General features: G+C 53.6%; 58 protein-coding genes (1 of these 58 running past the window's edge). 35 read left to right on the plus strand and 23 right to left on the minus strand.

Annotation, left to right across the window (positions count from 1 at the left end; translation table 11 throughout):
* The first annotated feature begins 602 nt into the window (after positions 1-602).
* From FS819_RS28635 to FS819_RS28645, 3 genes are read left to right on the plus strand one after another with little or no spacing between them, the layout of a single operon-like run.
* On the plus strand, positions 603-905 hold the full coding sequence (locus tag FS819_RS28635; RefSeq protein WP_432331065.1) for a hypothetical protein: 303 nt from the start codon (positions 603-605) through the stop codon (positions 903-905).
* Complete coding sequence (locus FS819_RS28640) at positions 902-1,240, plus strand: hypothetical protein (protein WP_234625063.1); 339 nt, start codon at positions 902-904, stop codon at positions 1,238-1,240. Before FS819_RS28635 ends, FS819_RS28640 begins: the two co-directional genes overlap by 4 nt.
* Positions 1,241-1,296: 56 nt before the next feature.
* The gene (locus FS819_RS28645) at positions 1,297-1,524 is read left to right on the plus strand and encodes a hypothetical protein (protein ID WP_234625062.1); all 228 of its coding nucleotides are present in this window, start codon (positions 1,297-1,299) and stop codon (positions 1,522-1,524) included.
* Between the two features lie 16 nt (positions 1,525-1,540).
* Here the strand turns inward: FS819_RS28645 and FS819_RS28650 are convergent, their stop codons facing one another.
* Positions 1,541-2,161 (minus strand): TetR/AcrR family transcriptional regulator, encoded by a 621-nt coding sequence (locus FS819_RS28650; protein WP_234625061.1) that lies wholly within the window; start codon positions 2,159-2,161, stop codon positions 1,541-1,543.
* Between the two features lie 236 nt (positions 2,162-2,397).
* On the opposite strand from FS819_RS28650, the gene FS819_RS28655 reads away from it, so the two are divergent.
* Together FS819_RS28655 and FS819_RS28660 are read left to right on the plus strand one after the other, a co-directional pair.
* A complete protein-coding gene (locus tag FS819_RS28655) occupies positions 2,398-2,694 on the plus strand; it encodes a hypothetical protein (RefSeq protein ID WP_234625060.1) in 297 nt (98 codons plus the stop codon).
* 12 nt (positions 2,695-2,706) lie between these two features.
* Entirely contained in the window at positions 2,707-2,928 is a 222-nt protein-coding gene (locus tag FS819_RS28660; RefSeq protein WP_234625059.1) for a hypothetical protein, read from the plus strand.
* Here FS819_RS28660 and FS819_RS28665 read toward each other — a convergent pair.
* The 6 genes from FS819_RS28665 to FS819_RS28690 all read right to left on the minus strand — a co-directional run bounded on the left by FS819_RS28665 (position 2,921) and on the right by FS819_RS28690 (position 7,912).
* Positions 2,921-3,244, minus strand: coding sequence for a hypothetical protein (locus FS819_RS28665; protein ID WP_234625058.1), 324 nt, complete (start codon positions 3,242-3,244; stop codon positions 2,921-2,923). The two genes, FS819_RS28660 and FS819_RS28665, sit on opposite strands and share 8 nt — an antisense overlap.
* Before the next feature lie 114 nt (positions 3,245-3,358).
* On the minus strand, positions 3,359-3,673 hold the full coding sequence (locus tag FS819_RS28670; RefSeq protein ID WP_234625057.1) for a hypothetical protein: 315 nt from the start codon (positions 3,671-3,673) through the stop codon (positions 3,359-3,361).
* A 15-nt stretch (positions 3,674-3,688) separates the two neighbouring features.
* Entirely contained in the window at positions 3,689-5,299 is a 1,611-nt protein-coding gene (lnt, locus tag FS819_RS28675; RefSeq protein ID WP_234625056.1) for an apolipoprotein N-acyltransferase, read from the minus strand.
* Positions 5,300-5,307: 8 nt separating this feature from the next.
* Complete coding sequence (locus FS819_RS28680) at positions 5,308-5,703, minus strand: hypothetical protein (RefSeq protein ID WP_234625055.1); 396 nt, start codon at positions 5,701-5,703, stop codon at positions 5,308-5,310.
* Positions 5,700-7,250 (minus strand): M23 family metallopeptidase, encoded by a 1,551-nt coding sequence (locus FS819_RS28685; RefSeq protein ID WP_234625054.1) that lies wholly within the window; start codon positions 7,248-7,250, stop codon positions 5,700-5,702. The genes FS819_RS28680 and FS819_RS28685 overlap by 4 nt, the downstream gene beginning before the upstream one ends.
* 14 nt (positions 7,251-7,264) lie before the next feature.
* The gene (locus tag FS819_RS28690; protein WP_234625053.1) at positions 7,265-7,912 is read right to left on the minus strand and encodes a hypothetical protein; all 648 of its coding nucleotides are present in this window, start codon (positions 7,910-7,912) and stop codon (positions 7,265-7,267) included.
* 34 nt (positions 7,913-7,946) lie between these two features.
* Between FS819_RS28690 and FS819_RS28695 the strand changes: the two genes are divergently transcribed.
* Positions 7,947-8,333, plus strand: a complete 387-nt coding sequence (locus FS819_RS28695; protein WP_234625052.1) for a hypothetical protein — start codon at positions 7,947-7,949, stop codon at positions 8,331-8,333.
* A gap of 54 nt (positions 8,334-8,387) precedes the next feature.
* Complete coding sequence (locus tag FS819_RS28700) at positions 8,388-10,091, plus strand: secretion/conjugation apparatus DotM-related subunit (protein ID WP_234625051.1); 1,704 nt, start codon at positions 8,388-8,390, stop codon at positions 10,089-10,091.
* Between the two features lie 65 nt (positions 10,092-10,156).
* Here FS819_RS28700 and FS819_RS28705 read toward each other — a convergent pair whose 3' ends face one another.
* The 12 genes from FS819_RS28705 to FS819_RS28760 form a co-directional block, all read right to left on the minus strand.
* Complete coding sequence (locus FS819_RS28705) at positions 10,157-10,711, minus strand: helix-turn-helix domain-containing protein (RefSeq protein ID WP_234625050.1); 555 nt, start codon at positions 10,709-10,711, stop codon at positions 10,157-10,159.
* Between the two features lie 104 nt (positions 10,712-10,815).
* Positions 10,816-11,259 carry a hypothetical protein gene (locus FS819_RS28710; RefSeq protein WP_234625049.1) on the minus strand — a complete coding sequence of 148 codons (444 nt, stop codon included), beginning with the start codon at positions 11,257-11,259 and terminating at the stop codon, positions 10,816-10,818.
* A gap of 119 nt (positions 11,260-11,378) precedes the next feature.
* The gene (locus tag FS819_RS28715; RefSeq protein WP_234625048.1) at positions 11,379-14,354 is read right to left on the minus strand and encodes a putative type IV secretion/conjugal transfer ATPase; all 2,976 of its coding nucleotides are present in this window, start codon (positions 14,352-14,354) and stop codon (positions 11,379-11,381) included.
* A complete protein-coding gene (locus tag FS819_RS28720; protein WP_234625047.1) occupies positions 14,347-14,769 on the minus strand; it encodes a hypothetical protein in 423 nt (140 codons plus the stop codon). Before FS819_RS28720 ends, FS819_RS28715 begins: the two co-directional genes overlap by 8 nt.
* Positions 14,770-14,775: 6 nt before the next feature.
* Complete coding sequence (locus FS819_RS28725) at positions 14,776-15,057, minus strand: hypothetical protein (protein WP_234625046.1); 282 nt, start codon at positions 15,055-15,057, stop codon at positions 14,776-14,778.
* Positions 15,058-15,073: 16 nt separating this feature from the next.
* Complete coding sequence (locus FS819_RS28730) at positions 15,074-16,303, minus strand: DotG/IcmE/VirB10 family type IV secretion system protein (protein ID WP_234625045.1); 1,230 nt, start codon at positions 16,301-16,303, stop codon at positions 15,074-15,076.
* Between the two features lie 12 nt (positions 16,304-16,315).
* Positions 16,316-17,329 (minus strand): DotH/IcmK family type IV secretion protein, encoded by a 1,014-nt coding sequence (locus FS819_RS28735; RefSeq protein ID WP_234625044.1) that lies wholly within the window; start codon positions 17,327-17,329, stop codon positions 16,316-16,318.
* A 49-nt stretch (positions 17,330-17,378) separates the two neighbouring features.
* Positions 17,379-18,026, minus strand: coding sequence for a DotI/IcmL family type IV secretion protein (locus FS819_RS28740; RefSeq protein ID WP_234625043.1), 648 nt, complete (start codon positions 18,024-18,026; stop codon positions 17,379-17,381).
* On the minus strand, positions 18,023-18,286 hold the full coding sequence (locus tag FS819_RS28745) for a hypothetical protein (protein WP_234625042.1): 264 nt from the start codon (positions 18,284-18,286) through the stop codon (positions 18,023-18,025). Before FS819_RS28745 ends, FS819_RS28740 begins: the two co-directional genes overlap by 4 nt.
* Before the next feature lie 4 nt (positions 18,287-18,290).
* A complete protein-coding gene (locus FS819_RS28750) occupies positions 18,291-19,067 on the minus strand; it encodes a thioredoxin domain-containing protein (protein ID WP_234625041.1) in 777 nt (258 codons plus the stop codon).
* A gap of 124 nt (positions 19,068-19,191) precedes the next feature.
* A complete protein-coding gene (locus FS819_RS28755) occupies positions 19,192-20,793 on the minus strand; it encodes a hypothetical protein (RefSeq protein WP_234625040.1) in 1,602 nt (533 codons plus the stop codon).
* A complete protein-coding gene (locus FS819_RS28760) occupies positions 20,768-21,094 on the minus strand; it encodes a hypothetical protein (RefSeq protein ID WP_234625039.1) in 327 nt (108 codons plus the stop codon). Before FS819_RS28760 ends, FS819_RS28755 begins: the two co-directional genes overlap by 26 nt.
* A 362-nt stretch (positions 21,095-21,456) precedes the next feature.
* Here FS819_RS28760 and FS819_RS28765 point away from each other — a divergent pair, with 362 nt between their 5' ends.
* Positions 21,457-21,912 (plus strand): Ros/MucR family transcriptional regulator, encoded by a 456-nt coding sequence (locus FS819_RS28765; RefSeq protein ID WP_234625038.1) that lies wholly within the window; start codon positions 21,457-21,459, stop codon positions 21,910-21,912.
* Here the strand turns inward: FS819_RS28765 and topA are convergent, their stop codons facing one another.
* Positions 21,913-23,910, minus strand: a complete 1,998-nt coding sequence (gene topA / locus FS819_RS28770; RefSeq protein WP_234625037.1) for a type I DNA topoisomerase — start codon at positions 23,908-23,910, stop codon at positions 21,913-21,915.
* Positions 23,911-24,070: 160 nt separating this feature from the next.
* Here topA and FS819_RS28775 point away from each other — a divergent pair, with 160 nt between their 5' ends.
* Positions 24,071-24,415 (plus strand): hypothetical protein, encoded by a 345-nt coding sequence (locus tag FS819_RS28775; protein WP_234625036.1) that lies wholly within the window; start codon positions 24,071-24,073, stop codon positions 24,413-24,415.
* Between the two features lie 2 nt (positions 24,416-24,417).
* Positions 24,418-24,984: a putative ABC transporter permease gene (locus FS819_RS28780; protein WP_234625035.1), complete on the plus strand. Its 567-nt coding sequence runs from the start codon at positions 24,418-24,420 to the stop codon at positions 24,982-24,984.
* Here FS819_RS28780 and FS819_RS28785 read toward each other — a convergent pair.
* Both FS819_RS28785 and FS819_RS28790 read right to left on the minus strand, forming a co-directional pair.
* Positions 24,981-25,544 (minus strand): hypothetical protein, encoded by a 564-nt coding sequence (locus FS819_RS28785; protein WP_234625034.1) that lies wholly within the window; start codon positions 25,542-25,544, stop codon positions 24,981-24,983. The genes FS819_RS28780 and FS819_RS28785 overlap by 4 nt on opposite strands.
* Before the next feature lie 504 nt (positions 25,545-26,048).
* Positions 26,049-26,363, minus strand: a complete 315-nt coding sequence (locus FS819_RS28790; RefSeq protein ID WP_234625033.1) for a hypothetical protein — start codon at positions 26,361-26,363, stop codon at positions 26,049-26,051.
* Between the two features lie 769 nt (positions 26,364-27,132).
* Here FS819_RS28790 and FS819_RS28795 point away from each other — a divergent pair.
* From FS819_RS28795 to FS819_RS28815, 5 genes are all read left to right on the plus strand, one after another.
* Positions 27,133-27,837: an AAA family ATPase gene (locus FS819_RS28795; RefSeq protein WP_234625032.1), complete on the plus strand. Its 705-nt coding sequence runs from the start codon at positions 27,133-27,135 to the stop codon at positions 27,835-27,837.
* The gene (locus tag FS819_RS28800; RefSeq protein WP_234625031.1) at positions 27,834-28,127 is read left to right on the plus strand and encodes a hypothetical protein; all 294 of its coding nucleotides are present in this window, start codon (positions 27,834-27,836) and stop codon (positions 28,125-28,127) included. Before FS819_RS28795 ends, FS819_RS28800 begins: the two co-directional genes overlap by 4 nt.
* Before the next feature lie 361 nt (positions 28,128-28,488).
* Positions 28,489-28,857, plus strand: a complete 369-nt coding sequence (locus FS819_RS28805) for a hypothetical protein (protein ID WP_234625030.1) — start codon at positions 28,489-28,491, stop codon at positions 28,855-28,857.
* A 113-nt stretch (positions 28,858-28,970) separates the two neighbouring features.
* Complete coding sequence (locus tag FS819_RS28810; RefSeq protein WP_234625029.1) at positions 28,971-29,216, plus strand: type II toxin-antitoxin system VapB family antitoxin; 246 nt, start codon at positions 28,971-28,973, stop codon at positions 29,214-29,216.
* Entirely contained in the window at positions 29,213-29,611 is a 399-nt protein-coding gene (locus tag FS819_RS28815) for a type II toxin-antitoxin system VapC family toxin (RefSeq protein ID WP_234625028.1), read from the plus strand. The genes FS819_RS28810 and FS819_RS28815 overlap by 4 nt, the downstream gene beginning before the upstream one ends.
* Before the next feature lie 3 nt (positions 29,612-29,614).
* On the opposite strand, the gene FS819_RS28820 is transcribed toward FS819_RS28815, so the two are convergent.
* Positions 29,615-30,649 (minus strand): site-specific integrase, encoded by a 1,035-nt coding sequence (locus FS819_RS28820; RefSeq protein ID WP_234625027.1) that lies wholly within the window; start codon positions 30,647-30,649, stop codon positions 29,615-29,617.
* Positions 30,650-31,219: 570 nt separating this feature from the next.
* Between FS819_RS28820 and FS819_RS28825 the strand changes: the two genes are divergently transcribed.
* The 20 genes from FS819_RS28825 to FS819_RS28920 form a co-directional block, all read left to right on the plus strand.
* Positions 31,220-32,392, plus strand: coding sequence for a ParM/StbA family protein (locus FS819_RS28825; protein ID WP_234625026.1), 1,173 nt, complete (start codon positions 31,220-31,222; stop codon positions 32,390-32,392).
* Positions 32,393-32,401: 9 nt separating this feature from the next.
* Entirely contained in the window at positions 32,402-32,938 is a 537-nt protein-coding gene (locus tag FS819_RS28830; protein ID WP_234625025.1) for a hypothetical protein, read from the plus strand.
* 7 nt (positions 32,939-32,945) lie between these two features.
* Positions 32,946-34,241, plus strand: a complete 1,296-nt coding sequence (locus tag FS819_RS28835) for a type IV secretory system conjugative DNA transfer family protein (protein WP_234625024.1) — start codon at positions 32,946-32,948, stop codon at positions 34,239-34,241.
* A gap of 2 nt (positions 34,242-34,243) precedes the next feature.
* The gene (locus FS819_RS28840) at positions 34,244-35,461 is read left to right on the plus strand and encodes a type IV pilus twitching motility protein PilT (protein WP_234625023.1); all 1,218 of its coding nucleotides are present in this window, start codon (positions 34,244-34,246) and stop codon (positions 35,459-35,461) included.
* 119 nt (positions 35,462-35,580) lie between these two features.
* On the plus strand, positions 35,581-36,093 hold the full coding sequence (locus FS819_RS28845; RefSeq protein ID WP_234625022.1) for a YcbK family protein: 513 nt from the start codon (positions 35,581-35,583) through the stop codon (positions 36,091-36,093).
* Between the two features lie 2 nt (positions 36,094-36,095).
* Entirely contained in the window at positions 36,096-36,350 is a 255-nt protein-coding gene (locus FS819_RS28850) for a hypothetical protein (protein ID WP_234625021.1), read from the plus strand.
* 23 nt (positions 36,351-36,373) lie between these two features.
* A complete protein-coding gene (locus FS819_RS28855; protein ID WP_234625020.1) occupies positions 36,374-36,859 on the plus strand; it encodes a hypothetical protein in 486 nt (161 codons plus the stop codon).
* Positions 36,860-36,870: 11 nt separating this feature from the next.
* Positions 36,871-37,809: an LPD7 domain-containing protein gene (locus FS819_RS28860; protein WP_234625019.1), complete on the plus strand. Its 939-nt coding sequence runs from the start codon at positions 36,871-36,873 to the stop codon at positions 37,807-37,809.
* Positions 37,810-37,954: 145 nt separating this feature from the next.
* A complete protein-coding gene (locus tag FS819_RS28865; protein WP_234625018.1) occupies positions 37,955-39,283 on the plus strand; it encodes a hypothetical protein in 1,329 nt (442 codons plus the stop codon).
* A gap of 11 nt (positions 39,284-39,294) precedes the next feature.
* Positions 39,295-45,402, plus strand: coding sequence for a strawberry notch C-terminal domain-containing protein (locus FS819_RS28870; protein ID WP_234625017.1), 6,108 nt, complete (start codon positions 39,295-39,297; stop codon positions 45,400-45,402).
* A 375-nt stretch (positions 45,403-45,777) separates the two neighbouring features.
* Complete coding sequence (locus FS819_RS28875; RefSeq protein ID WP_234625016.1) at positions 45,778-47,136, plus strand: hypothetical protein; 1,359 nt, start codon at positions 45,778-45,780, stop codon at positions 47,134-47,136.
* 222 nt (positions 47,137-47,358) lie between these two features.
* Positions 47,359-48,063: a hypothetical protein gene (locus FS819_RS28880; RefSeq protein WP_234625015.1), complete on the plus strand. Its 705-nt coding sequence runs from the start codon at positions 47,359-47,361 to the stop codon at positions 48,061-48,063.
* Complete coding sequence (locus FS819_RS28885; RefSeq protein WP_498724832.1) at positions 48,060-48,845, plus strand: hypothetical protein; 786 nt, start codon at positions 48,060-48,062, stop codon at positions 48,843-48,845. The genes FS819_RS28880 and FS819_RS28885 overlap by 4 nt, the downstream gene beginning before the upstream one ends.
* 4 nt (positions 48,846-48,849) lie before the next feature.
* A complete protein-coding gene (locus FS819_RS28890) occupies positions 48,850-49,866 on the plus strand; it encodes a hypothetical protein (protein WP_234625013.1) in 1,017 nt (338 codons plus the stop codon).
* A gap of 61 nt (positions 49,867-49,927) precedes the next feature.
* On the plus strand, positions 49,928-50,965 hold the full coding sequence (locus tag FS819_RS28895; protein WP_234625012.1) for a hypothetical protein: 1,038 nt from the start codon (positions 49,928-49,930) through the stop codon (positions 50,963-50,965).
* Positions 50,966-50,971: 6 nt separating this feature from the next.
* On the plus strand, positions 50,972-51,220 hold the full coding sequence (locus tag FS819_RS28900; protein ID WP_234625011.1) for a hypothetical protein: 249 nt from the start codon (positions 50,972-50,974) through the stop codon (positions 51,218-51,220).
* A 3-nt stretch (positions 51,221-51,223) separates the two neighbouring features.
* Complete coding sequence (locus tag FS819_RS28905; protein ID WP_234625010.1) at positions 51,224-51,829, plus strand: hypothetical protein; 606 nt, start codon at positions 51,224-51,226, stop codon at positions 51,827-51,829.
* Between the two features lie 3 nt (positions 51,830-51,832).
* Positions 51,833-53,347 (plus strand): hypothetical protein, encoded by a 1,515-nt coding sequence (locus FS819_RS28910; RefSeq protein ID WP_234625009.1) that lies wholly within the window; start codon positions 51,833-51,835, stop codon positions 53,345-53,347.
* Between the two features lie 25 nt (positions 53,348-53,372).
* Positions 53,373-55,706 carry a DotA/TraY family protein gene (locus FS819_RS28915; RefSeq protein WP_234625008.1) on the plus strand — a complete coding sequence of 778 codons (2,334 nt, stop codon included), beginning with the start codon at positions 53,373-53,375 and terminating at the stop codon, positions 55,704-55,706.
* Between the two features lie 10 nt (positions 55,707-55,716).
* Positions 55,717-57,671, plus strand: partial view of a TraM recognition domain-containing protein gene (locus FS819_RS28920; RefSeq protein WP_234625007.1) — the 5' portion only. Its footprint extends 535 nt past the window's final position; the window shows 1,955 of its 2,490 coding nt (coding positions 1-1,955); it begins with the start codon at positions 55,717-55,719; the stop codon falls past the right edge of the window.

A 57,671-nucleotide genomic window follows, 5' to 3' on the forward strand; every position in this document is an offset into this window, starting at 1 on the left:
GGATAGTATTATCTATGTGGCAACCGTCAAGGGGCACGGCACGCTCACAGGGTATATATTCTATACCATTTTATACTAATTCGGGGTATATCATACCTTATATACCCGCATTCTATAGCTAATACTACCAAATTGTACTATATTTATACTTATCTAAGCAAATCTATGCTACGTGGCAAAAATCATCTAAATTATCGCAAAATATGGATTATATATGCTTGTAAGTCATTGGGTTTGCGTGCTAGCATGGCTTCTATATGCGTCGCGCTAGCCGGTCAGCCTTCCCCTTGGGGTTGGCGGTCGCAGCTCAGCGCACACAAATTACAAAGCAACATATATTTCCTATTGCGTTTTCGTCCATATTGGCATATATTTCCCATGTAGAACGCAATATATATTCGCCGCAAACGGAGCGATCGCTGCATGTCTTGCCCACCTATCACGCTTTGCAACGTCCCTCAACGCAGGGCCTTCGACATCTCCCCATACATGCCTCTCATTCAGGATATCTGCGCTCTCGCCGCGATCGTCGCGTTCCTCGCAGCAACCTGCATCTGGATGCCAGAAATAGCCCCGCAACCCTTCCAGAAAGGCTGAAAAACATGGATGAAGAACACACCAACGATAATCCCGACATCAAAGAGGAGGTCGCGATCAAAGAGGTCGCAAAGCTGATCGCCGAGGCGATGACCGCTCTGCTAGCCGCGACTGACGCCGCCTCGACCCTGCTCCTTGATAGAGAGGGGAATTGGGAGGATAGCGACGTAGACGGTCTCCGCACCATTGCGATGGATGCAAGCGAGACGATCCACGAAGGGATCAACGAGCAACTGAGTTGGCGCAACCTCGCAATCACATTCGACAGAAACTACGCGGATTTCCGCCTGACGGAGATCACCCGATGAAATATATTTGCCAGAATTGCTCAAACAGCTTTGCGGAAAACGAGCTGCGCGAGATCCGCAACATCACCGAACGAGTAATGCCAGGTGAAATCATGCCTGCTGGCGAGTGCCCGAGCTGCGGCGCACTCTGCCACGCTCCGCTGCATGATGCCGAAAGCCCTGTCTTCGATGCGCTTTTGCTCGCTTACGGCTCGCTGTGTGCTCGTATGGACCCAAACAAGCGGCCAAAGACACCCATCGACTGGAAAACCCTCGATGCTGCTATCGCAAAAGGCTCAGGTGGCAAAACCTACACGACCGTGATGGCCGAGCGCTGGAAGCCTCCGAAGCTCTAAATCATGCCCCAAGGTACCAAATGGTACCACGCCATACCAACCACGGAGATGCTGAAATGCACACACCAACAAACACAGATCGCGCAGCTTGGGCAGGAGAAGCCATCGCCACGTATCGAGCAATGCGCGGTAGCGATGAGCCGGTCACGGACGTGAAGGATCTGATCAACGACCTGTTGCACTATGCTCGCCTCGAGCTAGGTCTCTCGATTGACGAGTGCGAGGCGATCTCGCAGAATGCTTATGCCTCCATGGCGGAGGAAATGAGAGAGGACGAGGAATGAGGCGGCTCACACTGCCTCACGCTCCTTCCAAAACCTCCGAACGGGCATGATTCTCTGGCGGGGATCTGTAGTCCCGAATAATGGCGCTTAGTACGGCCTCAAACGACCGCGTGGCGCTCTCCCTGACGGAAGTGAGGGGTTTCCCTTGCGTCCAAAGAGCCAACGTGCCGTGGGCGACCAGCAGGAGCATATCGATCGCTATATCCACTTCAATCTGAAGTCGGCCTTCACGCTCAAGCCGCCCCAACTTCTGGCGAGCCGTTGCCATGGCCGAGGCCGTCGCGTCCGGACACTGACTTACAGTACGGTGGATCATCTTCATCAACTGTGGATGCAGGGCGCTGTAGTCGAGGAAAGCATGCCAGCCGAGCATAAGCCCCTCTATAGGGTCAGCAACATCTCCACAAGTTCGCTTGAACGCGATAAAATCAGTAATCCCATCAGCAACCAGAGCATGCAAAAGGCCGTCTTTGCTGCCGAAGTAATGGTAAAGTGTGGGTTGTTTTACATTCACAACTTGGCAAACAGCCCTAGCGGTAAGCCCCTTCTCGCCCTTTGTTTCGAGAAGTTCGCTCGCAGCAGCTAGAATTTGCCTTTCTGTCTCTGATTTTACACCACTGGTCATAAGGCCCATCATATTTTTTATCCCTTAAATAAAGCGAAAAGGGACTCCCCCTACGAGATAGCCAAAAACCAAGCAGTCAGCTGCACGAAACGATTATGCAATCAGGTAGTTCCTCTAGTGACTGGCGTTTACCCGCCAACGTTGCCCATTCGAAACGTTGTCTTTGATTTTGGTGCCGAACGATAATATGGTTTTTCAACAAACGAACCGCACAAGCTGCGTCATGAACGTTCAAAAGAGGGACTTCAATGGCTGACAAGTACGACGAATACGAAGCATCAGCGAAGTTAGACCTTATTGCCGATAAGCTAAAGGAAATAGATCGCCTATTGCAAGCGGCATATCCTCATTTCGATCAGCACGTAATGGAACTCATTAATAAAGCCGATCCGAATAATGATATGGACCCTCACCATTGGGCAAATAAGATGAAGTTGATAGCTGAGACGATTCTCACCGAACGGCTGGACAAGGACGACGCCGCTTTCTCAACCAAAAGCACATCGTCATATGCCGAGCCTGACAACGACGGCCCGAACATCTAAGCGAGGATCAGTATGACCAAGATTGCCGACAAAAAAAGCGCTGTTGAAGCGCTCGATGCAGCCGCAGTCCTTTGGAAAGAGGTCGATGACGAGTTCTCTGCCATATGGATGAAATTGCCAGATGAAGCCAAAAAGCGCCTCAATGCCGAAGGGGGCGAAAAGTTCGACGCGCTGACGATGTCACATCGCCTGAAGGAGATTGCTGAAGCGGCCCGGTCTCAGGCCTCTACGTGAGCGTCACAACCCCATTATGCAGACTGAGCTTCGATCCTTCAGGAATTCGCTCCTCGATCTCTCCCAACGTCCGCTCACAGACATTGGCAATCTCCTCGGCTAAATCCCCGGATGCGTTGTGATGCTGATAGCTCCTTAGCGCGTGAAAGGATGCTGTGACGGTCTTGGTGACCAGCTCCAGCGGTAGGCTCCTCGATGTCAAATGCTCCGCCAGCTCGACAGACAGTGGCGAGCCCTCCCTGCGAAGCGCCAAAAATAGCAACTCACGTTCAGAGCCGGTGAGGATCAGCACGCATACCTGCCCATTCTCGGTCATAGCAATTTCCCTCGATCCTTGAGCCTGTCACTCAGCCTACAACGACTCCACGACCCGTATAGGTAGATAGGCCTAACCCTATCCAATGGACGCCCTTTCATCTTAGGTTAGATGTCAGAAGCTCAAAGCCACCCACTCGCCAGTGGCCGACTTTGAAAATCCTATCACACGATCGATTGGTCGAGCCCCCGGATTGTATTTGATCGCAAGCATACATGAGACACCGGGACCGGTTGCATTTTTTCCGCACTCGCCGAGAGCTATCGTGATCTCTTTTTCCGAGCCGCGCTCGGACATCGGGTTGCGAGAATAGGCCTCCTGGTAAGCGGCAAGAGCCTCAGCTTCGGTGGGGCCAGATGTTTGCCCCCAAGCCGGCACGTTGGTGAATACACCAAGAATTGCAGATGAGATGACCGCTAATTTCTTCATAGGTAATCCTTTCGATTACGCGTTGATCGCCGGCCCAATTATGAAACCCTTACGGCCGGGAAGAAATCCCATAGTTCCGCCAGATGCCAAGCCTGCCAAAATCAGCCACCAAACGAGACAGGAGTTTTCCGAATAGAAGGTTCCAGATGCCCCGCCAGGAATTTTTGCGTCGATCACCCCCGCTTTACCGAGGCCGATCTTCTCCCTGACGCTGCCATCCGGTTCGATTAGAGCAGATATGCCATGGTTCGCAGCCTGAACGAGGGGCATGCCCATCTCTGCCGCCCTGAGACGGGACTGCGCGAGGAGGATATCCGAACCTTGAGTAAGGACGAACCAGGAGTTATCCGATACTACGACCATCCATTCGGGTTTGGCCGGCGCGTCATTGTAGGCGGCAACAATTTCGCCAGAAAACAGGATTTCAAAGCAGATGGCCAACAGTGCCGGCGCAGCATTAGGGATAGCGACTGCTTTGGACCTGGTGCCCCACTCAAGCGAATAGTCCGCAGCCGGGATGATCCAATTGGCAATGCCAAGAGCCTCGAATAGGCCGCGCCAGGGAATGAACTCTTCGGACGGTATCAAGTGCTGCTTATCGTAGATCGAGGACCACTTGCCCGCCCGACCAGTGAACACCGTGTTGAAGATTCGAACGCCCGTTACTGTGTGTTCAGAGCGCATCCCACCGGCAACGAAGGTAGGTGACCCGACCAATTGGGATACCACGTCGTTTACGACGTGAGGTTCCATTTCAGGAAAAAGGGCGAATGCCGTCTCGGGCCAAATGACGTGCGTCGGCCGCGAACCATCTTCCCGCGGCTGATTGGTTAGCTTCACCATAGAGGCGAGGTTCGCCGCCCTGACAGCAAGATCCGGGTTCCATTTCTCAGTAGGAGTGAACGCAGTCTGCAGAATCCTTACATCTGCAATGGGCTTGCCGTCTGCCGTCGATCGGCCGGTCTGAAGATAGATAATACCGCCTCCAATCATAACCAGGAGGATTGCAGTCACCGTCCAAGACGATCTCCGCCCAGCCCAAAGGGACATCCCAACGAGCGGCAGACATCCCACGACAGGAACAAGCCCATTAGCTCCCACGACGCCGATGGCGCCGACGAGTGGCGTCACCACCTTGCTGAAAAGCACGACCTCACCGACAGCCATCAGCGTGAAACCGGACAGCACCGTGCCGCGCAGCCACTCAGCGACAAAAAACGCCAGGCCGAGGGCAAAAATACGCCAAACCGAACTCGTCCACATCGCGCCCGCGATCGCGAACCCAATTCCATAGAACAGAGCCAGGTAAACCGGAAATCCGAATGCTAGAACCGGATATTTCCAACCATCCCCAGGAGTGATTGAGTAGGCCTCCCCGAGCCAGAGGAGGCCAAGAAAGAAGTACCCGTAACCGAAGAGCCAACCGACACCGAAACCCCGCCACGCCCTTCCCATGGCCGTATCGGCGCGATCGGCAGTAATGTCCATCAGACGCAGAAGAGCTGGAAAAATCAGGAAGATCGCCGCTGCGATCGACAGAGGTGCGTGGATCACCGTCAACGCAGCGCCGAGAGCAAGGCAAGCCAGCGCAAGCGGCCAGCGCTTGAGGGATCTCGTGTTCTTCATTACCGGCCCTACTTCAAAGGCGCGCAGTAAGCATAGGGCTGGCCATCGATCTCGATGATCTTCATCGCGCTGTCAGTTCGAAAGCTCATTCTTGATGTGGATTTTTCGCCTTGTGAATCGCAATCGAGCTGAGATTCGTACCGGCCACCGCCCTTGCTCTTGAAGTTTGATACCGTGCAGACGCCTTCACTCGTTCCCATCTCCGCGCGACCTTTTTTCTGGAAACGTAGAACCCAATCATAGACCTCGAAATTCGGATCTTTACAGCTCGCGGCCTGATCGCGAGGGGTATAGTAGCCATCCGCCCAGGGAACGTTTCTCGACGCCTCGGCCAAACCGGTCATGCTGAAAAGCGACGGACCCATGCCGACAACAGCAACCGCGAGTTTGATGCCCGATCTCATCGACTGGTCCTCTGTTCGTTGACGATCATGTGAGCCACAGCCGACGCCAACTGATTTTGGGCCGACATACCAAGCGAAGCGGCCTGGGCTTCATCCAGAGCAACGCGCGCCAGATCGAGGTAAATGGACCTGGTGTCGCCAGATGCCTGGCTGGAGGCGAAATCCTCGCCCTCGTTGCGGTATGATCCCAAGCCAGCCTCGGCATTGGATACAGACGTTCCTGAGCCGGTACTCATCGGCTGGCTGGTCGCAATAGCGGGATCGAGTGAGCATGTTGTAGGAAGCGTTTTGGACGGATCTGCTCGCTCGGAAAAATAGCCCGGATACCCGCTTTGGAGTGCCGCCGGCACCGGGATCTGCTTATCCAAGAAGGGCTCCGGGTTGACGAAGTACCAGCTATCATTCGCAGCGCTGGAAATCTCGCTCGCAGAAAGAGGGGGTCGGGATTTGCTACCACAAGTAGGGCAAGCGCCGGTCGCCATCACGCGGCCACCAGCACCCGCCGACTGCAGAACAGATCCACGCACTGTCATGCCGAGATGGAGATGCGTCCCTCCTGTTCCATGGCCTTCGCCACTCGTGCCAGTATTGCCCATGTAGCCAATGGTGTCGCCCGCTGCCACAGTAGGATTTTGCTGCCGGAAGGTGTCCAGGTCCTTGTGGGCCAGATGGTAGTAAACAGTATTGTATTTATCGTTTTCAGCTCGAACAGAGACCCAATTGCCACCCGCGCCATTCAAGCGGAAGGTCGTTTTGCCGCCATGGCCGGCGTAGATCGGGTTATTTTCAACATTACCACCAGTGAAGCCGTTCACAATATCGAGGCCCTGGTGCATGCCCTTGGATGCGCCTGGCCGATTGGAACGGTCAGCACCATATGGCGACATGAGCTGAACGCCATTGTCCTTCATCAGAGGGACGAGGCACGCCATTTGACCACCAGCATTGCTTCCGCCACCGCCAGTAGTTCCACCCGCCTTTGCGGCCATGGTGCAGATATTCACGCTCCCATCGCCACCGGCTGACGAAGAAACACCGACACAGCCATTGTCGATCGATTTTTGACAATTCCCAACGCCGAGCTGGATACAAGCCGCGACCATCGCAGAGTCCACCTTGTAGCCGCCGACGCTCTCGCCGTTGGCCTGCATATCGAGCAACGTTTGGACCGAACCCGCATTGGCGATGGACTCATAATACTGCGCATAGATGTTAATCTGCTGCTGTCCGCTCATCGCAGCATACTGAGCCGACGTGCAGTCGCAAAACGTCGCCAGGTTGCCCTGGTTCATCTGCATAAGACCTGTGCAGCACGAGCCGTTATAGATGGCCGAGTTGCCGCCCATACTTTCGACCTTGTAGGACATGGCCGCGAAGGTAGAAGCATTTTGAGCGAGATACGAGTTCCCGCTGTTTTCGAACATCGTCTGGATCTGCGCCTGGCTGTATTGAGTGTTTGGCGCGAGATACGACCTCGCTTGAGACGGCGCAACATAGGCCAGGAAGACAATTACTGCGAGAATTGCTGTTTGAAGGATATACCGCATTGATCGCCCTCTACCTACTTCAATGGGAATGAGACTTCGCATCCTGGTATCGTGGCGTTCCCTTTGATCGCCTCTACCTGGATACTGTCGGCCTCGATGCGTGCGAAGGTGCCCGTATTTTCCAATGGCTCAACCTGCATACTCGGCCATATTCCACATGCGCCAGGCATCTCCGTCGTCGATGGCTGAGAACCGTCCTTTGGGAGAATGGTGAGGCGAGCGGGGCACGACGAATGGATCGCAGTCACAGCGCTCCCGTTCTCGCCGCTATCGCAGCCTGGGGGCCGTTGAAGCATGATCGAGACAATGTAGGTGGCTCTATCAGTCTGGAATTCGCTTGAAAGGAAATTGGTAGGCCGATAGCCACCGGCCGGCAGTACGGTCTGCTCTCCCTTAACGAACAGCTTGCCGCCACTCGCGCGGATCTTCTCGGCCTCGGAATCCATCACGTCCTTCCAGATTCGGACTAGGTCGCTATCACCAGGTTGGACTTCCGTTTTGACCTCTTTCATCTGCATCCAGCCCGCCTCATCTTGGGCTACTGCGGGGCTCAAACCAAAAGTAAACCCAATATTAAGAGAGGATAGAACAATTGCTCCAATGCTGAGGAAGCTGAGCTTGTGTAGACGTAATTTCCTGCACGCTATATGATCCTCAACCATCAGAAACTCCAGAATTTTCAGTCAAAATACACATATGAACGCTCAAGTGCCCCACCACGATTTCAATGTAAAGCGATCAGCTCTAGCTGAGATCGCTGCCGACAAGCGTTTAGGGCGTTCCGAAACGCGCGTTCTGCTTCACATGATAGCCAACTGTGAGCTGTTTATCCATAGTTCAGGCGTTGAAGATGAGTTTCATCGTTCCGATTTGTCGTTTTTGCAGCCTGGAACCTATGCTTCATTCATATCCAGCGGCACTCGTGACGATATTCGACGCGACCTTGAGTTCGTTTCGGCAAATTCCGTCACCAATCAACTGACAATTCTCCTAGAGGCCGGATACATCCGGCGCTTTAACTCTATCGGTATGCGTACATTGTTCTCATTTATGCTGAAGACATCGATGTTTACTATCGATTGAGATTGCGTCAACGTTCCTATAGGTTCGTGATCAATTTACGAACAGGATTAGACGATGGCACAGAACAACGGAAACGCTCCACAACACAGCGAATTCCTAATCATAGTCGTTCTTATGGGCGTGGTTATTGGAATGCTCAGCCTGCTCTGGTGGGTGGCATCGCCGATGATCGGAAAGGCCTACGCCTGGATTCGGATCGTTGAGACAGGCGGCGGATGGCTTTTCACAGGCTGGGGTCGGTATTTTTGGCGCATGCCCTTCGGAGATAAATATGCCTTCAGCTCTATTTTTCAGAGTAGCGTGACGTTCAACCTTGTCTTCGGCCTGTTTATTTTTGTCCTTGGACTGATCGCCCACCACAAGGTGAGCGAAAAGCACATCAGAGCCAAGGTCCAGCATAAAAAGCCGCTCGGATACAAGGACGTGATGAAGCTGCAGGCTCCTGAGTTTCCTGCAAACCAATTCTTCCTCGATTTTGAAATCGCCAAAGATTATTCGGTTTCAAAAGGACCGGCGAGGATGCCGATGACCGCACTGGAACTGCTGCTTGAGGTGGACGCTATTGAGGGCATTCACCAGGGTGACACCCTCTCCGATCCCGGTGCCGCGACAGGTTGGAAGATCAATGATGATCTTGTTACAGCCAGGCTTGTCCGAGACTTCGGCCCCCTCAATCCTTTTGCTCGCAAGAATTTTCCGTTCCGAAATAAAGACGCCATTCAAACTGCTATCGACGCTCTTCCATGGCACACGGTCTCGATCGTTTACGCTTCGGTCGCTCGACTTTATGCGCTCGACACAATGGAAACGGACGACTTCGAGGCGACAAATGCTGAGATCGAGAACTATCTGAAAGACATCTGGCGAGAGATCAACAAAGGGAAAAAGAGCCTCGGCGCACTCCTGGTGCTCGGCTATATCGATCAAGACGACAAGCGCCTGAAGCTTGAAGCCGCAAAAGAAGCCTTTCCAAAAAAGAAGAACCTCAACGTTCTCACGCTAACGGAATGGCTTAACGAAGAGGTCGAATTCGAGGACAGGCGAGTCAGCCGTGGCGAATCCTTTATAACTACGCAGCGCGCCCGCAAAGAGCTTCACCGCATCCTAACTGAGTTTGGGGACGTATCTCCGGACCGCCTGGTGAACATCAAGGACCACAAAGGCAAGATCAAAAAGCACAGCGACCTGTCGCAGCTCGAACTTGCGAAATACACTCAGATCCAGAAAAAGCAGGAACGAAGCGTAACAGTAGAAATTCAACGCCTCCTCCGGGCCAATGGATACCAATTTGGGCTGGCGTCCAGCCTGCTCAACGAAACAAGAGCGGGCGGCACACTGCCCCCTTCCCTCTTTCGCTGGATGCGCTTCTACGACTACCCTCTTTGGAGCTACCTACGCGTGACCGGGATGAATACCCCCACTCCAGAAGTCGCCGGCATGTTCGATCACGCTCAAACTGAGATCAAAAGCGGCATGCCGCTCACGAAACCATACCTGGTATCGGCCGTAGAAGGCGTCCGCGTCGAGGCGAGCAAATACATCACCGACGATATGCGACGCAAATTCGTGATGATCCAGACCGAACGCAGCGCCCGTCAAAAGACGCTCGCCGCTCGTCCTCAGATAGAAGCGACGATTAGAACACTCGCCAAGAGCTTCGCGCAGCAAGCCCAACAGAAACAGGACGAAATCACCACTAGAGAATTATCGGATGGCGCAATCGAGGGCAACCACACGCCGACCGGAGGCGAATACTAGGAACGAGCGCGATTGACGGTCGATCAGCTACCTGACAGCCAGGCAGTCTGGTAGGGCGTCTAGCGTCACGCTCCCTTGCCAAACACAGCCGACATCACGTCGTCGGGCACCTTAATGTTCAGCGAGGTCAAAGCTTCCTTCAACTTCGGCTGCTTGGTCTTCGGAATGTCGCCATCGGCCTTGTAGCGAAACAGCGTCCGTGTCGTCACACCCATGTAGTCAGCGATCCGCTTCCGAACGATATGGCTCTGCTGCTTGTTTTCAATGACGGATCGCTCGACTTCCTCAAATAGGAGCTGCGCCGGCTTCACGTCATCTCTGCGCGGTTGCAACAGCATTTCGAGTTCATCTTCGCTCATTTCAACACCGAGCGTCGTATTGAGAGACTTGAGCTGGTTGATGCGATTCCTTGGAACGCCGTCGTACTGCCAGATCCACGACCAGACCAACTGACGGCTCACCTCAACGCCAAGAAGCTCCGCGAATCGAGCTGCGGAGCCGTAGTTATTTGCCAGGACGCCCTTTGAGTAGGCCCGAGAAACAACGTTCTCGATATAGGCCGCAAGCTTCGGATGTGGTGTCTTTTCTTCAGAAGGCATCGCGAGGACCGAGGTCTCCAAATTCGAATTCTTCTATTATGTAGCACCTGAGTCGGCAAAAAAGAAGAACCCGCCGCAGATCGCTGCGACGGGGTCTTTAAATTCAAGCTTGGGAGGATCTTGAATTAGCCGCCAGAGCCAGTCGCGTAGGTCGTAACCAAGCCGACGATAATGGCAAGAATCGTGAGCATCGAGCCAACGATCAGTCCTACAATATAGGACATGTTGCTACCTCGCGCCTGTTCGCCCTGCTGGATATTGGAATAGAGCTTGTAGGTCGAGATGCCAGCGAGAGCGACGCCGAGAACGCCGAAAATGATTAGGATGATGTTGAGGACGTTTGTACCCGTCGTGGTAACGTCTTCAACGTTCATGTTGGAGTTCTGCGCCGTGTCCCGCGCGGTCTTCAATACGTCGAGCGGCGCTGAAGGATCTACATCCTGAGCTTGCGCGACAGACGTAACCACCGTCGACAGAATTGCCGGCAGCGCAAAGAATGTCATTGCCCCCTTGATAAGCATGGCGTTGGCCCGTGCGCTTGCCTCGTAACCCTTTCGGATGATCATCATAATCCCTCTTATCGATCGATTTCACGTTGAATGTGACGTTAACTCAATGCGTGCTGATACCGTAACGATCCATAGAACCATTTATCGACGTTTTCAACGCTAAAGTTCAGACCTATACGTTAAACTATTTCGACTGATTCACGTTTACGACGGTCATTGACGGATTCAACGATAAGTCTATCCACAAGACGACGGGCGATTGAAGTTTCGTCAACGTTGTTTTGATTAGCCATAACGTCCCAATCCTGACCAACAGTCCCTTCAGGGTAACGTAGAGCGAGCATGCTCAACGCCTCATTTACCGAAAAGCGCTTGTAGCATTCCTCTCGAACGTTTCGGTCCTGTGCTCTTGTCGTAAGAGCCCAAAGGAGCGTCGGCCCTAGGAAATTGTTGAGCACAATCCAGCGCTCAGCCTGTTTCAGCTTGTAGTTGGCGAGGAAGTTGACGCCATCCGCGTTTTTCTTCCCGGTACCATGGACGTGCTTGTAAAGCTGTTCCTTGACCGCATCAGAGAAGCCAAACGTCTGCTGAATCTGCTCCCGCAATTCATTTGTCTCGGCTTTGAGAATAAAGATCGTGCTGGCCATGCTTTGCATAATTTCAAAGTCGCGCAGCAACTGAGACGCCAGTATGATCTCCATGCCCCATTTACGACCAACGCGAACGTCAGCAAGCACCTGCTGAGCGATACCCCCCGCACCACCGGTCATATGGTATTCGTCAAAGCAAAGTCGCTTCGGTGTTTCGGCGATATCCTCATAGCGCCGCTCCCAATACGTCTGGTAGAGCGCGCCCATCGGCCTGGGGAAATCCATGGATGATATTTCTTCAGCATCGCCACCGATCTTCTGAACGAAGAGGTGACGCGCAATCATATACATCAGAGAATTGTTGCGGTAGGAGGCCGCGTCTTGGCCATCCTGCTTCACGTCATTCAGATCGACAGAGATAACTCGCGCCTCGCCGAAATCGAGTTTCGTAGGATAGCTGAAAATCGGATACCGCTCGATTGCTGCGTTGATGGCCTGCTTCATGAACTTCACAGCATCCTCGTCATATTCCGAGATGATGTTCTGTTCGCTAAGGACACGAGCCACATCCTGAAGAAGCGGCATCGCGTAACGCTGCGCACGAATGGCTGAAACGAAATCCTTCTTCTCAACAAGACGGTCGACGATCGTCCACCATTTCTCGCGTGACGAAAGTGGAATGCCGTGCTTTTCGCAGGCTTCATCAACGCGCGGGTCATGGCCAGCTTCCCATGTGTTGGGAGACGAGGAAATTTCCAGATCGCTCTTGAGCTGGAAGATCCGGGTGACGACCTTCTGAACGATCTGTTCGTAATGCTGTTCGCGATCGGTGTCGCCGATGAGCGTTACAAGGAAGCGTTCGATGAACTTCTTCTCACGGGGCAGCGGAGTGCGCCGGCCCAAACCTAGATCAAGAAAATTCACAGAGTTGTCGCGGTCGTTGAATAGGCGGCGATAGTAAGCCTCGTGCTGCCTTTCGGGAGGCAACGCCTCCTGAATCAACCGAATGAAGCCCGAGGACGATACGCCAATGTCGATGACGCAGACAAATGGCATTGTCCGCCCCTTCGAATGAGCTGTAAACTCATAGTTCAGTCGGTTCATAAGAACAGACTTACCCGCGCCAGGCGTCGCAAAAATCAGCGTCAACCAATAGTTCTGCTCCGAAGAGAAGGCATTGTGAGGCGCAATCTTTCCTTCTGTAGTCGTGAATATCGTTTCGCCACGGTCAAAGACAGGCGCCGACGAGTGAAACGGCATGATCATTGCCATGTCACCCATCGGGACGAACGTCGGCTTGATTGAGTCAACACGCTTGACCATGCCTGGCACGGTTTCTGCCAGTGACATCATAGGATTCTTTGTTGTGTCACTCACTTGCGCATCACCCCAACCCATCATCGAGCGGATTAGGTACGATCGGCGACGTTCAAGCGTCTCCTCGCTTTCATTCGGCTCACGCCAGGTGCAGGCGACGATCCAGCTTTTGACGAATGTCTCGCGGTCCTGCTGAGCGATCCGAGACATCTCCTTCAAGTTTAGAAAGAGGTTTTTCGATTTCGGCCCGGTCAGGGAGGCAAATGACGCAAGAACCTGCTTCAGTCCAACGTTGAAAGGACCGCCTTCGATATGGAAGGCCACACGAAGTGGCATATCAGGATCTGCACCATTCTTGATCGACGCCAGAAGGTCATTGAATGGATACATGGACCGTGGAAAGAGCTGCATCGCAGCAAGAGCGTAGGCTCGGCCCCCAAGCTGCAAGGAACGCATGTTGTTCTTCGCGATCATGCCTGCGGACATGATTTGCATGGAAAGTGGTGGAGCAAAGAACTCGGACAGATCGTTATCGTGGGTCGATTTTACGCCCGGATATTTCCGATCGCCAGGGCCGAACGGCTTCCAATTATCAGGTGTTTCGTGAAACAGCAGCCCCTTGCGAACTTCAGCAAGATCGGGCCGATGACCATCTTCATCAGGGCCTAGTTCCACGACCTGGACGCCGGAAGCATCCAGCGCCGAGGCGACACGGCCAACGAAAGCGCCATGTTCTGCGGAGATTGGTTCAAGGCGAGAGAAGGGCTGCATCGCCTTGACGGCTGGCGGGAGGTCCGAACGTGCCTTTTTGTTGTCGCTCCGTGCTTCTTTCAAGTCGCCTTTCAATACCGCGTCTGGCTTAGTCCAGCACGCAACCAGCGTCTTCGAATAGCGCGCTCTTTTCAGCGTCAGTTCGAAGGCCTCGTTCACCAGGACTTCAACTGAAAGCTCCTTGATTTTCGCGGCGTCGCGGATCGGCCGGAACAGTCGCTCAACCTGCTGAAGTGTGTTTCCCGACGTTTCGAAGGACACAGATATGAAATGACCATGCTTTTTGAGAAGAGGCCCGATCTCGCTACCAAAGAAATCACGCATCGCCACCGTGGCTTCGTCAGTGGATAGGATGTCACGCATCCCCTGAACTTCAAGGATAGTGCATTCACTGCCGTCATGCGCGTAGAACACCGGCTGGTCGATATCGGGATCGAATCCGGACAGATGGCAGTAATCGTCAGAGAACTTAGACATCGTCGCCTCCCTCCGCTTTCTGTTTGTTTGCAAGATCGACAGGATTATCGACAGCGGAGATGCAGAAGATATTCGACAACAGGCTTTCCTTTATGCCCTCTGTCGAGGTGATTTTCGATTCGGCCCGGCCGGACAAAACCTCAAGTAGAAGACGCTCTCTGTTGGAAATCGCGCCACCCTCACTGGCGTAGCGGAACGCATCAGCATCGCCGGCACGAACAGCGGAGGTCACGGTGGCGTCGTTGCCGAAAAGGTCCATAAAGCTGTCAGGTAAGGGCTTACCAGCGAGCTGACGCTCAAGCCCCTTTTCATAGACTGCACGGATCAGCTTTCGGACAAGGTGAATATCGTCGGCCTTCTCCTCGGGGTCGCTCGAACCAAGATAAATTTTCTTGCGCCTTGAAAGATCAGCCATCTAATTTCACCCGTAGAGCAATCCGAACCATGTAACGATGACAGACGAGATCGTTATGAGACCACCAATCACGATGGCAAGCAGGCACCCCGCTACGCTTCCTCGTGACTGCATCATCGCGTGGCTATCCTCCATCAACGTCGAGTGCAGCTTCATGCCCGCATATCCAGCAAGGACAACGCCGCCAACCCCGGCGAAGATGAGTGCAACGGTGCCGTAGTTCTGGAACATCGAATCCAGATTGGTGATGACATTCGAAAGGTCACCTTCGGTAGAGTTTACGGCCACATGTCACCTGTCGGGTTTACTTGGAAGCTTCAACGGTAACCTGCTGCAAGAACACGATACCTACATCAGTGCCAGCAGGGCTCGACATCGTCGGCTTGCGCTGGAAGTTTCTCGCCATAACCTGCGAAAGATTGTTGCCCAGAGGTTCAAGCGTAGCGAGGCCAACCTTCTGCCAATCAATACCTGCGCGGCCAGATGTGGTGGCAAAACCATCAGAAATCGTTGTTTGGGTATCATTGCGAACTAGCTCTTGGCCAGCTTGCCCGAGGCCCTGAAGCAGGGAGCCTGCGACAAGGCCACTCCATCTGGATAGGGTGTGGCGATCAACTTTTGCCGCCACGCCTGGTCGAACCTCGTCAAGAGTCGCGGCCATTGCTTGAATCGGTGCGGTGCGACCATCACGCAGTGTCATCTGCCTGAATGTCACTGCTGCCTGGTCGTTACTGTAGGTGACCTGGCCTGCCAACACGCCGCCGTGTAGTGGGCCATACGAGCCGTTGCCACGCTGATCGTAGATCGTGGCATAGACGGGCAAGCCCCTTGGATCTTCAGAATTGAAGCCAACCTTCAAGCTCGCGTAGAAAACATCACCTGGCTTGGCTGCGAGGATAACGGGACCGGAAGGTTTGCCTCGCCCGTTTCCGTTGCCAGCACCATTACCGGAGCCGTTGGATTCTTTTTTCGGTGGCTCTTTGTAGCCCTGAATATTGATATTGGGCTGCGCGTTGTTGGCGAGGAGCTGGTTGACCTGCTCCTGCACCTTCGCTGCGAGCTGGTTCCTGCGATCATTCTCGGCCTTGATCCGCTCCCGCTCGGCCGCAACCTGCACCTCCTGTTGCGGGTTCGGCTGACGCTGGACAACAACTCTTTCCGGCACCTTGATGTCTTCCGGCCGGATCGGTTTCACTTCCGGCAATTCCAGGCCAACTGGCGGTTTTTGAGCCAAGGGGCCATCAGCACCCATGTTGACTTCCTCAGCAATGACCGGGGGAGCCACATAGCTTTGATCAGGCTGCTGCTTTGCTTCTTCAGCCTTCTGGTCGTTTGCAGTCGCGCGCCGAGATGCTTCTTCCTGCCCAACGGGACTGAGCATGTCCGTATTGAGGCGCGGAGCATTCTGCGAAAGGTTGGTAGGTGAATTGCCACCCTGATCGACCGAAGGTCCACCAGTCGTGAGCAATACGACACCAGCCGCGACGATCACGGCCGCTCCACCGGCTGCGATATAGTATTTCGATGCTGCCATGGTGGTCGCCCCTTAATAGCCGATTGAGATGACGCGCTCGGAGCCATCTGCTGCCGAAGCGAGGACGCGGGAGGTTGCCGCACCAAAGCGGAAAATGTTCTTGTTGTTTCCGCTGGCGATCGCCTCATAATCCGGAGTGATCACCTTGTACGGAGCCACCAGATAGAGGCTTCCCTGGTAGAGCCAGGCGGTAGCGTTGCCATCATTGGTATCCATCCGGGTAGCACCGCTGGGCGGCGTGCCGTTAAGAAACGCTTGGTAAGCGGAATCTGGGCCACTTTCTACCGGCTTACGAGGCCGCTGCGCCCTGGCAACCGGCTTGGGTTTTTTGCCAGTCGGCGAAAGCCCCTGAACATGGACAAGAACAGGAACGTCGATGAACTTCTTGGTCTGGTCATCGCCGCTACCCGCTACGAACACGATCGGTGTGTTGATGTCCTGCAGTTGGACTGAAAACGAACTCCAGGTCCAGAAACGGCATGGGGTGACCGTGATGAACGTTGGGCGCTCATCAGACAGGGGCGCTGGCGCGTTATTAGCGCCACAGCCCTGCCCGTTGACTGAATAGAAACGTGGATCGAAAGCGATCGACGCAATCGGCCAGGGGTTTCCATACTGGTCCTGAAACGAAATAGGTGACGGGATGTTCTGCGCGAGCCAAAGCTGTTCCGGTCCCTGTTGCGGCCCCTTGATATAGGTGATGTCTCGTCGCCGCGCTGAGGGCAGTGATTTGCCCGCGTAACCGGGATAAGCGGTTGCACCCTGAGCATCGAGCTTCTGGTTATTGACCGCGCCAATGTCACCCGGTCCCAACATCGTGCCAAGATTTTCCTTCACGACGCCTTCTCGAAGCTTTTCAAGCTCGGGATCTGGTAGATCCTTCGGGCCACCAAAAGGATAGGCCGGCTGCGTGATCGGCTCTGCTGGCTTCAACACAGCACAAGGATTGGCCTTGTCGCCGCAATCCTGCGGCCCCGGTCCACGACCTTTTTCCTGAGCGCTGGCGTTACCCGCCAAGAGTGCCATCACGGCAGCGCCAGAAACTAATGTTAGTTTTATCCCCATGTCGGCCCCGTCATCTCGAAACTTCTTGCGTTGATGTGATCCCGTCGATCGCAATACCATTGGGATTAATGAACGACGGATCGACACGAACGACCGTCATGACCAGCACGCGACTTTCCGGCTTCGATACTTCCGGCGTGCGGTAATAAATCACCAAGGGAACCTCGACCTTCCAGTAGAACCGGCCATCAAGCATCCCTGTTTCGGCGATGCGTGGGGGCTTATTCCCCAACAGAGCCGAGACGGTGTAATAACCCTGCTCAACGCGCTTTATCGTATTCGACCCGCTCAAAGCGGTGGAATAAGCCCGCTGAGCATTAGTTGTCAGATAAGCATTCATGGCGTTTTGGATCTGGCGACGCCAATTGAGGTAGTCATAAGAGTTCAGCTCAATGGCTGCATCCGCTGCCATGTTACGAACACGAGCGTCAGATACGTTTGGCTGATCGAGCGTGATCGCCTCACACACTGCTCTCGCATCCTGCGTCCAAACGAACTGCTTTATCGGGAACCAATTGCGCAGCGCGTAGAGAGAAAACACGTTGAGCACGAGCGACATGAACAGTGTAATCGCCAATGCTACGAGGACAAGTCTGAGGCTTTTTGATACCGCTGCGGCAGCACTATTCTCAAAGATGATCTGATCTTTGGTTTTCATTGAGTTGGCCCCTGCGGCATCGGTTCATCTACGACTTTCACCTGACAACCGAACACGCCGCCATCAGCCACATAGGGGATGACCTCGGCAGCTCTGAAGACTTTCGGCACGACTAAAAGATTGACCACGACCGACACGACCAAGGCACTCAAAACGAAAGCAACTGCGCGGTGAAGCGCAGCTATCCGATTGTCTTGAACGCTTGGGGCTTCCATCTTGTCGTCGGATGGAAACCCGAACCTTGGGATCGTGAATGCCATATGATTATTTCCCGTAGGCGTTCATAATGGCGGTCTCATCACCTTCGGTGTATCCGACGTGTGTCTCGAACGTTCCATCTGCTTTAGGGATTAGTGCGAACGGAACGCCGGCCTGAACGGATGGCGGAAGCGTCTTCGCCATGAGCACAAACGATCCGAGATTTTGCTCCAGCGAAGATTTGTGAGCATCCGAAGGCGTGATTGCAGTCAGCTTCTTGTCGAACGCCGCGCGCATGGCCTCCTTGCCACCGATCCCTGGCTTGTCTTTTTCCGCCTGAATGATCGTCGCTCCCGGCGCAATGCCTCCATTTGCGGGAGCCAGTGCGGAAATTGGAATCCAGTGGATCGGAGCCTTCCCGGCAATGTTGTCATAGAGCTTGTGGCAATACGGGCAGCGCGGATCAAAGAATATCTGGATCGGCGGAAGATTGGCCGTCGCTTCAGTCTTTCCCGAATTATCGGTAAAGCCCTCAAGTTGCGAAACGATTTTCAGGATGTCTTTCGAACTTGCCTGAAGCTGAGGATTCGCCGGATTTGTCGAAGCCGGTAGCGGCGCGGGCTGAGCCTGCACTTGTTGGAAAGGCTGAGCCTGCGGTGCCTGGAACTGCTGTGGCTGCTGCGGCTGGAATTGTGGGGGCTGCTGAAACTGCGGCTGCTGATACTGGCCCTGATACTGCTGATATTGACCAGCCATCTGGCCTGCGTACGGCATCTGTGGCGGATACTGAGGCTCGCTCTGACGAACAAACATGTATGTCGCCATCACGGTCATTGCGATCAATGACACTCCTGCAACGCATCCAAGCGCAATTATGCCGCCCTTACCCATCTTCGCCCTCGCCTCGACTGATTCACTCAATTCAGGATTAACCACGAATAACCTCACCCTTTACGTTAATCAACCATCATGGTCTAGGATCATGGTCGATCTCAACGCTGACTTCAGCGTTTTTCGACGGCTCGTCAACTGCCCTTGGCCCGTTTTCTATGCGTTCATTAGTGTAATCGCGTTTTAGGTAGTCGATGTGACGCGAATATCTTTCAAATTCTTGAAGTTTAGGTGGCAGCTTAACGCTATCCAAGACGCTTTTCGATATTGCTGCAACGTCGGCTGTGGACACCTTAATGCCCTCATCGCGGAACTGAGATGACAGCTGATCGTTAATCTTACCCTCCATCGATTCAAGTGATCTTCCAATCGCTTGCTTATAACCATCGACGGCGGCGAAGCTCGCTCGGATCTGCCCATCCGTCGCATGAGGATCATTGACCGTCTTTTCGGCCTTTACAGATGCCGCCATCGCTTCATTGGCCAGCTTCTCTATTGGTCCCATCAAATCCTCGTAGGCCTGCAAGCCTCGCTGACGGTAGAAGCCTTGCTCCGTTATCGCACGTTTCGGATCAACGGCATTCTCGGAAAAGGCCCCAAGCTTAGTCTCGTTGTCTTTGATGCCCTCGATCAGATTGTCGATCCTAAGCTGCTGCTCCTCGCCTAGCTCCGTTTCTTTGGAATAGGTATGGAGCGTGAGACGAATAAGCTCCTTCGCGTGCGCCCTCGCCTCCTGGTCGGTCGAGGAAAGCTTGAGGTTTTCAATCACGCCACGGATGGGCTGCATCGTGCGGGCATCCAGTATCGCACCGCCAACAATCTGTTGCTCTGCGACTGTGAAGTTCATTTCGACCTTTGAATACGCTGCTTTTACCGCATCGGCATAGCCGGGCTCGATTATGTCCTTCATGGCGCTGCCTGCGCTGGCACCCCTCGCTACTTCCGTCGCCGCTAGTGCAAGCGCCGTCTTCATCCCTGCATTTTCCGCCCAACCGTCGGCGACATTGACAAGGCGGTTGACCCGATCGGTGGTTGCGAAAACCTCCCTGTCGATTGCTACCTTATTGAGATCGACCTTGAAGACATCCGTAAGCCGCGTAGTTGACCCGTCCTCATTCTGGATTGCCAAATCACCCGGCATGCGATGAGCGGCTGGAAACTCCTGGCTCGTCCGCTTGTCCTGCACCATCGCCTTTGTCGCGATGAGAGTTGGGTTTTCTGGTAGTAGGCCCTGGTCGCGCGCGACCTCAACGAGTTTGAGCGCAGCATAGGTCGCTGCAAGTCTTTCCTGCGCGTGGCCAGCAACATTACCTAGTGGGCGACTGGATGCATCCCTGTGCGTATTCTCATATAGTTCGGCAAGAAGTTTTTCAGGATCGGGCCTTGCATCGTGAATGAAACGGCCGGCCGGCTGAGGCCGCGCGTTTGTTACCTCGATAATGTTCGACTGCGCCTTCTCAAACTCTTGCCGAAGCCCGACAGTCAGCAACTGCCTACGGCCCGGATCGCCGGTCATGCTGATGTGGTTCGCAATCGACGTGTAGAGATCATCCTGACGGCGCGACGATAGATCTCTCGCAATATCAGGATGATGTGACAGAAAGGTTTGGGCAGCATGCTCGCGCTGCGCGTCCAATAGACGGCCATCAGAATTAGAGCTGCGCATAATACGGGCCATCTTTTTCCTCAATTTGATCGCTGTTGGATATGACGGTGAGCGCGACGGCGCGGGCATCTGGTCGCTCGACCGGGGGAATGTCTTGGCGAGCGCTTACATGACACAGGCAATCCATCAGCTCGGAGCGTGTTAGCTCGCCCCTACGGGCCTTCCTAAGTGCTCTCTGATATTTTGAGCTGCTGAATTGGTAACGAAGGTTTCCATAGCCGCCGAAGGCTTGGAGCAACGCACCTCGCGCCTCCCAAAAACCCACAAAATCATCGTTTCTAACGACGACTTCATCCGCATCATATGTCGGCATAGCGCTCTCGTTCGGTTCACCATAACGAGTGCCATACTAATCGTTTTGGTGTTGTCGTCAATTGGAGTGACGTTTTCAAAACTTGGCGAATGTCTATTCGAAACTTGTGAATTACACTCAGATCTAATTGAAGAAGGCATGATTGCACGCATATTCGCGTCTAGTGTCACCACATCGCAAGCGGGTAAAAGAACCGCTCACGTTGTCGCCTATAACATTGATATAGAGAGAAATTCTTTATTTGCGTTGAGGACGCGATTCAACGATAGTAGACGCTAGAAGCGCCATCGCTAAACGGGGTGAAGATGACTTAATCGTTACCCGCTATCGATGAGCTAGGTTTGTGACCAACAGGACACCAAATGTCGAACTCAGAAATCAAACAAAAAAATCCGCAGATTGAAGACCAAATCATGGATCGCGCTGTGGAAATCCTTACCGCGTACCTGTCGAATCCCACGACGCGCCTCGATCACAAGGACATTCCCGAAGCATACCGGAATATCCGAGACGTTCTGAAAGAGGGACTTGGCCTTGCTGCGTCTGAAGAAGACAAGGGCGATCTGAAACCAGCAGTCCCGATCAAAAAATCATTCACCGACGATCACATCGTCTGCCTGGAATGTGGCGGCAAATACAAAAGTCTCAAGCGCCACCTTGGCCAGATCCACGATATGACGACGACGGAGTATAAGGCGAAGTGGTCGCTTAGTGACGACTATCCGCTCGTTGCGAAATCCTACTCACAGCAGCGCTCCGAGCTGGCACTGAAAAACAATCTCGGTGAACAAGGCCGTATCAACCGCAAGCGGAGCTAGTCAACGACGCTTACCCGTCCGTTTTGACCGTGATTTCTTTCCGCCCATAATTGCGTCAATACTCAGGCTGGCCGACAGCTTATCGATCGCCGGCCAACCTTCTGGCTTTTCAATCTTCCCCTCGTCTATCGCGCGTTGGATCAAAGCGATCTGAGCCTCGCTCGCCGGCTCGGACTTCAAACGCTCCTTAAACGCCTTGTCAGCCCGCTCTTTCGCACCCGTCAGCCAATCTCCAAGCCTTGATCGATCACTCAACGCTTCTGCCGGGATCTCCTCCCCGAGCTTCTCAGCCAATTTCTGCGCGAACTGGAGCTGAGGCGTTGTCGGCACCGTCAATGCCGACAGATCAACACCTGTTCGACCAAGCTCCTGCTGGATCAAGTTGTCGGCCTGGGCGACAACATCGAGATATGTCGCTTTGCCGGTAGCAACATGATCCAGCTTCACCTCCACATCGCGCGTAAAGTCATACTCCAGAAAACCGAACTTTCCGGTAAGCGCATCGATCGCGCGAAACGCCTTGTCGGCCGGATGTACATGGTTCTTTTTCTCCTCAACATAACCTCTGAACATGATGTTGGTGATGATCGCTGCGTAGGTCGATGGCCGACCAATGCCAAGCTGTTCGAGTTTTTTGATCAGGCCTGCCTGCGAATAGCGAGCCGGGGGCTCTGTCACCTTCGACAACACCTCGCCCTTCTCTGCCCTTAGCGCCGTCCCGACTTCCAAAAAGGGAACATTGCCAACCTCTCCCTCGCCTTCATCGGTTTCGTCAGCCGCGTCCGTTGTAGTGAGGGCTCGCCAACCTTTCGACTTCAAAGTGTTTGATCGCGCCTGGTAGTGGAATATCATTCCGTGCCCCTCGCCCACCATGCCGACCATGACAGATGCATAAACGGCATCAGCTAACTGACTGGCGATAGCCCGCTTGCGAATTAGGTCATACAGTGCCTTCTCATCATTGGTCTCCCCTGCCCGCTCTGTAGCAACGTGCGTTGGCCGAATGGCCTCATGAGCCTCCTGCGCATCTTGCTTGCTGCCAAATTTCCGCGGCCCCTTGGGTAACAGCAGATCGGCTGTTGCGGCATACTCGCGGATTTCAGCGATCGCATCATCGCTTAGGTTCTGGCTATCCGTCCTATGGTAGGTGATCAAACCCTGTTCAAATAACGCCTGGGACACCTTCGCAGTGTGCGCCGGCTTAAACCGGAGCTGAGCGCTCGCCGCCTGGAGAAGGGTCGATGTCGTAAAAGGCGGTGGCGGAGCCTTTTCCACATCCTTCATCTCGCTTTTGATGACCTTCAGATCCCGAACAGAAGCTGCCTTTCCGGCCAATTCTTCATCAAGAATGTACTTGCCACCTTCCGGCAGGTAGCGCTTCACGAACCAGTCTGCCGACCATTTAGCGTCGGCGAAATGAAGCTTCGCTTGAAAATGCCTGGTTTGCTTAAAGCCGGCAATCTCGCGCTCTCGCTCGACCACCAGACGTACTGCAGGGCTCTGAACCCTGCCAGCGCTCGCACGCTCCTTGAGCATGTGACCGAGCACCGGGGAGATGGTGAAGCCAACAAGCCGATCAAGTACGCGCCTGGCTTCCTGTGCGCGAACCAGATCGATATCGATTTTCCGTGGAGCAGACAGTGCTGCTCTGATCGCCGCATCCGTTATGCTATCGAAGGTCACCCTGCGAGGATCACTCAGCCTCAGCACCTCGGCAAGATGCCAGGCAATCGCCTCTCCTTCTCGATCAGGGTCAGTCGCGAGATAAACCTCATCAGATCTCACGGCCAGCTCTCGTAGCTTAGCGACGACACCCTTTCCTCTTTCGGTGAGCTGATACATCGGCTTGTAATGAGGTCCGACGACCCCTGCCTGGTCTTCCGGCAAGTCCCGCACATGTCCAACGCTTGCGGCGACTGTCCAGTCGCCACCCAAACCAGAAAGAATCGAACTGATCTTCTTCACCTTGTTAGGAGACTCGACAATCATCAGCTTCATTGCGATATCCACTGTAATGCGTTAGGTTGTCGGGGGCATTGCCATGCGTATTAACGTTATTGACGCCGACTATGCGAGCTAAAATCTGTTGGTTGATACGATTATTGTAGAGACTTAACGTCTATGATCGCTTTCGACAACACATAAAGAGGTAATAAAAATGATGCTGAGCGCTTCATTTACGAAAACGGACATCGAGAACTCGCAAATTTCATCGCGATTACGTGACGCGCTTCTTCTATCTTTCGCTGACAACGTTGATATGCCGAAGACGATCGAGGTCGATGGACAGGAATATGTTGTCGATGACGACGAAATATCGACTATGTGGAAAGATGACGGGTCTACCTCGAATGTGATCTTCATTTTCCCCGGCTACGCCCGATGGACAAAATGGTCTGACGCCGATGGCCACGACAGCTTCAGCGTTGATTTTACCTTTACGGGTGATCGGTCCCAGGATCTTGCAGCACTCGAAAACTTCAACGCACAGATAACGGACTGAGCATGGCCAGGAAAAACAAAAACGACAACGGTGACGAACCAAAGAACCCGTTGCGGCACCTGCGGCCACGCCTGGTCCCTTTCCGGCTGCATCCGTTCAAGCAACAAGTGCGGAATGTAGCCGAACAGGCCTCGTTCCTATCGAAGCTGAAGTCATCAATAGATGCAGAAGAACATATCTGCCCCAAATGCGATGCCAGGATGGTGTTCAAAGCACAGGAAGGTGAAGGGGCAGCATCTCTCGTTTGCACTTCATGCGACCACTCAGAGCTGCTTTCTATCAACCCGATTGAGGCAATGGAACGCTCACACCGTTTCATGGATCAATCGAACCAGATGTTCTACGTCGGCCTCGGCGCGGCTGTTCTCGCATCTCTGATTTCGATGTGGAATGGAAGCGTCTTTACTTTCCTCGGCGGCATCCTTCTTGGCTCCATACTTTGGGTCCAATCAGCAGGCATGCGCTATCGAGCATGGCAATACTCCAACATGCGCGTTTACGAGCGAAAATCGCCGTTCAAAGAGTGGCTACGATCTGAACTGCCATTCTTTAAAAATAGATCAGCTTAGGCGGGATTAAGGTTCGCGCAAATATTTCCGAGCGTAATCTCCATACCGACTGTGTTGCCAATGATGGCTCCAACATCATCGATAAAGAAGCACAAGACCCCGCCGATGAAGAACACGACAGGTCCGAATGCGGTTTTGTTGTTTCGACCCGTTGCAATGCCGTTCGCCTGTATCGCCGCCGTGGCTATCGCGATCGAGCCAATAAACATAAAAAAGTATGCAAGGCTTTGGTGAAATAGATCACAATAGGGAGTGCTCTCCCCTCCCCCAACATAGGAAAACATATCCAGGGTCCGGTCGCCACCCAAGACGAACGTGTTGGCCGCACGCCAGAGCAGCAATGGCGAGACGACCATTGCGCCGGCTAGAAACAGTCGAAATGGTATGCTGCCCTTTGACGGCAGTCGGGGGGAAACCTCTCCTATAGCATGCTGATATGCATCAACTAACGCCAAGATGCCTATCGTAAGTCCAGCGAGGCCCATAAACGTATAAACAAGCGTTGTCGCGGACGGCAGAACAACGGCAAGTTTGTTAAAAAGGGTAATAAGATCGGGCATACCAGACTTGCTCCGTTACTTCCCGCTCAATTTTTGGAAAGTTTCAGTCTGAGCGTTGATGACCAAGACAGCTTGCGAGAGTGCTTTCTCGAGCTTCTCCACTCGATCCTCCAGGGCTGCGGTTCTGTTCCGGAGCTGCTCAACCTCGAGAGGGATCGATGGAGCGAAGCTCGGCTGGGTGTACGTCCGAGCCTCCGATTGTTCAGATTGGTACTGCCAGCGCGACCCGCCCTCGCGAGGCTCGTTCTGACCTTGCTGCTGCTGTTGTGTAGGTTGCTGTGTAGGTTGTTGTGTCGGCTGTTGTGCCGGCTGCTGCTGTGCGTAAACAGGCCCGCCCGCTAGTAGCGATGTGAGTATGATTATTGTTGGCCGATTAAGCATCTCAGGCTTCCCTTGGTCTTTAGCGTCGGGTTTCCCGGTGGCATTCAAAACAGTCGCGCGGGCTACCCTTAATTTGGCGATATGATCTGCCACATCGGGTGGGATACGGCTTCCGCTTTTTTGTCAGCCCTCGGCCGAAACCAAATCTTCTGCAGGCTCTTCGTAAACGTTCGGCACATTCGTGCAGAACTCCAGGCGCTCCTGATCTGTCATGAACCTCCAGTCAATGGCATGCTCGATTAGTTTAACGAGCCGCAACTCATGCAGCACATCCAGAGCGGTGTCGGTAAACTCGTTCTCCATCGAACGCGCAGCGAGATCGTGTGCATCGGCAGCAGATAGACCGTTATGCAGGGCTACGCAGACGCGCTTACCTGTTGACGGCGAAACCATGTAGACAAGCGGTACGTACCGTAGAACGTCATGGGCCTCTGTCACACAATTCTCCTGCCATTTTATTCCCTTATGAACGTTGTCTGGATAATTCTATCCTTTTACAACGTTTGACTATCGGCATATTTTAATACATTTTGGCTCTTTGGAATAGGCTTAACGCTTCTCAACGTTCCTGCTCAACCCTGCTGAACGATTACGAATTAGTAATTCTACCGTCTTTGGGTGTCAACCTAAGACTTACTCGTCTACCTGGCCTAAAATCACCCGTTGCATTTTATTAAACGTTGATCGTCACCAGATGACTGGCGTATGGACGTATTTTGACCATCGCATGCCCCATGATATGATCATGGCATATGTGCCTCGGTTTTTGACGTTTCTCAAGTCAAGACAACCTGTCAGCGATATATTGCTATAACGTTGTTACATTACTGCATCATCCCTACAACCATCGTTAATCTCCTTATCGCAGCGCAACCCCTCCGCTTTTTCATGCTTCACGTCCAAGAACCCATTTAGTTAAATCAGCTGTTCAATTGATTTTGGTCCATTTTCTTCAACTCAACAAACTTCACTGGTACCACTAGGTACCAATTGCCTTTATGTGCAGTTACCTGCCTTTGCATCGTACCGCGTTAATTTGCTACGGGTTAACTGGGGTTGGTGTGTTTCGCATTGATTTAGCTGCTGTTAACTGCTACTGGTATATGTTAGTACGGGTTAAGTGCATTCGGTGCGCGTCGGTACGCATCAGTATCAGGTCGCAGCACTGAGGCAGCTCAGGAATTCAAGCACCAGGAACGGAACGAAGATGCCAACAATCGCAGTGATGAGCCCAAAGGGCGGAGCTGGAAAATCGACGGTTGGGCTCATGCTCGCAACCACCTTCAACAGAAACGGCGCTTCCGTTGCCATTATGGACAACGACCCTCAGAAGACACTGAAAAAGTGGAAAGAGGGGAGGAAGGGTGAACTGCCCGTCCTAACCAAGTGCGACATTGAAATTGTCGCTGACATCGACAATGACGACTTCTTCGACGTCCTAAAGGATCTTCGCGAGAGAAATCAGATCGTAATCCTCGACACACCAGGTCGGGCGACCCTTGTCCTTTCCCGCGTCATTTTGCGCGCCGACCTCGTCCTCATCCCTGTTCGTCCTAGCCCCGAAGATATAGATCAGGCAATCGAAGCTATTAAGCTGATCCGGGCTGAAATGGAGGGGATTGGTCGAACAGTAGCTTACGCTTGTGTCATGACAGAAACCCCAGGTTCGGACGCCTTTAAATCGAAGATCCATAAAAAGTTCGAAGAGTTTGCAAGGGATGAAAACGTACCGATCCTCCAAACGCAACTTCGAGCGCGCGAAGCTTTCAGAACCGTATTTCTGGACCGTATTGCAGTTCATGAACTAGACCCCGATCAGGTCTCAGGTGTTGAAAAGGCTATTGCAAATGCTGAGGAACTAGCAGGCGAGGTGTTTTCACTTCTGTCTCCACGCAAGGAGGACGCAGCATGAACCAGACGAAAAGATTTTCCCTTAGCGGTGTAGCCAGCCTACCTCTGCCTGAAAAAGAGGACGCTCCTACCAGGACGGAGATCGCAGCAGCAGATCGAGCAGCCGAACGAACCGGCTTCAAGGAAGTGGAACAAAAGGTAGTTTCCACTCGTAAAAGGAAAGAACCTACTACGCAGATATCGGTACGTCTTCCTCATACCGTCGCCGAACGACTGCGGGACTACTGCGAAGACAACCGCTACACTTATGGTCAGATCATCGAGATCTGGATGAACGAAAAGAACATCTGAGGGCAGGGCAGGGAGTCCATGATGCCGAACTCTACCACCATAGTCGCCGAACTGCCGGCGCAGACGCTTGTCGTCCAGATAAGCATTCGTGTTGCGGATCTACCAAAAGCGTCGGTAGTGCCCGCCCAAGACGACAAAGGCCGCACTCAGGCGCAGCCAGACGTAGTCCTCACAATACCGTATGGAGGATCACCAGCTCGGATGGTTAGAGCTCGGATTAAGGGCCGCTCATTTCGAAGGCTAATGAACGAACTCTCCCTCTATCCGAACCCGCCAGAAAAGCTCGTCTTGACAGGTCGCCTTAACGCGGCAGACGAAATCGAAGGTGCAGGCTTCCTGCGATACACAAAGGATGTATGCGTTGCCGACGACAGAAACCTCGTCGCTTGACGAAACCTTTTACCGACATTTCTTCTCTACTGACAAAGACGCAAGAGAGAAGGCCGAAGTGGAGCTGGACGAGCGTCTAGGACAGCTCGCCTCCGATGGCGTCAGCCGTTACGAGATCACTCGCCAGATGATTTGTTCAATCGTGAACGCTCAAGAGCGCCGCGACGAGGAGATCAAGTCTCAGACGGAATTTGCGACCACAAACGGCCGTCCAAGTTCGACAGGTGATACAGGACCGTCTACGCGATCGTCGCGGCGCAGAACATCGGCGATCTCAAGCATTTTCTGGATCACGGTCATTATCGTAATCGCTGCTTTCGCCCTACCCAAAGTTTGGTAACGGTTGACGTAAAAGGGAAGGGCTCTACAATGCAAATATCCCTTGCACAGATCAGGATATCCCACGTAGGATATTCGGATATTCTATAATGGATATCCCGCGAGGTATTTCAAATGCCACTTTATATCAAAGACGACGCCGTAGACGAACTTGCCAAAAAGTACATGGCGCTTTCAAACGCGACGACGAAGTCAGAGGCCGTTAAGCAGGCCTTACTGCAGGCCCTTGAGCGCCATGAATCCGCCCCCACAGCCATAGAAATTGCGCGCAAGTATCGGGAAGAACTGAGAGCCAATGCCGGCCCGAACCAACTTCCTGCCGATAAGCCGTTCCGTGATAGCCATTACGAGGGGAAATGATGTTTATCGACGCTTCAGCAATCGTCGCAATGCTCACCGATGAACAGAACGGAGATCATATCGCCGGGAGGATGCAAGCGGCAAAAAGCCGCCTGACATCACCAATCGCCGTTTTCGAGGCAACCATTACCGTTGCGCGGATACTCGACCTACCCATCGGCGATGCCAAAGCCACCGTCGAGAGCTTTATCGAAGCCCAAGGGATGAATATCGTGTCAATCACGCCCAAGGCAGCGACATTAGCGATCGATGCGTTCGATACTTACGGTATTGGACGGCATCCAGCAGCACTAAATTACAGCGATTGCATCGCCTATGCTTGTGCAAAGGCATACCGCAAACCACTCTTGTTCGACTCGAGCGGTTTTACCAAAACGGACATCCAACCTGCCTGATACCTACCTGTCACGGCCTGGTTCCCGCCACGGAACGTTCGGTGGCTCGATCCCCATGTCATCCTGTTGTCGAGCCTGACCGTCAGGAGATCGGGAAGCCCTGGCTAGCTCGCTTCGCTGCACAAGAGATCTCGCCTTAGTTTTGGATGCCTCGCTTACAGCAGCTAACGAGCTTGACGACGGGCGCACCATGACAGCCCCTGAGCGAGCATAGCTCCGCTTGCCATAATGGGAAACTGCCGTAACGACCGACCGATGCCCCATTGCGGCGGCGACCTCGCCGGCCATCAAATCAAGATGCTCTTTAGCATTCGCCGAGAACTGATGGCGGCAATCATAGATCCGCAACCTCTTCCATTTGGAACCGATCTTCCGACGCCGCACCAAGTCATCGACAACCTGACGGAATATTCGATTTACGTTCGGGCCGTGCGTCTTTCTCCATTCCCTGCCTCGACACCAGACAAGGGTGCGCTCGATCGTCGCGAGCAGGGCAGGGGAGGAGCTGTCATCAATATGCAGCTCCCTTACTGGCCCATTCCCACGACCAGGAACGCCTTCAGACGCCTGTCGATACTTCGCATTCTCGACAACGAGCACCCAACCATTGCGCGCGACGAGTTGAGCCGCGCCAAATTCCTTCTGGCGAAGACCTGTCGCCACCATTGCAATCATGAGATCTGCAAGCCGGTGAGCGTTCTCGTCCGTCCGCTTCAGTAGGGCAGCGACAACCTCCTTCAACACTAATGGCTCAATATGACGAAGCAGTTTCTTGGACTTGGTCTGTGGCTTCTCAACGATATCGGTTGCCGTCAGGAAGGTGCCGGCGAACACCCCGCCATATGTCTCGCGCAAGTACCAGGTCACCGCATTTCGATATAGCCGCCACGTCTTTTTGGACAGGCCAACTGTCAATTCCTGAAGGGCATCCACCCACCGCTTAGGATCACTGACATCGCTGCCGCGCTCTTCATGCCACCTCAAAAACCGCCTTGCGTGAGATCCGTAAAGCTCTTCAGTCGACTTACTGACAGACATCATAGCCATCCTACTTTTCGCATTTTAGATTTCCCCCCTACTATATTGTATATGATGTAAGCAGATTGTAGCCGCTTACATTCCATTGCATCCGCTGACATCAGGCAAGCTAACTGCATGTAAAATCATTCTTTTTCTAATTGCCGACAGGGCTTCCCGAGCTCACGTTCGGTTTGCATGGTAACCAAACTGATTTCTTCGTCAATTAGATTGACATGAAAGCCCTCGTAAGTCATCGTGAGGGCGCAAATATCCATCTTTTTCAATGAGATATATCGATGGAATTAGCTGTAAGCGGATTACATCCGCTTGAATCTATTACTGGATTCGAATTACGGCAGGGAAACATCGATTGAATTCCGGAGAGGTATCAATGAGCAGGCAAATGATGATCGGGGCGATGCTGGCAATGGCGGCGCTCACTGGATGCACAACCACCGAAGGTCAGCAATCGACCGACGCTTTCGTGGCGCGAGAGATGTCGAAGCACGGCGTTCAAGGAAGCACCGCAAAAACGACCTCTGCACCTGATCGCGTTCTCGTAGCACCATCATCTTAGGAGTCTTCATCATGGCATCGGCAGAGAAAAAGGTCGCGGCACCTCTTGAAGAACCGCAAATTGAAATCCTCGTTGCGATCGATGATGGTCATAGCGAGATCAAAGTTGCGTATTTCGAAAATGGTACATCCGGCCCGATCAAGAATTTCTCCTTCCCATCGAGGACGATCCGCGGTTGGGAAGAAATGGACGCAACCGGGGCGGCTCCGCCCGACGCCTATTTCGCTTTTGATGTTGCCAACGCAAACCCGGCCGATCTAGCTCAAGCCTCACCGATGCTTGTAGTAAACCGTGGCCGCTCCGGTAGCGACAACGAAAACCGAACGCATGACTACCCTACATCGGATCGTAATCGCGTCTTGGTCAATCATGCCCTACACACGATCGCTGCCGGCAGGAACGTCTCGTTCACCTTGGCCACTGCCCTGCCCTATTCAGATTTCCACATGCCGGCCTCGGGCAAACACAATGTGGAACTGATCGCAAAGAAAAAAGAGAACATCGCCAAGAGTGTGATGGCGATCGAACCGCGCACGTTGAAACCCAAAACGACAACCTATTCAATCGATGACCAAGCGGTGTTTTCCGAGGGTGTCGCTACCTTCTTTGACTGCATGATGGGTTACGACGGATCGTCGGTGCAATCGAACAAAGAGTTCGCGGCACGGTTCGAACATTCGACCTCATATGCTGTGATCGATATCGGCGGGAAAACGACCGACATTGTGTTCGGTTCGTGGAGCGGAAACTTCGCCGACCAGACGATGATTAAGACGAAAGCCTCGACCAGCCTAAAAGAGGGGACGCTCGATGCTGCTGACCAGCTCGGCGAGCTAATCAAGCAAAAGCTTGAACTGCGCAGGGTTTCAGATCCAGAAAAGGCACTTTTCAATAAACAGATATCCGTCTTCGGGGAGCTGCATGATGTTAGCGCTGAAGCTGATATAGTTCTTGATGCGCTCTATCTGAAAATCAGAGAGCCCCTTTTGCGCCACCTGGAAGACGCTTCCGACCTCGCATATGTCATTTTCGTAGGCGGCGGCTCAATGCTTTTGAAGGAAAAGATTAGGACGCTGTTCAACCCCTCTGTGGTCCTCATTCCTGCGCAGCCTCAGTTTGCAAACGCGAACGGCATGCTCAAGGTTATGAAAATGCTGCATGCCGCCAAGGCACCTCGCCGGTAAGGTCATCTCATGGTGAAACGAGCGGCACGCAAACCTGCATCCGATAAGTCGATCCGCAAGGACGGTTTTGTCTTCGCCTCATCGGGCCTTGACGCTGTCCTTGTGGATTATCTGTACAAACAAGTACCAGATGGCAAGCGACGCGATCAGATGAAACGGTTGATGTTACTCGGTTTGATGCAGGAACTTGGCATCCAAAACGACAACATGTCTTTTATTCCGCCTAGACCAATCGGAATTTCAAACCGTGAACATCCGTCAACGTTAGAGGAGCGTTTTCTTGAACGCTCATCGTCTACGGAGACTTTCAATAATGTGCGTTCTCGTCTAATAGAGAACGACAACGACGGTTCAGTTACCGTTGATGATCTTGTTAAACCGAGAACACCAACGTCTAGCGCGGGACCTTCTACAGCATTCGGATCGAATATGGAGGATGAAGATCGTCCAAAAATCGATGTACCGACCGTTGTAGAAGGTCCCGAATCGTCAAACGACACGATCAATGGGCTTAACATCCAAGCGTTTATGGCCTTCAAGGGGTGATGGTTAAATGAATTTCGGGGATCGCCGTTCGCTTATACTGGCTTCAACGTTCCTGGCTTTGTCCTTTGTGACATCCCAGGCACAAGACGCCAGCGAAACAACCGTCTTGACCTTTGGGGGAAACCAAGCAGCGACGGCTCAGCAACAGGCCCAGGCTAACGCATTGGCGGCGGCACAAGCCCAAGCACTCCCAAATGGCGGCGGTTATAACCCCGGCGTGGGTTACTACAATCCAGGCGGGGCGACGGGCGGTCAAGCCTACGGCAACGTGCAGCTTTGTGGTGCGCCACCGTATGTATACCCCTGCTCATACGGTGGCGGTGGACAGCAGAGCCCATACGGGCAACAGTATCAGCAACAACCTGAAGCGAACGCAGCTCAGCAGCAGCAGACTTTTGGTCTGAATGATGGCGCGCCCGCAGCGACATTCTCTCGCCAGCAAGGCAACTTTATCGATCAGTCGCCTTCTACCACCACCGGAGGGACTGGAAACACTGCCGGCCCGATCACGGCAGGCCCTCCCGCGTATAGCGGTTCATACGACGGCGGGACCTATACGCGCGCAGACATTATGAACCCGAACTCGTCTTTTTATTCGGGCGAGGCGAGGGGAAATAATGTTCGTCAGACACAGATCCGCAATGCCGCATATCAGGTTGGTATCAAAGCAGGCTTTGCTGCCGAAGCTCAGAGGATCAACAATTCTCTTCTGAAATATCGGTATTCGATGGATCAGAAGTTTGATTTCCGGTCTTTGTTGGAAGCAAGCGGCGCAATCGTTCCTCCCGTCATCACGACTGTGACAGATGTTATCGAGCGCCGTTCGGCAACGTACCTGTATCTCACGACCGGCGCGTACCAGATCGTGCAACCAGCTTACGTGACAGTAAAAGAACCCGCTTGGCAGGATTACATGATGCTGGACGGTGGCGGCCCGACACCCCCAAGTGGCATCAAAGTTAAGGATGGTGCAGACAAATCCGTTTGGGCTGAAGCTGCTCGCAATGGATGGGAGAGGGGCGTCAAGGAAGCTCGCGCTCAGTTTACGGCTGGCCTAGATCGGCTCGTTCGCGACTATAATGGAATGAAGACCTATCATCGCCTGGCCGACGAGGGCGCGGTGAGCTTGACCAAAGTCAACATCACCCACAAGGGCGGGGCGATTTATCTAAACGGTCGCAAAGCGGTTGGTGAGCGCATCAATGTCAAGCTCACCGTTCAACCAAAATTCAAGAGCACCAAGGCCGTAGCAGCCTCGCTTGAAAAGGACCGCCTGGAGAACAAAGCTCCACGAGGCCGGTAATCATGCTGAAGCTTCATGAGAGATACGGAACCTGGCTCGGTGGCGTCGAAAACTCAGGTATCCGCCTTGACCAGAAGGAAGACCTCCGCGCCCTGCTGACGACGGCGGTCAGAAACACTGTCAGTGACATTTTCATCCAGACTGGTAAGCCGGTCATGGTCTCCCTTCACGGCAAGATGATCGGCATTACCAACCCGGTCAAAAAGAGCGTGATGGAAAACGTCATGCGTTGGATCACGAACCAAGACTCTGTTGTCGCGCGGCTTCAGTCAGGGAACGATTTCGACTCCGCGTTTTCGATTGATGATACAGAGCGGGTCGATGATGACGGCTATCCAATCAAGCATCGTTTTCGCCTCAACCTCACAGCCAACTATTTTGATGGGGATCTCGGTTATCAGGCCTCACTTCGATACATCCCGTCAAATCCGCCCACATTCGAAACAGTGGGCTTGGAAAAGGAAATCATCCCTCATCTCGACAGTGGTATGGGCTCCGTAATTTTTGCGGGTGAAACTGGTTCAGGCAAAACCAGCACTATTGCTGCTGCCATCATGGACGTTCTGGCCGGCAACACGACGATGAAGGGCAACATCCTAACGTATGAGGCCCCAATCGAGTACACATTCGATCATGTGCCGTCAGCGACATGTATCATCTCTCAGACCGAAATCGGGCTTCATCTCCCCTCCTTCGCCGCTGGTGTGCGCAATTCGCTACGCCGCAAGCCTGGTCTCATTCTGATTGGAGAACTTCGCGATGCTGAGACAATCTCGGCATCTGTAGAGGCCGCTAACAATGGCCATCCCATCTACACGACAACCCATGCCAACAGCACGGATCTTACCTTCAAACGCCTGTTCGAGAAGTTTCCTTCGGAATATCAGAGCCAGGCATTTTTCTCCATTCTAGCTACCACCAACATGATCGTGGCTCAGCGCCTAGTACCCCGGAAAGATCATCCAGAGAGATATGTTTGTCTGCGCGAGTGGATAGTCATCGACAACGACATTCGTCGTGTTCTTGAAGAGGCCGGGCCAAGCAAATACGACCGGGTCATGCGCAAACTGCTAGACAGCGGGGAGCTTGGCGACAAGGGACGTTCGATCAAGAAAACTGTCGAGATGCGGTGGCGCGAAGGAATTATCAGCGACGAAACGGCTCTGTGGGTGCTTCGTAATTTCGGCTACCACCGCGTCAAGATTGAGGATCTACACTGATGTGGTCGAGGCGCGCTTTCCTTTCGGGCCTTGCTGCATCTGCATATGCGGCTGCTGATCATGCATTCGGCGCATCTCAGGCGGAGACAAAGGAAACTCGTCGAGCAGTGGAAGCCGTAATGACTGACTACGGTAATCCTAACGACGTTCGAGCATACCTTAAAAACAATCCAGTTGGATTTGATCGCCTCTGGCTCAGGCGACCGTCTGGCGAGGAGATCATCGCGCTGTATCGAGACTACCGTCTCGGCCTTGCAATCGTTCCCTCTCAATGTTTGAACCTCTCGTATTTTTGGCGTGACGTGAACGATAGGAATGTTGGAGTCACCGTCGCGGTTGGCCTCTTCGATGTTCTCTCACGTATGCAGGTCTCGCTATCGACTATGGCCGGCACTCCAGTGCCGTTCATCTTGAACAGTGGCTATCGAACACCTGAGCACAACGCAAAGCTTGAAGGCGCAGCCGTTGCCTCGGAGCATTTGAACGCAAGGGCAAGCGATCTAGGTGTGCCAGGCTTCGCCCCGCCAATCGTTGCAAATTCCGGCAGCATGCTCGGCGCTGGCGGAATCGGCGTCTACCCGAGTTTCACGCATGTCGATGTCGGCGCACCTGGTCGTCGTTGGAGAGGATGAACATGATCGATTATCGTTGGTCAAAGCTATCGCCTAATTTTTTCGGCCTTCACCCATCATTCCTCATTTTCTTCCCACTATGGCTCGGAGCGGTTTCGACCAGCAGTGGATTAGGCTACATCGTCTTCATCGCAGCACTTCTCTATATCGTGTACCTGGTGCTCGCAGGACGTAGACAGCTTGGCCCTCTCGAATACACGAACTACCTATGGTGCCGGTTCGTGCTCGGCTTTGAATGGCGCGTCCGCGAATGGTAGAAAGGCTCGACAAAAGATCCGACATGGTTGTTGCTGCCGAGTTGATGCTCCGCCAGTTCTTTGGGCGGAAATCGGCAGATAGCAGCGTGAAGCAAGCTCAAGACGAGATCACCAGGCAGATCCTTAAGTTCATAGGTGGTGACGACGCGGAGCGGGACTTCGTTCGGTCTGAGATTTCCTTGCACAGCGACAAGGGCGTGTCGCCAATATGGCTGTCATCCGAGTTCACTCTTCCCCTATTCGCGCTCGCTGCAGAAGATCTGTGTGATCTCCTTTCGCCAAGCGGAAAGGGCTTTATTCGGTGCGATGTGGCAGCGGATGAGGACGCATTTTTCGGCCTCAAGCTCGTGTCTGTTACCTCTGAGGAACTGTCGGAAACGAGAAATCACGAGTTCGACCTCTACGCTTTGGCCGGCACGAAACGCTACCTGGATAGCGCGGCCGGAATGCGCAGCGTTCACGACCTGGTGGCGAAGAGATTGGCGGCACTGAACACGAAACCTTGGTAGAGGGCAGAAGTATGGATACGCACGTCGATGAAGTCGCCGGGGCTCGACAGGCACCACCGCAGAATTTGGAAACCAAAATCGCGCTGGTTCGCCGCCTGTTCCCCAAAGTCGATGCCGAACCGTTCGCAGCGAAGATCGCCTCGATCGATGAAGCTAAAAACGGACGGGTCATCCTTCATTTTCACGAAGACGACCGGCTCGACGTTGAACCTCAAAAAGAACGTGTCAGACAATTTGGGTTCGGTGCTCAAGCAAAAGCGTTGGGCATGGCAATTGCAGATTCAACACTTGCCCGATTTTTCCAGCATCCCGACGATGATTGGGGCAGGGCGAAAAGTCCTTCAAAGCCGATCAAACTTGCCCCACTTACCCGCGCGGAATGCCAAGCCCTCGCCGAGAAATGGCAAGCAACAGGTTTCACCGATATTTCGATCTCTAAGAGGGGCGTCCTCGTGGAGATTGAGAGCCGGTCCTGGCTGCTTGATCGCGGGGATGAGGCGATGCTCCAGGGAGAAACTTCAGACAAGGCTATCACAGCGCTGATGTTGAAGGCATCCCGCGACTGGAACAACAGGATCGAGTTAATTGGAACCGAAGACTATAAGGCACGAGCTTGGAAGATCGCCCAGGAGACCGGGGTGACCGTGGTCGGCTACGAACCGCCCGCAAGCCTCGAAATTGGGGGTAAAAACCCGCAAGCCGGACCAGAAAACGTGCCCAATGTCTCCCAAACTGAATTAGATCAGAAACAATCCAACAACGTTGAGACACAAAAGGTTGAACGTCCTGATGTAACAACAATGACGGGAAAATCAGTTGTCACTACTATCGTGACCGGAAGCACAGCGATAAAATCAGCTCCGAGTTTGGCATTGAGCGATATTGTGGCCGCAGCGAACGACGATTCATACGATGAAGCTCCGTTCAACGATGACGGGCCGTCCATCTGAACGCTCATTTATGTCATTTGTGGCTATTTTGTACGCATCACATCATTGACATGCGATGGTTTGACATGATTATCGTAGAGGTCGTGCATAGTTTTGCGCGACTAATCTAATTGTTTGCGAACCACAATTATCTAGGATTGATGTCATGGCTCTTTCTGTACGCGACTTCAGGACCAGGCAAGGCTTTGGACCAGTTAATCTGGGAAACGTCCACGTTAAGGTGGAGGATTATCTCAGAGATCAACAGGGTCGGGCGTATGCTGTGCAAGGCACAAACCTAAAAGACGGTTCAGAGGTCGTCATTCGGCTTGCTGACCCTGATCGTTTTGCGAAGCTGTACCTAAATCCCAACGAAGATCTCGCTCTCCGCGTCAAGCAGGCCGAAGAGCAAATAGCAAGGCGCACAACGATGCGTGAGATCGGAGCGGCGCGCGGGAACAAAGCGGTGCCTATCGACGGGGTTATCTCCATTTCCAACGTTCGGCCGGATCTGGAAAACGGTGAGCTTTACGGCCGTTGGCCGAATGCGGTGGTAACTGATCCTGAAAAGGAAGTTGCTATTCCGGCCACATTCGAGGTTCGTACCACCCTCGCAAAGCATGACGGTAAAGAATTTAAGACAGCGTTCATCCAGGCATATTTCCCGAAATCGGCTCTTCCTTCAGAGGAGGTCAATCGGGCAGCTCTTGATAAAATGCTGAGCGGTAGGCTACTCGACACGGGTGCCGACATGCGGACGAATATTGCGGTAACCGTCAAACTGGAAGACGAGACCGGAACTTACGCGTTTCGGCCGAAGATGACGCAAGATGCGTCCGGGGCGTACACCACGACGAAAGACGTTGAGACCGCTTTGTCGGGCAAGATAACCCGACTTAATGAAGCGGTCGCAGCAGTCGCTGTTGCAGCGAAAGCGGGCATACCGTTCGAAAATTTGCATATCGAGCTGCCGAACCAGGTTGGCGATAAACATGATGCGCTTCGGAGCCTCTACGAAAGTGTAGCCGATGGCTCGACACCGGCTACGTTTATCCCCGGTGCTACACTGCAACCATCTCGGTTCATGGTTGATGCCGTACTCGGCCGTAAGGTGGATCAAAACGGCAACGTCTCAAACGTTCGCACGCCTGAACAAGACTTGGTGGATCGCGGTTTCGTCAACGGCATGCTCGGTGTTCGCTACATCTCCAACGAGACCGGTGAAATCGTTTCACCGGTCGTTAAGGCGATGTTCCCTGATGGAAAGCTGCAAAAAAAGGAGAGCGAATATTTTGTTCGTCACGACTTAGCGGCTGTCGGGTATGAAACCTTCTTGGCCACACATTCTCCTTCGTCGGAAGACACTCCCAGGCTAGGCCATATTGAGCCTGCAAGACAGCCATCTGAAGATCGTCAACCGCCAGCGACTGACAACGATTATGCGGTCGATGAAGAAAACGATCACATCTATTCCGATCCAGCCCCTGATTTTTAAGGGGTATCAGCATGAGCGACCAAGCTAAGGTTTTCATGCCCGAATTTCGGACCGAAGGCTTTGGGGCGGCAATCTTGTCGTCCCGACTTTCCGGGGTCGGGAAAAGCGTCGGATTTTTGTATTTCGAAGAGCGTACTGATCCTCGTATCAAGCGCCTCTCACAGGTTCTTCAACGAAATAACCTCCAGGTAATCCGCGAAGGTACTCTTGGTACCGGTCATGCTGTGTTTCTGCCACCCGGCCTTCACCTTGGCCGTCGCCAGTGGGCTGCATTGGGCGTGCCAGAATTTCGCCTCCAGACACAGCAGTTTTACCACGATTTGTCGTCTCCTGCGTCTCTGAAACAACTCCAAGACCGTGCTTTTGCTGATCTCGGCGTCAAGCCAGAGAATGTCGCAGCTCGCCGGATAGCATCAAACAGGTACATGCAGGATGTATTTGACGGCATTCTCGGCCGCGCAATCGTCCAGAATGGCACCTGGCATGCGGAGTGGGAGCCAGGTAAAGACGGACGCAGAAAGGGGGAGGCTCGACCTGACTCCTTCATGCGCGGCATCACTGCTGAATCCTTTTCCGGTTCGGCTCGCGGCATCGCTATGATGATCGCGAATGGTGAGAAATTCGACAATCCGCGAATGAATTTGCTGTACTCCGCGATCATCGCGAGTGCGCCGCACCTTTCCGATACGCCTGGATTTCGACGCCTAGACCTCAATGAAGAGGTGGAGGGGCAACTCGCAACTCTGATAACTCCTGTCGGCCGACGCGCTGATAACATCCACGATTTCAATATTAGCCTCGATTCCAACCTCGCCGCTCATCAGGAGCGCAATGGCACTCGGCTCAAGCTACAGCAATTTTCGACTCCATTTCCAATCGCGCGATCGGCCTTCGATGTCCTTTTGCCTCAAGATGGTGACCGACTTCTTGAACCGACGATTGGCAACGGTACGCTCGTGTCGTCATTCCTTGGCCGGAACATCGATATCACTGGCGTAGAGCTTGATCCCGCTCGTGCGGGGCGGTCTGGCAGGCTTCTTGAGAGCGCAACTGTCATCGAAGGTGACTTCGTCAAGGAGGCTGCGAGCCTCGGCCTCGACTTCGATATGTTTGTTGCGAACCCGCCGTTCGAAAACCTTGAGACGAACCAGCTCGTTCACGACAGGCTTGGGTCTCGAATGACGCTTCGTCGTCTCGACCACCAAATTGCGTATGAAGGTCTCCAGCGCTTGAAGCCCGAGGGTAGGGCGTTTCTTGTTTTGCCGGGCGATATGATCACCAACGGGGCGCTCGACGGCGCCAGGCGGTTTTGGGACAATTACCTGCGACAGACCTATCACGTTGCTGGATCTGCTTGTGTTGACGGGCGGCTATACCGGAAGATGGGTGCTGAATTTCCGGTCCTTCTTTACGCCCTTGGTCCGATGCGGGATGTTCCGCTGTCAACCGAAGAGCTACGAGACCTCGAGGTTGAAGCCCTTCCTTTATTGGTCACGCATGATGAACTTCTATCGTGGGCAGACGTAACCCGCGAGCGGATGATTGAGCTGACGGGTCTCCCTTCGACCGAGCCGGGATATACCGATCAGGGCCGGGTCCAGCGGGAGCCGGCTGCTGCCGTGGCCAGCAGGCCGTCATCGCCGCCAGTCGCATCATTGCCAAAGCATGGCAATGATGCTTCGGACGGCGCGGTTGCATCCGAATATCCAGGAACGCCAAGCAAGACTGCGGGTAAACCACGGTCGCAAACGGCGCAACCGGCTGGTTCAGCAGTTGAACCGAACGAAATACCGGAAGCTGTAGCGGACCCGGCTCCCATACCACCGGATGGTCAAGAGCCGACAGCTTCCGGTATTCCGGCGACAGCGATTACATTGGTTGATGACACTGAAGACGACGTGTTCGTCAGGTCATATGAGCCGTTTTCGAACTGCGGCGAAGCACAGACGAAAATCCAGAAGAGCTTGCAGGGGCTTACATATCGGGCACTGATCGACGTTGAGGCAAAGCACGGTGATGTTGACGATTTCGTTGCCAGCAAGCTCAACATTCCGGTTTCCGAACTCGGGAAGCGGTTCAGCCCTGAACAAGTGGATGGTGCAGCTCTCGCCTTTGCTCGTAAGATGGAGGGACGAGGCTTTCTTTTTGCTGATCTCATGGGCGTCGGTAAAGGCCGCGAGCTTGGTATGATGGCAATGGCAGCTTTTGCCGAGGATCGACCTGTGATCTTCTGGTCTGAGCAGCCGAACCTATTCACCGATTTCGTCGCCCGCGATCTTTGCGACGTTTACGCGACCTCCGCTGATGAGATGAAGAAGCAGGGTCACATTCGCCCGTTCATCTTCAATCAGAGTCCGGACGCGGCGATCCGCGACGAACATGGTAAGCCACTTTACGGCGTTGGTGACACAAAAACAGCAAAACGAGATGGGATCTCGACGGACCACAACATGGTTCTGGCGACATACAGCCAGGTCCAGACCGTTAACGGGATCTGGAAAGTCGATGCGATCCTTGAGTGGGCTCGCGGCCAAGCACAGCTTGGGAAGAAACCCGAACTTATTCTCGATGAAGTGCATAAGGCTGCGGGAGAGGCTTCTAATACAGGCGTTCAGATCGAACGCCTGGTAGACGGCATCAAACATCTCGGCGGAACAATCACATATAGCTCTGCCACACCCCTTAAATCCGGCAAGAACATTAGAATTTACTCTCCGATCCTACCGGATACGGGAATGGATGCGGCATCTCTTACGGCATTGATTGAGGGCAATCCTCTCGCTCTTCAGGAGGTTTTGTCAGGTGAGATGGCCCGCATGGGCACCATGATTTCACGGGAGGTGGATAGCTCCGGGGCGATCCGCACATTTGTATCCCTCGAAGAGCTGGACCCAACGAGGCATGCGACAATTGTCCAAGCCGTGGATCGGGCAGCGATGCTCTTACGGGAGCTGGTCGAAATGGCTCCCGAGATCGATCGCGCGGCGGCATTGATGGGGTCTCGTTACTCTGGGGGCGGGGGCGGTGCGGCGGCAAAGGTCAACGTCCAAACCACCTCACCTGTTGCTCAGTTTCATACATTCTCACAGTATCTGATGGTCGCGGTGAAATCCGTCTATGACCAAGATCTCATTCTTGATGCGATCGCTGCCGGCACGAAGCCGGTGGTCGTGGTAGAGAACACTGGCAAAGAGGTACTGTCCCGTCTTGCCAACAGGATAGGCGAAACTCAAATCGAAGATGGTCTTGTCGCAAAGGTGATATCGCGGTTGCCGAATATCGGCGATGTGCTGATCGAGAATGCTTCAAAGCTGCTTGATGTTAAGATTACCGATCCCACCGGAAATGAGATCCACCTACGCCTGGAGGAATATGAGGCGTGGCTGGATAGGTTCACTGAGAATGTCGAAGCTGCGAGGCTCGATCTACTGACTCTCGATCCTATCGACAGGATCAAGGCATTTGCCGCAAAGCATGATCTTTCCGTGGGGGAAATTACAAAACGCTCGCTCGAAGCCGAGCCACGACCAGACGGCAGCTATGCAGTGGTTTCCCGCAAGATCGTGGACAAACGCGAAATCATCCGCGACTTCAACAATGGTGATGTTGATATCGTCGTTATGAACCGTTCAGCGGCCTCCGGTGTGTCCATGCATGCTTCACCATCAGTTGGTGTAGACCTCCGGCCACGCCGCATGATCAAACTACAACTTCAATCTGAGATTACGGCGGAGCGTCAGATTGACGGTCGTATCCAGCGTTACGGACAGGTCCACGATGGCCAGTATGTGGTGCCGATGTCAGGCTTTGCAGCCGACGACAGGCTCTGCCAGCTTTTTAACCGCAAGAACCGATCGTTAACAGCAACATCAAACGCGACGCGTGAAAACCGCTCAAATATTGATGAGGCTGCCGATCTAATGAACCCGGTGGGCGAGGGGGCAGTCCGACAATATCTTAATGAGAACCCTCATATCGCCGTCCAGCTCGATCTGCCCATTCCGAATGAAGGCGGCGGTTCGGAGATCGACAGTTATGCACGCCGCTTAATGGGTCGGCTCGTTTGCTTGCCGATCAAGATGCAGGAGACGGTGCTTTCGGAGATCGACACCCTGTTCCGAATGCACATCGACGCTCTCGATGCGCGCGGGCTTAACCCGCTCAAGCTCAATCAGCATGACTGGAAGGCGACGCTTGAGCCTGTGGCCACGCTGATTGCAGGTAATGACGCCGCTGACAGCATGGGTAAACGACCTCTCAACCTGGTGAAGCTGAAATACCAGGAAACCGTCGAACCTCTGTCATTCGCAACGATCGAGGATCATCTTGAACGTGGTGAGCGGAATCTGGTCGATGAGGAAATGGGGCGGTATGTATCGCCCTCCGAAATGATTGGCCAGCTGTTCAAGCTCTCGGGGGAGCCCGAGTGGTCCGCCGCCGCATGGGACCGGACTATGAATCGGCGATCGGAAGATCGCTCTCTGGGGCTCGATGAGATCTCTAACGAGGAAGCTTCGGCAATTTGGCAGCGCCGAGCCACTATCGATCTGTCAAAAGCCTCGGTGAACGAAAAAAGGATCATTCGCGCAATTTCCTATGCAGATTTCGTTCAGGCGAATATCGAGATGCTCGAACCCGGCAATTTTGTCCAGTTCGACACGACATTGTTTCCTGCAATGAAGGATAGCCGCATAGCGTTGGAAATGGCGCGGGTTCTCGATAAGGAAATCCGCTTCGTGCCTGGGCTGATCACGCGTGTGCAATTTAGGCCGACCGATCCTCTAAACCTCAGTGCCTGGAAGCTTGACGTAGCGTCGCCTGGGCAAACCCACGTCGACACGGTAGGCCTAACGGGTGCCTTCGGCGTGCTGGCCGACATGACCTCGGAGGAGCGCAAGGAGGCATTCCCAGGCCATGAAACTCCACGGTACGCTTTTACGGTGAGTGCGATCGGCGTTTACGGTGAGTTTTTGGATAGCAAACCTGAATACGCGAGCCAACATCTCACACCCTATATCTATGGGGACCGCCATGCGGCCAACATCGCCGATATCAAAATTCCGCGGTACCTCGAAAATCCTATCCAATACCTTTCGACGCGGAACGAGGGCTTCCGTGACTTCATAAGACACGCCTTCGATGACGCGCCTGCCGGGCAAGTGAAACGTGAGCGCTATGCTCTCGATGGTAACATGTTCCAAGCTGTGAAGATCAGCCAGGGCAAACAACGCCTTGGTGAAAAGGCCATCTATACGACCTCATCCGGCGAAGTACGTCATGGCGTCATTCTCAAAAATGAAAACGTGTCGAAGCTGATCGGAAAGCTCGAAAGTAACGTTGCCGCCCTTTCGGTGCCGCTCGATAAGACGCATCCAGAGTTGATTCAATCTTTCATAGATGTGTATCGCCGGATCTCAACTCTCAACGATCTTGGCTATGCTTACTCGAACTATGGGCAGATCGATTCGAGAGCGCGCGAATATCTCGTCAATGACTTAGCAACGCTGTTTTCCGATGGCTTGGATACTCCAGGCGTCTACGATTACGCCGATAAGCATCTGCTCAGCATCGTCAACGACATGCGTAAGGCCATGTCATCGAAGGCGGTAAGCGAGGTTTATGTGGGATCGGATGTATTTATCGAGGCCGGCACGGACATCTCGAAAACACAGACCATCGAGCGGGAATGTTTCCAAGACACTCATAAGAAATGGGTTGAAGTCAAAACGGGCTTTTCGCCTCTCGGCCTCGCTACCCATGCGAAGGGCATCGGGGGTGACGACCTACATCTTGTCTTTGCCGGTTCAACCTCGGTCCTCCTCTTCCATAAGAAATCAGAACTGGTCGCGAAAGCGGGCGGAGATATGGAGCTGCTGGATCGTGGTACCAACAAAATCGACAAAGCGAAACTGACCAAGGGCGTGCTTGCGACTTCATCTTTCCGCACCGAAGACGTTGCTCGTCTCCTACACGTCGTTGCGAAGGAGTCCAGCAGCAACATTATGGTTCGAGGTCCAATTGCTGGTGTTCAGGGCGCTCTGACGCTCCACCACGCGAAGGCTCACGAGTTTGCGGTAGATCTCGCTCTGAAGAACGGAAACCGGCGTCTTGAAATGTGAAATTAACAGAATTGTCAGCTTATTTGACGAATACACCAAAATGGATGTACGGTTGCACGAGAATCGGATCAGTGCGCGATTCTCGTGGGCCATTGTCCGCGCTACACAGGGAAATAGCAACCGAAGCAAATTGAATATGAACAAGGGCTTGAAACGCGAAAAGGCCCGTCTCTCGACAAGGCCTTTTCCGATGATTGCAAGTCTGAAAGCTAACTTGCCGAACTAAACAGGGTTTCTGACGCTCCTGCAGGGTTCTGGTCAACCGATCTCTCGGTTAACGCAGTTGATGGTTTAAATACCATTTCTGCGAACGGGAGACAAGTGCTTTCTAGCTATTTGCAGTCGAACGGCCCTCTCTTGGAGAGACCAGAGGACATGACAAAAGCACACACCGCAATGCAGCATGCACAGCCGACAACTATGAACGGATTGATTGGTGATATTGAAGAACGTCTCAAGCGTATAGTCGGAGCAACACGCTCGAATAACCTATCGCGTTCAAGCCGTTTAAGCCCATCGACCTACATGGAAGCTTGCTACAGCGCTTCTGACCGTTATCGCAGCGAGGACCGCGCGAAACATTACGAGTTCCTAGACTTCATTCATCGCATTCGCTGCGCCATCAATGCATTCGCTTCTAGGATGCAGGCGGCAGCTTGCGAGCGGACCTATCTTTCGGCCCTTATCGACGTGATGGTCCTTCGTCCTTCAGCGGTACTGCGGGGCAACTATCACGTCAGGTTGTCAGCAAGGGAGGCGGAAGAGTACGTTTGCCTCTCCGCTTCGTCCTGCACCGCCGCTCGGCGCGGCCTAGTCGAAAAAGGCCTTATCTCGATCGAAGGAGATCAGGTAGATTTGTCGCCGTTTATCGAAGCACTTCAGCCTTTGTTCGAGCCGGTAGAACAAGAGAAAAGAGGGGCGGAAAAATCAGTTTCCCTCCCGAAGGATCAAGCACCTCTGCCAAAAAACAAGGACCTTCCCCTAACAGTTAATGTTCCTTTTAAAAAAGAAACAATAACAATGTTTGGCAGCGAGGATTTGTTTTCCCGCGAGGCAGTTAAGGAAACGATCGCTCTTTCACCGAAACTTCAAAAAGCCATTGAGGATCTGCTCGGATGCGATTACCGCGATGCTCCAGACGATGAGATCGTCAAAGTTCTTCGCGCTGCGGCTATAAATCTTCTGCCCGTTGGGTACGACAACGGCCGTGCTTGGGATCGTGGTATCAGACATCATGGGCTCCGGACGCTGGCGATCCTCGTCGCCGCACTCGAAAGCACCGGCATAAGCCATCGCGGAAAGTGGTTTTGGGGACTTGTGAAACGAGAAACCGTAGACGTTTCATCAAATCTCAGAAAGTTGGTCTCTGCTCGCGACGAAAAAACAAATGCTCAAGCGTCGGCTGCTACTGCTATCGTCAAGCGAGAGGTGCGAACCGCTACCAACGAACGCCATGCAGAAATTTGTAAGATCGCACTCAGCGCCATGGACGAGCTAAAGGCATCTGGCAAGGTAGAAGCTGACGAATATTTCTGGATGACCGCTCCGAGTAAATTCCAGATCAAGGTTGAAGATAACGTTGTTAAAATAGCTATACGTCAATCAACGCGGAGTGACGATAAATCAACGTTGCGTATTATCGCAGAGGCTGTTGCTAAACGTGTCGGTCACACAAAAACAATCTATGATTTCGGTGCATTTGCTGGTATCGACTCCTTGTCAGCGTTCAGATGATCGATTTGAAATGGATTTGCTTGGATGAGCACCGTAGACGAGACGACAAACACGGTACTGCACGCACCGCTGATTGAATTGTTGTCGCATCGTGGTGATGATAAGCTGCGGACAACGCGTCGGGTAAACGCGTTCCTGGCTGTTTTTATGGATATTGAAGTTACTAAGCTTTCTGAGGCTATCAGGTCTCGAAAGGACAAAGCGGACGGATAGGAGAGGGTGATGGTGGGATACCGTGGTGTGGTGCTTGGTGGTGGCTTGCTTTTTGCGGCTGCATTCGGTGGTGCTTCGGAAAGTTTTGCGGCTGCGTGCGGCGTTGAGCAGGCGGCGCAGGCCGCTCTACAGCGGCGTCTGGCGGTTATAGACGCGGCAAAGGTCAACCCGTCTGAGTTTTTTACTGGCGCGAATTCTTGTATCAGCCCCGATCTTCTGAAGAGTTTTGACCTATCGGCCATGATCCCCGACCTTGCGGGGTTCCTCTCGGGTGGCATCCAGGGGATCGCTCAGCAGGCCATCAACCAGGCCAAGCAGAAAGCCTGCGATATTTTGAACGAACAGGTCAATGGCGTGATTGGTAAAATCAATGACACGACATCCTCGTTTAATTCGGGGCTTACCGGCGATCTGGCCGGTATTCTCGGAAGCTCGTTTTCGATCAGTGCTCCGTCAGGTGCCAATTACGGCTCTTACGATCTGTCGTCCCTTGGTGACGGCTTTGACTTCAACGGCCTTCAGGGTGCCGTGAACAACGTCGGGAGCAGCATTAACACTACCGTTTCCGAAGGTGCCAGCTCGGTCGTTACGACGATGGACAATGCGGCTCAAAGCGCTGGCAGCGCCGCCTCGGCCGTCGAAGCTGAAATACCGAATGTAACCGTGACGCCGAACAACGGCACAAGCGGTGGCGCGAGCTGGCTGAAGGATTGATTGGAGTAGACTTTATGCGGAAGTTGATATCCTCGGCTCTGTTTTCTGCTGGTGTGGTGTTTGCCGCGCCTGCCTTGGCGGCTGGCGACCAGAGCGGGATCATCACCTGGCAGACGTTTTTCCAACAACTGCTCTCTTCGGTGAAAATCGACACCGCGCAGACCAACACCAGTAGCCAACAGGTCGCAAACACCTCACAGAAATCGGGTGAGGCGAAGATCAGCTCTGTTTTGCAGAGCCGGGTGAATATGAAAATGGCTGAGGCGAAATCACGTTATAACTACGAGACCGGCCAAGGTTACAATGCGTGCATGATCTCTGTTGGCATGTCTGACATCGCCAAGGCGCGTGAGGAACGGGTTCAGCATGGCAAGAGCGTCGGCTCGCGCGACAGCGCCTGGCTCGCTGAGGGGAATGGAAACACGGAAGACACTCTCAGCTCTATGATCGCGCTCCGCAAGGAAGTCTATTGCTCCGATCAGGAGAAAGAAGATCTCGGCCCCTACTGCCAGACCTCATTGAACGGCTACGACGCCGGTAACACGGATGCGTCGGTATGGCTTGCACATCGCGGATATGGTGCCGAAGAAGCCATGACGGGCATGGATTACGTGGACACGGTAGCACCTCTTCCAACCGTGCCGGAAAAAGGCACGACACGCTCTGATCTGGCTCTTCAGAGAGCTGAAGCAATTCGATCCGGCGTGATGCGGAACGCCGCCCGGACAACCCTGCAGAACATCATTTTGGACGGCATGTCCGGTACATCAGCGACGGAGTGAAAAAATGAAAAGCATTGCAAAGCTCTTCGGATTTACGGGTCTCGCTTCGGCACTTATGGCCAGCTCAGCACTTGCTCAGTCATGCCTGGTGACCGGGGTGCCAGTCGTGAACGCTCGAACCGCCTTACTCGGCCAGACTGTGACGGCGTATATGGCAGCGGGTACAGCGCAGTTGATCGCCCTCCATGAATACCAGACTGAGATGCTGATCAGTGCCTTGAAGACGGGCGTGGCGCAGACAGCGTCAAGCAATGACCAGATATCCACGACGGTCGTAAAATCCAATGAAGCGACCGCTTCGGCATATGTATCCAGCGACCAGGCCATGCAGATCATGGAAGAGTCTGACCGCTACCAATCGCTCGGCTATGATTCGTGTGGCGTGCAGTCCACCATGGAAACTTTCCACAGCGCTTACAAAAGCACATTCACAGCCGGTCCTGCCTATACAGGCAGCGTCAAAGCGAAACCAGGCGTCATTGCAGATCCAAAGGCCTATTATTCTGATATCCTCAACGGCTCAAATCTGAGCGCGCAGGCTCTTTTCAACGGGGACACGGCGGCTGCGTCCGAATACATGAACGCTGTCATGGGACCGCCGGACACGATCGAGAAGTCTCAAGCCGAAGCGGCGACAGGCGGCATCTTCTTGCAGGAAAAGCTAAACCGCGATGCCCGTAAATCGGTTGCCTTGCGGGCCATGGATGAGATTGCAAAAGAAAATGCACCAAATGGGGCCAAGGCTGCGCTGGACGGTGTAATTGAAGGGTATATCGGCGACGATGGCGGGGAGAAATGGGCCGCGTCGATGGCCGGTAGCCATGAGCGGGGCATCCTGCTGGATGCAGTACGCATTGAAGCTGCCAACCTCGCGTCCCTCGCCTACGAGATCCGGCAACAACAGCGGACAGAGATGGTCACCGCGACCTATGCGCTATCGCGCGCTGAAAAGCTGATTGGGGCGAATGGCAAGTCGAGACCCGCCATCATGCTGCCTGGCAATCAGCAGGCATCGAAATAAGGGGAGACGCATGCACAAGCTATCTAAACTGGCGGCTTCGACTGCCTTCGCAATAGCCACATTGCCTTTCGTCACCGTGGAGGAGGCCGCTGCTGGCGGCGGCTTTTGTCCGATTGCCCCCGATGCCGCTTGGACATCCGTCCACGACACAACGACAACGGCGCTTAACGCCGCCTTCGACACGAACAAAAACCTGATTTTGCAACAGATGACGTTCGCTTATCAGCGCATGATGAGCGCGGTTAAGGTCGACACCAGTCAGCAGAATGTCGATGGCCAGAAGGTATCGCAGGCCATTCAGAAGTCGGACGAGGCGTTAGCCAGCACGATGACGCAGACCGATGTGAACAAGCAGATTACACAGGCGCACGCTGATTTCGGTCCTGATGGGCAATCTGTGAATGCCTGCGAGACGGCTGTTCTGATCGATGAGGCCTCCAGCGCAATGTCGGTCTACAAGAACTCGGCAAGGGAATACATGACTCCAGAGCGTGTTTATGCAGCACCTGGCTCGACAAAAACACCGCAGGAAGCGATCCAAGATACGCTCGCCAAGCATCGCCAGAAATACTGCACTGCATCAGAGGCGGCAGCGGGCCTATGCAGCGGAGCCGGCAGTGAGCCAGCCGCTGACGTTGAAGTAGCGACAATCTTGAATGCCTCGGCTTCAGCGGACGCTAAGGACGCTTTCATCAATAACCTTGTGGGATTGCCGCTTGCGAAACCAACTGCGCAGGAAGCCTCCACGGCGCGAGGCTCCATTCTGATGATCGAGTCGATGCGCGCGGAGGCCGTGAGATCACCGGCAATGGTGTCGATCGCGGCGATCCGTGCAATGAATGAGGGCGGCGGCGGAGCTGATGCCGATGGTTCTTCGTTCAATGCATCGCTCGATGCACTCATGGACACATATGGTGGCGGCAGCGGCTACAACGCCTGGTACACAGAGCTTGCCACCAAGAACGAGCGAGGGCTGATGCAGGAGCTGAACAAGCTTCGGGCTCTCAGCATCAAAATGAGGACATTCCGATCGGAGAGCAATTCCCGCATTGCCGCGACCATGGCAGCAGTTCTCGCCCTAGATGCGGATCAGAGGTAATTCACTATGGCGAAACTTTCCAAAAGCCTCTTTGCCGGCGATCCGGCTCCCGATTTTGAAGCTGGCGACGATTTTGCACAGCACGTTTTTGCGGAAGAGACATCCACTGAAGGCTCGCCTCATGCTCCAACCGCGTTTGAAAGGCTTGTCGCAATTTCTGAGCGGACATCAGGTGAGGCGCTTCCTGTTTCGAGGCCAATAAGCGCGCATGAGGTCGAGGACGATCTCGATGTCGTGCCAGGCAACGGGGAATAAAAGTTGGAAGTTGTTCGCGATAAAGAGCACGCCAAGCCGCTAGTTGATGCCCGTAGGCTGACGCGCAAAGCGAAGCCGCTGGTTGCGCCAGCCGATGCAATCTCTGCGATCCGGGAATCAAAGGTGATGACGGAAGATCAGGTTAACCAGCTTGAGCTTTGCCCCACCTTCCAAACGCAGGACTACGTCATCTTTCTCATCAATGACACCAGTGGGAATGAGCCCAAGCTCGTCCTTTGGGCATATGCGGAGAAATTGTCTGACAATTCAGGATTCTTGCTCTCCTACGGGTCAGGCAGCGCGAACACCGTCATGAAGATCCGCGCATGTGCCAAGCTCACGCTCGATCCCTCATTGCAAAATGCGCGATTTCAAGTTGCGTGCGAGCTGAATGATGACGGCGAGGAAGTGACGTTCAAGAACGATCTTCAAAATGAGCAGTTCGCCAGCTCGATGACCGAGATCGTCAACGTGGAAGGTGGCGGTAGGAGTCGCCTGGCTATCTCTTCAACGGAAGAGCATCTGCATGATGTGCACGATCAACCAAGCCAAGAAACTAGCGCGGCTGAAGTTGAAGAAGATTTTTCCGACGACGGCGGCGGAGACTGAGCTATGCAATGGTTTGACCTGAAAAATCTTGGAGCGAAGCTAGAGCGGTCACAGGAAGCGAGTGGAGCTTACTTTCTCAAATTGTCGTTCGAGAATACAGCCGAGGCATCGGCAATTATCGGCTCTGCACTTGAGGGATGGGTTGCCTCCGAGGAAAAGCCAGGCATCGAATTCAAAAACTACCGAGACTTCTCGAAGATCTCTACAATTGTTGCTGCCCTTGAGCCTTTCTTCGACCGGGATCAGGTGATCATGGCGAAGGTAGATGCGGGAAAGCTTCGCCAGGGGGAAGAGCTGCTTGGCTTCACGAACCCGATCGGGGCTGATCTTGTTCAGGCTCTCTATCCAAGCAAGGACACTGTCGCGCAGGATCTCGTTCGCATGCTCGATGGCGACAAGCGCAATAAGATCATTGCACGCGTGGTGGCGGCGCAGGACATCATGGGGATCACGCCCTCTGTCGTTCCCTTCGATGGTCGAGCTGTCGAGGTCTGGCACCAGTTAGCGTTACAAATCGGGTATTTTGACGCAACCGCAACCATGTCGGCGGCCATCTTGAGAGCCAAACTTGCTGGTGAGGTCTTCCGCCCTTTCCAGGAAGCGGTTCTCAACGCTGCGGAGATCGGCCGGGGCGTTCCGCACCTCGATCATCGGCTCGAATCCGATCAACGAGCTTTGAGGCTCGCTGAGCACCTACAGGAACAATACGCTCAGTTTGGTGATCGAGATCACGGTTGGGACGAGGCATATTTCTACCGCGGATTCACGCGGGCGATAGAAGCAAACTTCGCTGTTTGGGACGGGAAAGCCCTCGGATCGCCTCAAATTGAGCCGGAAAGCTATAGCGCGAAGTTTGTCGCCGACCCATCCATGCCGGGGAGCTGGAAAAGTGGCATTTTCATGCGCGTTTCCATGGCGATGGAAAAAGCCGCCGAGATGCTGAAGATACCTCCGCGAGATCTCTTCGCGGATAGGACCATTTTCCATCTAGGCAAACGCATTGGTGCCGATGATGCGCTTGGGTACCAGCGTGGCTTCCGCCCGAAGGTCGCGGGCGAACTCGTTTCGATGCGTACGATAAAGATGAGCCCCAGCGCTGCCGGCGTCGTCGTCCACGAAATGGGACATGCTATCGACCTTAGCCATCGTCATCACCTGAAGGTCGAGGACGCCGAAGCCATCCTTCTCGATGATACGGGCATTCGCCAGTATATCAACTGGCTGGTCGATCAAAACGCTCATGTCTCGGAGAAGCATGCTGCATATCTCAAGAGCCCGGTTGAGATGATCGCGCGGAGTTTTGAGGCAGCAATGGCCGATCATATGCGCAGATCCGGTGACAGCGATTTTGTTTCCGGTGGGGGGATTGTCGCCCTCAACGGTGGTTTCGACCACGCCCCCCATAGCGATTTGACAGAACGATTTGTGGCGGGCCTCGCAGAGGTCATTTCGCTAACGCGCAAGTACCGATTTGAAGCCTCAGAAGAGAAACGAGCCGGCGCATCGCTCTCGATGTGACGCGCCTACTTAGGGACGAACCGCCATGGCAGCAGGTGATCCAACCGAATCCGTATCCGAGATATTTGTTCCAGTTGACGGTGACTACGCCGTTTCAATTCTGGAGCGAATTTTCGGGAGTACGGTTTCATCGCTGATCGGCAGTAGTGACCCGGTGGCCGGGAAAGCGATTCTCACTACCGTGATCGGTACGTTCAACGTTGCTGTTCTTTTCTTCGCAACCGTTGTTGCGGCATATATGATGTACCAGCTTTTCCTTGATACAGCCCGCGATGGGGAAGCGGGTGGGCGAGAGACCAACCTAGCCGTGACCACTCTTCGCGCTGCTGGCGGCGCAGCTCTTCTCCTTCCTGTTTCAAGTGGGTTCTCCGTCATTCAGATCCTCGTGCTTCAGTTACTGCTTTGGGGATCAGGATTGGGCGACTACGTCTGGAAGGAAGTCGCCACACAGATGACGACCTCGGCGACATACACGGCGTCGAATACGAATAACGCTGACTCGTTCATGACGGCCAAAAAGATGTCCAGCGTTCTCGCGACAAGGACGGCCGGTTTCCTGTGCCGGCTGCACATGAACAAGATATCGAACACGTTGGGGACAGGGGAGCCGGTAGCGCCAGTAGGTCCGGAGACGGTGAAGACCTACGTGCGGGGCGACGACGGAAAATTCTATGATGGCTCTGTGGTCTGGTATTTTAGTTCAGGAGATGCCTATAGCGCCAGAAATGAGCTTTGCGGCAGCGTCAAGCTCGTCGGAAGTCCGATGCCGACCACTTCGACCGTTGATACCTCCGTTTACGAGTCGACAAAGACATTTGCCGAAGATCTTACGAACCTCACAAACAGCACCGTGCGCGGCAAGGCAGTAACAGCGGTTCAGAACCTCGACATTACTGCCCAGGCAATTGCGCAGAGTATCTTTGCCGGTGAGCGTAATACGGTGAAAATTCAGGCGGATATTGCGAAGGCCGTTGCTGATCAGACGACGAACTACATTACAGGTGTGGATAATGCGGTCTTTGTGAGCGCCGAAGCATCGGGGATGAACCAGCTTAAAGCAAGTTTCTTGGGCGCGACAACGGATAATGGTTGGATGTTTGCAGCGACATGGCAGCGTGCTCTTGCCGCTTACGTCACAAAGCTCAACAACGCCCGCAATCAACTGAGCTTTATCAACTCGACCGAAATGGACCCCAAAGCGGCCGCCACATCATTTCTTGGTTGGATCTCCGGGTACAACAACACTGAAGAGCGTCTTTTCGCTAGTGCCGACGCCGATTTCGCTTATTTCCAGACATTTGAAGGCGCTTTCTTGGAGGCTGGCGAACCTAATGCGAGTGAGAAGACCACTTTGGAAAAGGTGGCAGCGAACAACCAAGAGCGCTCGTCCATGGCGACCATGCAGTGGATGTACTCGTTCATGTTCTCGCACGCCAAGGCTGGTGGTAGTGATGCGGATCAAAACCAGTGGAACGATCCGCTCATTGAAATTCAGGAGTTGGGCCAGACGGCCATCCTCGCAGCCGGCGTCACTATTGCTGCCGCTGGCGCAACAGATCTTGTAGGAACCGGGCTAGGCCTTGCGTCCCTAGCTACCGGCAATTTCCTGGCTGCTGCGGGTTCATTTGCCGTTTCTTACACTGCCGAAGTCATTGGCTATCTTGGATACGGCCTGATGGTTTTAGGTATGATCCTGGCGATCATGCTGCCATTTTTGCCGTTCGTCTATTTTCTATCCGGAGCGATCGGTTGGGTAATCATGGCGATCGAGGCAGTGATCGCGGCACCCCTTTGGATTCTGCTGACCTTTGCGCCTCACAAGTCGGGCGATATCATTGGGACGAACAAACAGGGTCTGCTGCTGATGATCGGTGTATTCTTCAGGCCGGTTTTGATGATCTTGGGGTTATTGGCTTGCTTTTTGGTCATGCGGGTGGGCCTGGACTTCATTAACATTATGTTCAGTGGGATCTACATGATCATCGCCCCTGACTTTGATCTTACGAACATGTTCCTCGGCTTCGGGCTCTTGGTGATGTACGTGCTGACACTTATTGCACTGGTTACCAACTGCTGCGCGATCATCACCGGCCTCGGCGATGCGGTCATGGAATTCATTGGCGTGCGTGTGAGCATTCTCGGTGCGAACGCCATCGCATCTCAGGTGGAAGGCGCGCTTAACCCGGTCGGTCGCGGTGCCCAGGCGGGGATTGGGATCGGCGAAAATTCCACCGCCGGCTTGCAGAAGCGGCTTGGTAACGCAACAGGTAAGGATTCCAAAGCTGGATCTGCTTCAGGGGCGACGATAACGAAGTTCCTGAACCGCAAGGGTGGTGGCAACGGCGGTAAGGCGGGATAAGGGGTTTCCTATGGCACAGAACGCTAGTTTCAGAGGCGTATCGAGGAACATCGAAATCACGCCAAAAAATCGGCGCGATGATGTCAGAACCCTTCCGCGTCGCATCAGTGATGCCCTGGATACGCCTTCGGGCGTACTCTGGTTCTTCATGTCAATCGCGATTGCGACGGTTACGGTAGGGCTCTACCTCCCGTTGGCTGGTGAGATTGCATTCGTTGCAGCGCTTTCGACCTATTTCATGAAATTCCAATATGGATCGCGGAAGTGGCAGACCTCCTTCAGGGTGCCGGCATATCTGCATAAAATGACAGGCAGGGTTTACAAAGACGCTTCGACAGGTGGCCGCAAGGGAGAAGGCCTCTACTACCTTGGGATGGATCTGGAAACAGACGAGGAGCTGTGGACTGCTGCGAACGACTTGCGAACTCATAGGCTTGTGGTCGGCACAACGGGCTCCGGTAAGACCGAAGAGATTATGGGGAACATCTTCAATTCCCTCGTCCTCGAATCCGGTGCTATCCTAGTTGACGGAAAATCTGATCCAAAGACCTTTGCCAGCGTTTTCCGCGTGTGTCGTGTGCTTGGCCGGGAAGAAGACCTTCTCCTGATCAATTACATCATGGGCGGGAAGGACTTCGCCAGCGGTCTCGATGCTCGGCGAACGAATACCTATAATCCGCTCTCTTCGGGCAGCGCCGCGATGAAGGCGGAGTTGATGGTGAGCCTCCTGGACAGTGGCTCAGGTGGCGGAAACTCTGATATGTGGCAGGGGCGGGCGATCTCCTTCTTGGAGGCGATCACGCCGCCGCTGTCCTTCCTGGCCGACAAGGGTCTTTTGCTGTTCAACAGCAAATTGCTGAGTGATTTTTATATTCTCACGAACATCGAAAATCTCGTGTGGTTCGGAATTTTCCGCGATCAGAATGGTAAGATTGTCGATCTGCGCAATGGTAGCGAGGATTACCGTCGCATCTATAACGATCTGACGAATAAGTATTGCGGTGCGTTGCAGCTGTACCTCAACAACCTCCCTGGATATGAAGCTCCCGAGAAACCTCACCGTCCCACGAAAATGGACACGGCAACTTATGAAGAGTTCCAGCGCCAGTTCGCGGTTCTTGAGCGAGATCGTAACAAGTCCACGCCTGAAGAAAACGGCGAGAAAAAGAAGGGCGGCAACGACCCGTCTCGCGCGAAGGTCCTTGAACAGCACGGCTTCATCACGATGCAGCTCGTTCGCGCGACAGGGAATCTGACCTTCAATTATGGTCACATCTATTCAGATGAGATTGGCGAGATCAATTATCGCGATGTGTTGCTCAACCGTCGCGTACTGCTGGTGCTTTTGCCTGCTCTTGAACGTTCAAAGGCGAGCATGGAGCAGCTTGGGAAGATGGCGGTTTCAGCGATCAAGGGCGTGCTCGCCACCCTGCTCGATACACCGCTTGAGGGTAGTTATCGGAAGATCATCGAGGGACGCCCGTCGAACGCCAAGATTCCTTACTCGATCATCTGCGACGAGTATGGCTACTACGTCGTTCCTGGCTTCGCTGTAGCTCCAGCACAGGCTCGCTCATATGGAGTTTCGCTGACGTTCGGGACGCAGGATCTACCTTCGCTATCTAAGGCAGACAAGGCGGAGGGCGAGGCGACATGGGAGAACACGAACCTTCGGCATCTTGGTCGCATGACCGGTGGTAAGGAATCTGAGACCTTCAAGAAATTCGACGGTGCGGCCGGCCAGGCAATGGTTCAGGTTTCGAAATCCATGAGCTACCAGCGTGGTCGTCTCGATGGCTTCAAGATTTCCAGTGATAGTTCTGTCGAGCATGTCGGCCGTCTCGATCCTGACGATCTGATGCAGCAAGCAGATGGCGAATTCCATCTGATCGTTGGAACGAAAAGTGAAGGGCTTGGAGGCGCGCGCGTCGTTCGCTATCGGGCGTTCTACACAGGGGACGTGCC

This window comes from Allorhizobium sp. Av2 (assembly GCF_021462805.2).
GTDB classification, from domain to species: Bacteria; Pseudomonadota; Alphaproteobacteria; order Rhizobiales; family Rhizobiaceae; genus Allorhizobium; species Allorhizobium vitis_G.

Coding starts and splice junctions, on each gene's coding strand:
- FS819_RS28765 (WP_234625038.1), top strand. CDS start 21,457: ATGTCGAACTCAGAAATCAAACAAAAAAATCCGCAGATTGAAGACCAA.
- FS819_RS28915 (WP_234625008.1), top strand. CDS start 53,373: ATGGCAGCAGGTGATCCAACCGAATCCGTATCCGAGATATTTGTTCCA.
- FS819_RS28820 (WP_234625027.1), bottom strand. CDS start 30,649: ATGTCTGTCAGTAAGTCGACTGAAGAGCTTTACGGATCTCACGCAAGG.
- FS819_RS28875 (WP_234625016.1), top strand. CDS start 45,778: ATGACAAAAGCACACACCGCAATGCAGCATGCACAGCCGACAACTATG.
- FS819_RS28635 (WP_432331065.1), top strand. CDS start 603: ATGGATGAAGAACACACCAACGATAATCCCGACATCAAAGAGGAGGTC.
- FS819_RS28865 (WP_234625018.1), top strand. CDS start 37,955: ATGGCTCTTTCTGTACGCGACTTCAGGACCAGGCAAGGCTTTGGACCA.
- FS819_RS28720 (WP_234625047.1), bottom strand. CDS start 14,769: ATGGCTGATCTTTCAAGGCGCAAGAAAATTTATCTTGGTTCGAGCGAC.
- FS819_RS28755 (WP_234625040.1), bottom strand. CDS start 20,793: ATGGCCCGTATTATGCGCAGCTCTAATTCTGATGGCCGTCTATTGGAC.
- FS819_RS28735 (WP_234625044.1), bottom strand. CDS start 17,329: ATGGCACTCTTGGCGGGTAACGCCAGCGCTCAGGAAAAAGGTCGTGGA.
- FS819_RS28700 (WP_234625051.1), top strand. CDS start 8,388: ATGGCACAGAACAACGGAAACGCTCCACAACACAGCGAATTCCTAATC.
- FS819_RS28835 (WP_234625024.1), top strand. CDS start 32,946: ATGAATTTCGGGGATCGCCGTTCGCTTATACTGGCTTCAACGTTCCTG.
- FS819_RS28740 (WP_234625043.1), bottom strand. CDS start 18,026: ATGAAAACCAAAGATCAGATCATCTTTGAGAATAGTGCTGCCGCAGCG.
- FS819_RS28840 (WP_234625023.1), top strand. CDS start 34,244: ATGCTGAAGCTTCATGAGAGATACGGAACCTGGCTCGGTGGCGTCGAA.
- FS819_RS28775 (WP_234625036.1), top strand. CDS start 24,071: ATGATGCTGAGCGCTTCATTTACGAAAACGGACATCGAGAACTCGCAA.
- FS819_RS28880 (WP_234625015.1), top strand. CDS start 47,359: ATGGTGGGATACCGTGGTGTGGTGCTTGGTGGTGGCTTGCTTTTTGCG.
- FS819_RS28830 (WP_234625025.1), top strand. CDS start 32,402: ATGGTGAAACGAGCGGCACGCAAACCTGCATCCGATAAGTCGATCCGC.
- FS819_RS28780 (WP_234625035.1), top strand. CDS start 24,418: ATGGCCAGGAAAAACAAAAACGACAACGGTGACGAACCAAAGAACCCG.
- FS819_RS28810 (WP_234625029.1), top strand. CDS start 28,971: ATGCCACTTTATATCAAAGACGACGCCGTAGACGAACTTGCCAAAAAG.
- FS819_RS28730 (WP_234625045.1), bottom strand. CDS start 16,303: ATGGCAGCATCGAAATACTATATCGCAGCCGGTGGAGCGGCCGTGATC.
- FS819_RS28670 (WP_234625057.1), bottom strand. CDS start 3,673: ATGAAGAAATTAGCGGTCATCTCATCTGCAATTCTTGGTGTATTCACC.
- FS819_RS28850 (WP_234625021.1), top strand. CDS start 36,096: ATGATCGATTATCGTTGGTCAAAGCTATCGCCTAATTTTTTCGGCCTT.
- FS819_RS28685 (WP_234625054.1), bottom strand. CDS start 7,250: ATGCGGTATATCCTTCAAACAGCAATTCTCGCAGTAATTGTCTTCCTG.
- FS819_RS28760 (WP_234625039.1), bottom strand. CDS start 21,094: ATGCCGACATATGATGCGGATGAAGTCGTCGTTAGAAACGATGATTTT.
- FS819_RS28890 (WP_234625013.1), top strand. CDS start 48,850: ATGAAAAGCATTGCAAAGCTCTTCGGATTTACGGGTCTCGCTTCGGCA.
- FS819_RS28690 (WP_234625053.1), bottom strand. CDS start 7,912: ATGGTTGAGGATCATATAGCGTGCAGGAAATTACGTCTACACAAGCTC.
- FS819_RS28665 (WP_234625058.1), bottom strand. CDS start 3,244: ATGACCGAGAATGGGCAGGTATGCGTGCTGATCCTCACCGGCTCTGAA.
- FS819_RS28870 (WP_234625017.1), top strand. CDS start 39,295: ATGAGCGACCAAGCTAAGGTTTTCATGCCCGAATTTCGGACCGAAGGC.
- FS819_RS28710 (WP_234625049.1), bottom strand. CDS start 11,259: ATGATGATCATCCGAAAGGGTTACGAGGCAAGCGCACGGGCCAACGCC.
- FS819_RS28785 (WP_234625034.1), bottom strand. CDS start 25,544: ATGCCCGATCTTATTACCCTTTTTAACAAACTTGCCGTTGTTCTGCCG.
- topA (WP_234625037.1), bottom strand. CDS start 23,910: ATGAAGCTGATGATTGTCGAGTCTCCTAACAAGGTGAAGAAGATCAGT.
- FS819_RS28845 (WP_234625022.1), top strand. CDS start 35,581: ATGACTGACTACGGTAATCCTAACGACGTTCGAGCATACCTTAAAAAC.
- FS819_RS28800 (WP_234625031.1), top strand. CDS start 27,834: ATGAACCAGACGAAAAGATTTTCCCTTAGCGGTGTAGCCAGCCTACCT.
- FS819_RS28795 (WP_234625032.1), top strand. CDS start 27,133: ATGCCAACAATCGCAGTGATGAGCCCAAAGGGCGGAGCTGGAAAATCG.
- FS819_RS28650 (WP_234625061.1), bottom strand. CDS start 2,161: ATGATGGGCCTTATGACCAGTGGTGTAAAATCAGAGACAGAAAGGCAA.
- FS819_RS28715 (WP_234625048.1), bottom strand. CDS start 14,354: ATGTCTAAGTTCTCTGACGATTACTGCCATCTGTCCGGATTCGATCCC.
- FS819_RS28900 (WP_234625011.1), top strand. CDS start 50,972: ATGGCGAAACTTTCCAAAAGCCTCTTTGCCGGCGATCCGGCTCCCGAT.
- FS819_RS28855 (WP_234625020.1), top strand. CDS start 36,374: ATGGTTGTTGCTGCCGAGTTGATGCTCCGCCAGTTCTTTGGGCGGAAA.
- FS819_RS28860 (WP_234625019.1), top strand. CDS start 36,871: ATGGATACGCACGTCGATGAAGTCGCCGGGGCTCGACAGGCACCACCG.
- FS819_RS28815 (WP_234625028.1), top strand. CDS start 29,213: ATGATGTTTATCGACGCTTCAGCAATCGTCGCAATGCTCACCGATGAA.
- FS819_RS28660 (WP_234625059.1), top strand. CDS start 2,707: ATGACCAAGATTGCCGACAAAAAAAGCGCTGTTGAAGCGCTCGATGCA.
- FS819_RS28655 (WP_234625060.1), top strand. CDS start 2,398: ATGGCTGACAAGTACGACGAATACGAAGCATCAGCGAAGTTAGACCTT.
- FS819_RS28745 (WP_234625042.1), bottom strand. CDS start 18,286: ATGGCATTCACGATCCCAAGGTTCGGGTTTCCATCCGACGACAAGATG.
- FS819_RS28680 (WP_234625055.1), bottom strand. CDS start 5,703: ATGAGATCGGGCATCAAACTCGCGGTTGCTGTTGTCGGCATGGGTCCG.
- FS819_RS28645 (WP_234625062.1), top strand. CDS start 1,297: ATGCACACACCAACAAACACAGATCGCGCAGCTTGGGCAGGAGAAGCC.
- FS819_RS28910 (WP_234625009.1), top strand. CDS start 51,833: ATGCAATGGTTTGACCTGAAAAATCTTGGAGCGAAGCTAGAGCGGTCA.
- FS819_RS28695 (WP_234625052.1), top strand. CDS start 7,947: ATGAACGCTCAAGTGCCCCACCACGATTTCAATGTAAAGCGATCAGCT.
- lnt (WP_234625056.1), bottom strand. CDS start 5,299: ATGAAGAACACGAGATCCCTCAAGCGCTGGCCGCTTGCGCTGGCTTGC.
- FS819_RS28640 (WP_234625063.1), top strand. CDS start 902: ATGAAATATATTTGCCAGAATTGCTCAAACAGCTTTGCGGAAAACGAG.
- FS819_RS28825 (WP_234625026.1), top strand. CDS start 31,220: ATGGCATCGGCAGAGAAAAAGGTCGCGGCACCTCTTGAAGAACCGCAA.